Source organism: Nostoc sp. NMS8, assembly GCF_017115045.1.
In the GTDB taxonomy this organism is placed as follows: domain Bacteria; phylum Cyanobacteriota; class Cyanobacteriia; order Cyanobacteriales; family Nostocaceae; genus Nostoc.
Genome location: NZ_JABXKK010000048.1, coordinates 1 through 57,671, shown reverse-complemented (window position 1 = coordinate 57,671; position 57,671 = coordinate 1). Strand labels below are relative to the sequence as shown.

General features: G+C 41.5%; 56 protein-coding genes and 1 pseudogene. 29 read left to right on the top strand and 28 right to left on the bottom strand.

The genetic code is table 11. The features are described 5' to 3' along the window. Positions 1 to 278 precede the first annotated feature (278 nt). The gene (locus HWQ39_RS08400) at positions 279 to 698 is read left to right on the top strand and encodes a hypothetical protein (protein ID WP_292843449.1); all 420 of its coding nucleotides are present in this window, start codon (positions 279 to 281) and stop codon (positions 696 to 698) included. Positions 699 to 845: 147 nt separating this feature from the next. Here the strand turns inward: HWQ39_RS08400 and HWQ39_RS08395 are convergent, their stop codons facing one another. Together HWQ39_RS08395 and HWQ39_RS08390 are read right to left on the bottom strand one after the other, a co-directional pair. Beyond that, a complete protein-coding gene (locus HWQ39_RS08395) occupies positions 846 to 1,412 on the bottom strand; it encodes an anthrone oxygenase family protein (RefSeq protein ID WP_292843448.1) in 567 nt (188 codons plus the stop codon). Between the two features lie 32 nt (positions 1,413 to 1,444). Then, positions 1,445 to 1,585, bottom strand: a complete 141-nt coding sequence (locus HWQ39_RS08390; RefSeq protein ID WP_292843447.1) for a hypothetical protein — start codon at positions 1,583 to 1,585, stop codon at positions 1,445 to 1,447. A gap of 164 nt (positions 1,586 to 1,749) precedes the next feature. Between HWQ39_RS08390 and HWQ39_RS08385 the strand changes: the two genes are divergently transcribed. After that, positions 1,750 to 2,460: an RNA ligase family protein gene (locus tag HWQ39_RS08385; RefSeq protein ID WP_292843446.1), complete on the top strand. Its 711-nt coding sequence runs from the start codon at positions 1,750 to 1,752 to the stop codon at positions 2,458 to 2,460. Between the two features lie 315 nt (positions 2,461 to 2,775). After that, complete coding sequence (locus HWQ39_RS08380; RefSeq protein ID WP_292843445.1) at positions 2,776 to 3,771, top strand: folate-binding protein; 996 nt, start codon at positions 2,776 to 2,778, stop codon at positions 3,769 to 3,771. Between the two features lie 92 nt (positions 3,772 to 3,863). Here the strand turns inward: HWQ39_RS08380 and HWQ39_RS08375 are convergent, their stop codons facing one another. From HWQ39_RS08375 to HWQ39_RS08365, 3 genes are all read right to left on the bottom strand, one after another. Then, entirely contained in the window at positions 3,864 to 4,832 is a 969-nt protein-coding gene (locus HWQ39_RS08375; RefSeq protein ID WP_292843444.1) for a DUF5331 domain-containing protein, read from the bottom strand. A gap of 42 nt (positions 4,833 to 4,874) precedes the next feature. After that, positions 4,875 to 5,195 (bottom strand): NAD(P)H-dependent oxidoreductase subunit E, encoded by a 321-nt coding sequence (locus HWQ39_RS08370; protein WP_292843443.1) that lies wholly within the window; start codon positions 5,193 to 5,195, stop codon positions 4,875 to 4,877. Between the two features lie 80 nt (positions 5,196 to 5,275). Next, positions 5,276 to 6,250, bottom strand: a complete 975-nt coding sequence (locus tag HWQ39_RS08365) for a cysteine synthase A (RefSeq protein ID WP_292843442.1) — start codon at positions 6,248 to 6,250, stop codon at positions 5,276 to 5,278. A gap of 431 nt (positions 6,251 to 6,681) precedes the next feature. On the opposite strand from HWQ39_RS08365, the gene HWQ39_RS08360 reads away from it, so the two are divergent. Both HWQ39_RS08360 and HWQ39_RS08355 read left to right on the top strand, forming a co-directional pair. Beyond that, positions 6,682 to 6,924 (top strand): hypothetical protein, encoded by a 243-nt coding sequence (locus tag HWQ39_RS08360; protein ID WP_292843441.1) that lies wholly within the window; start codon positions 6,682 to 6,684, stop codon positions 6,922 to 6,924. Continuing rightward, complete coding sequence (locus tag HWQ39_RS08355; RefSeq protein WP_292843440.1) at positions 6,921 to 7,316, top strand: type II toxin-antitoxin system VapC family toxin; 396 nt, start codon at positions 6,921 to 6,923, stop codon at positions 7,314 to 7,316. The genes HWQ39_RS08360 and HWQ39_RS08355 overlap by 4 nt, the downstream gene beginning before the upstream one ends. Positions 7,317 to 7,515: 199 nt before the next feature. Here HWQ39_RS08355 and HWQ39_RS08350 read toward each other — a convergent pair whose 3' ends face one another. Beyond that, on the bottom strand, positions 7,516 to 11,712 hold the full coding sequence (locus HWQ39_RS08350; RefSeq protein ID WP_292843439.1) for a tetratricopeptide repeat protein: 4,197 nt from the start codon (positions 11,710 to 11,712) through the stop codon (positions 7,516 to 7,518). Positions 11,713 to 12,070: 358 nt separating this feature from the next. Between HWQ39_RS08350 and HWQ39_RS08345 the strand changes: the two genes are divergently transcribed. The 6 genes from HWQ39_RS08345 to HWQ39_RS08320 all read left to right on the top strand — a co-directional run bounded on the left by HWQ39_RS08345 (position 12,071) and on the right by HWQ39_RS08320 (position 18,665). Then, the gene (locus HWQ39_RS08345) at positions 12,071 to 12,346 is read left to right on the top strand and encodes a hypothetical protein (RefSeq protein WP_292843438.1); all 276 of its coding nucleotides are present in this window, start codon (positions 12,071 to 12,073) and stop codon (positions 12,344 to 12,346) included. Positions 12,347 to 12,453: 107 nt separating this feature from the next. Continuing rightward, on the top strand, positions 12,454 to 12,849 hold the full coding sequence (locus tag HWQ39_RS08340; protein ID WP_292843437.1) for a hypothetical protein: 396 nt from the start codon (positions 12,454 to 12,456) through the stop codon (positions 12,847 to 12,849). Between the two features lie 200 nt (positions 12,850 to 13,049). Then, positions 13,050 to 13,397: a DUF3040 domain-containing protein gene (locus HWQ39_RS08335; RefSeq protein ID WP_292843436.1), complete on the top strand. Its 348-nt coding sequence runs from the start codon at positions 13,050 to 13,052 to the stop codon at positions 13,395 to 13,397. Positions 13,398 to 13,413: 16 nt separating this feature from the next. Then, complete coding sequence (locus HWQ39_RS08330) at positions 13,414 to 15,495, top strand: dynamin family protein (RefSeq protein ID WP_292843435.1); 2,082 nt, start codon at positions 13,414 to 13,416, stop codon at positions 15,493 to 15,495. A gap of 144 nt (positions 15,496 to 15,639) precedes the next feature. Continuing rightward, on the top strand, positions 15,640 to 17,901 hold the full coding sequence (locus HWQ39_RS08325; protein WP_292843434.1) for a dynamin family protein: 2,262 nt from the start codon (positions 15,640 to 15,642) through the stop codon (positions 17,899 to 17,901). Positions 17,902 to 17,969: 68 nt separating this feature from the next. After that, positions 17,970 to 18,665: a DUF305 domain-containing protein gene (locus tag HWQ39_RS08320; RefSeq protein ID WP_292843433.1), complete on the top strand. Its 696-nt coding sequence runs from the start codon at positions 17,970 to 17,972 to the stop codon at positions 18,663 to 18,665. Positions 18,666 to 18,685: 20 nt separating this feature from the next. On the opposite strand, the gene HWQ39_RS08315 is transcribed toward HWQ39_RS08320, so the two are convergent. Together HWQ39_RS08315 and HWQ39_RS08310 are read right to left on the bottom strand one after the other, a co-directional pair. Next, on the bottom strand, positions 18,686 to 19,270 hold the full coding sequence (locus HWQ39_RS08315; RefSeq protein ID WP_292843432.1) for a Uma2 family endonuclease: 585 nt from the start codon (positions 19,268 to 19,270) through the stop codon (positions 18,686 to 18,688). Between the two features lie 117 nt (positions 19,271 to 19,387). Further along, positions 19,388 to 20,089, bottom strand: coding sequence for a peroxiredoxin (locus tag HWQ39_RS08310; RefSeq protein WP_292843431.1), 702 nt, complete (start codon positions 20,087 to 20,089; stop codon positions 19,388 to 19,390). Positions 20,090 to 20,460: 371 nt separating this feature from the next. On the opposite strand from HWQ39_RS08310, the gene HWQ39_RS08305 reads away from it, so the two are divergent. Next, positions 20,461 to 21,174: a hypothetical protein gene (locus HWQ39_RS08305; protein ID WP_292843430.1), complete on the top strand. Its 714-nt coding sequence runs from the start codon at positions 20,461 to 20,463 to the stop codon at positions 21,172 to 21,174. Between the two features lie 2 nt (positions 21,175 to 21,176). On the opposite strand, the gene hpsP is transcribed toward HWQ39_RS08305, so the two are convergent. The 7 genes from hpsP to glmM all read right to left on the bottom strand — a co-directional run bounded on the left by hpsP (position 21,177) and on the right by glmM (position 30,581). Further along, positions 21,177 to 22,349: a hormogonium polysaccharide biosynthesis glycosyltransferase HpsP gene (gene hpsP, locus HWQ39_RS08300; protein ID WP_292843429.1), complete on the bottom strand. Its 1,173-nt coding sequence runs from the start codon at positions 22,347 to 22,349 to the stop codon at positions 21,177 to 21,179. Positions 22,350 to 22,469: 120 nt separating this feature from the next. Next, complete coding sequence (hpsO, locus tag HWQ39_RS08295) at positions 22,470 to 23,645, bottom strand: hormogonium polysaccharide biosynthesis glycosyltransferase HpsO (protein WP_292843428.1); 1,176 nt, start codon at positions 23,643 to 23,645, stop codon at positions 22,470 to 22,472. Between the two features lie 31 nt (positions 23,646 to 23,676). Next, positions 23,677 to 24,657: a hormogonium polysaccharide biosynthesis glycosyltransferase HpsN gene (hpsN, locus tag HWQ39_RS08290; RefSeq protein ID WP_292843427.1), complete on the bottom strand. Its 981-nt coding sequence runs from the start codon at positions 24,655 to 24,657 to the stop codon at positions 23,677 to 23,679. Between the two features lie 392 nt (positions 24,658 to 25,049). Beyond that, positions 25,050 to 26,201, bottom strand: a complete 1,152-nt coding sequence (locus HWQ39_RS08285) for a glycosyltransferase family 4 protein (RefSeq protein WP_292843426.1) — start codon at positions 26,199 to 26,201, stop codon at positions 25,050 to 25,052. Positions 26,202 to 26,212: 11 nt separating this feature from the next. Then, entirely contained in the window at positions 26,213 to 27,859 is a 1,647-nt protein-coding gene (gene hpsL / locus HWQ39_RS08280; protein WP_292843425.1) for a hormogonium polysaccharide biosynthesis protein HpsL, read from the bottom strand. A 66-nt stretch (positions 27,860 to 27,925) separates the two neighbouring features. Next, a complete protein-coding gene (locus tag HWQ39_RS08275) occupies positions 27,926 to 28,699 on the bottom strand; it encodes a glycosyltransferase family 2 protein (RefSeq protein WP_292843424.1) in 774 nt (257 codons plus the stop codon). Between the two features lie 415 nt (positions 28,700 to 29,114). Next, positions 29,115 to 30,581: a phosphoglucosamine mutase gene (gene glmM / locus HWQ39_RS08270; protein ID WP_292843423.1), complete on the bottom strand. Its 1,467-nt coding sequence runs from the start codon at positions 30,579 to 30,581 to the stop codon at positions 29,115 to 29,117. Positions 30,582 to 31,087: 506 nt separating this feature from the next. Here glmM and HWQ39_RS08265 point away from each other — a divergent pair. Then, positions 31,088 to 31,804, top strand: coding sequence for a heme oxygenase (biliverdin-producing) (locus tag HWQ39_RS08265; RefSeq protein ID WP_292843422.1), 717 nt, complete (start codon positions 31,088 to 31,090; stop codon positions 31,802 to 31,804). 200 nt (positions 31,805 to 32,004) lie between these two features. Here the strand turns inward: HWQ39_RS08265 and HWQ39_RS08260 are convergent, their stop codons facing one another. Next, the gene (locus HWQ39_RS08260) at positions 32,005 to 33,252 is read right to left on the bottom strand and encodes a tetratricopeptide repeat protein (RefSeq protein WP_292843421.1); all 1,248 of its coding nucleotides are present in this window, start codon (positions 33,250 to 33,252) and stop codon (positions 32,005 to 32,007) included. 107 nt (positions 33,253 to 33,359) lie between these two features. On the opposite strand from HWQ39_RS08260, the gene cobW reads away from it, so the two are divergent. Together cobW and HWQ39_RS08250 are read left to right on the top strand one after the other, a co-directional pair. Next, positions 33,360 to 34,418: a cobalamin biosynthesis protein CobW gene (cobW, locus tag HWQ39_RS08255; RefSeq protein ID WP_292843420.1), complete on the top strand. Its 1,059-nt coding sequence runs from the start codon at positions 33,360 to 33,362 to the stop codon at positions 34,416 to 34,418. A 110-nt stretch (positions 34,419 to 34,528) separates the two neighbouring features. Then, positions 34,529 to 34,999, top strand: coding sequence for an ABA4-like family protein (locus HWQ39_RS08250; RefSeq protein WP_292843419.1), 471 nt, complete (start codon positions 34,529 to 34,531; stop codon positions 34,997 to 34,999). A 67-nt stretch (positions 35,000 to 35,066) separates the two neighbouring features. Here HWQ39_RS08250 and HWQ39_RS08245 read toward each other — a convergent pair whose 3' ends face one another. The 5 genes from HWQ39_RS08245 to HWQ39_RS08225 form a co-directional block, all read right to left on the bottom strand. Further along, on the bottom strand, positions 35,067 to 35,282 hold the full coding sequence (locus HWQ39_RS08245) for an acetyltransferase (RefSeq protein WP_292843418.1): 216 nt from the start codon (positions 35,280 to 35,282) through the stop codon (positions 35,067 to 35,069). Positions 35,283 to 35,567: 285 nt separating this feature from the next. Next, the gene (locus tag HWQ39_RS08240; protein WP_292843417.1) at positions 35,568 to 35,876 is read right to left on the bottom strand and encodes a DUF3181 family protein; all 309 of its coding nucleotides are present in this window, start codon (positions 35,874 to 35,876) and stop codon (positions 35,568 to 35,570) included. 116 nt (positions 35,877 to 35,992) lie between these two features. Beyond that, complete coding sequence (locus HWQ39_RS08235) at positions 35,993 to 36,250, bottom strand: hypothetical protein (protein ID WP_292843416.1); 258 nt, start codon at positions 36,248 to 36,250, stop codon at positions 35,993 to 35,995. Positions 36,251 to 36,445: 195 nt separating this feature from the next. Continuing rightward, entirely contained in the window at positions 36,446 to 37,027 is a 582-nt protein-coding gene (locus HWQ39_RS08230; RefSeq protein WP_292843413.1) for a carbonic anhydrase, read from the bottom strand. Positions 37,028 to 37,571: 544 nt separating this feature from the next. Then, the gene (locus tag HWQ39_RS08225; RefSeq protein WP_292843412.1) at positions 37,572 to 38,057 is read right to left on the bottom strand and encodes a molybdenum cofactor biosynthesis protein MoaE; all 486 of its coding nucleotides are present in this window, start codon (positions 38,055 to 38,057) and stop codon (positions 37,572 to 37,574) included. 439 nt (positions 38,058 to 38,496) lie between these two features. Between HWQ39_RS08225 and HWQ39_RS08220 the strand changes: the two genes are divergently transcribed. Next, positions 38,497 to 38,877, top strand: a complete 381-nt coding sequence (locus tag HWQ39_RS08220) for a response regulator (RefSeq protein WP_366932236.1) — start codon at positions 38,497 to 38,499, stop codon at positions 38,875 to 38,877. Between the two features lie 60 nt (positions 38,878 to 38,937). On the opposite strand, the gene HWQ39_RS08215 is transcribed toward HWQ39_RS08220, so the two are convergent. Beyond that, on the bottom strand, positions 38,938 to 39,354 hold the full coding sequence (locus HWQ39_RS08215; protein WP_292843410.1) for a KTSC domain-containing protein: 417 nt from the start codon (positions 39,352 to 39,354) through the stop codon (positions 38,938 to 38,940). Positions 39,355 to 39,625: 271 nt separating this feature from the next. Here HWQ39_RS08215 and HWQ39_RS08210 point away from each other — a divergent pair, with 271 nt between their 5' ends. Further along, on the top strand, positions 39,626 to 40,348 hold the full coding sequence (locus HWQ39_RS08210; protein WP_292843408.1) for a 2OG-Fe(II) oxygenase: 723 nt from the start codon (positions 39,626 to 39,628) through the stop codon (positions 40,346 to 40,348). Positions 40,349 to 40,358: 10 nt separating this feature from the next. Here HWQ39_RS08210 and HWQ39_RS08205 read toward each other — a convergent pair whose 3' ends face one another. Further along, positions 40,359 to 40,703, bottom strand: a complete 345-nt coding sequence (locus tag HWQ39_RS08205; protein ID WP_292843406.1) for a hypothetical protein — start codon at positions 40,701 to 40,703, stop codon at positions 40,359 to 40,361. Positions 40,704 to 40,810: 107 nt separating this feature from the next. Between HWQ39_RS08205 and HWQ39_RS08200 the strand changes: the two genes are divergently transcribed. The 8 genes and pseudogenes from HWQ39_RS08200 (at position 40,811) to HWQ39_RS08165 (ending at position 50,446) form a co-directional block, all read left to right on the top strand. Next, the gene (locus tag HWQ39_RS08200; protein ID WP_292843404.1) at positions 40,811 to 41,566 is read left to right on the top strand and encodes a phosphocholine cytidylyltransferase family protein; all 756 of its coding nucleotides are present in this window, start codon (positions 40,811 to 40,813) and stop codon (positions 41,564 to 41,566) included. Between the two features lie 194 nt (positions 41,567 to 41,760). Further along, entirely contained in the window at positions 41,761 to 43,416 is a 1,656-nt protein-coding gene (gene aepX, locus HWQ39_RS08195; protein WP_292843402.1) for a phosphoenolpyruvate mutase, read from the top strand. A gap of 124 nt (positions 43,417 to 43,540) precedes the next feature. Beyond that, a complete protein-coding gene (aepY, locus tag HWQ39_RS08190; protein WP_292843400.1) occupies positions 43,541 to 44,722 on the top strand; it encodes a phosphonopyruvate decarboxylase in 1,182 nt (393 codons plus the stop codon). Positions 44,723 to 44,908: 186 nt separating this feature from the next. After that, positions 44,909 to 45,982, top strand: coding sequence for a 2-aminoethylphosphonate aminotransferase (locus tag HWQ39_RS08185; RefSeq protein WP_292843398.1), 1,074 nt, complete (start codon positions 44,909 to 44,911; stop codon positions 45,980 to 45,982). Between the two features lie 277 nt (positions 45,983 to 46,259). Beyond that, positions 46,260 to 46,739: a hypothetical protein gene (locus tag HWQ39_RS08180; RefSeq protein WP_292843396.1), complete on the top strand. Its 480-nt coding sequence runs from the start codon at positions 46,260 to 46,262 to the stop codon at positions 46,737 to 46,739. 213 nt (positions 46,740 to 46,952) lie between these two features. Further along, entirely contained in the window at positions 46,953 to 47,339 is a 387-nt protein-coding gene (locus HWQ39_RS08175) for an endonuclease domain-containing protein (RefSeq protein ID WP_292843394.1), read from the top strand. A 323-nt stretch (positions 47,340 to 47,662) separates the two neighbouring features. Further along, a complete protein-coding gene (locus tag HWQ39_RS08170) occupies positions 47,663 to 47,830 on the top strand; it encodes a hypothetical protein (RefSeq protein WP_292843392.1) in 168 nt (55 codons plus the stop codon). Between the two features lie 113 nt (positions 47,831 to 47,943). Beyond that, positions 47,944 to 50,446 (top strand): annotated as a pseudogene (locus tag HWQ39_RS08165) (PBS lyase). A 339-nt stretch (positions 50,447 to 50,785) separates the two neighbouring features. Here HWQ39_RS08165 and HWQ39_RS08160 read toward each other — a convergent pair. Next, complete coding sequence (locus HWQ39_RS08160) at positions 50,786 to 51,241, bottom strand: cupin domain-containing protein (RefSeq protein WP_292843390.1); 456 nt, start codon at positions 51,239 to 51,241, stop codon at positions 50,786 to 50,788. 469 nt (positions 51,242 to 51,710) lie between these two features. Then, on the bottom strand, positions 51,711 to 52,490 hold the full coding sequence (locus tag HWQ39_RS08155; RefSeq protein ID WP_292843388.1) for an isochorismatase family cysteine hydrolase: 780 nt from the start codon (positions 52,488 to 52,490) through the stop codon (positions 51,711 to 51,713). Positions 52,491 to 52,570: 80 nt separating this feature from the next. On the opposite strand from HWQ39_RS08155, the gene HWQ39_RS08150 reads away from it, so the two are divergent. Further along, a complete protein-coding gene (locus tag HWQ39_RS08150) occupies positions 52,571 to 53,971 on the top strand; it encodes an amidohydrolase (protein WP_292843386.1) in 1,401 nt (466 codons plus the stop codon). 739 nt (positions 53,972 to 54,710) lie between these two features. Beyond that, on the top strand, positions 54,711 to 55,235 hold the full coding sequence (locus HWQ39_RS08145; RefSeq protein ID WP_292843384.1) for an isochorismatase family cysteine hydrolase: 525 nt from the start codon (positions 54,711 to 54,713) through the stop codon (positions 55,233 to 55,235). Positions 55,236 to 55,265: 30 nt separating this feature from the next. On the opposite strand, the gene HWQ39_RS08140 is transcribed toward HWQ39_RS08145, so the two are convergent. Then, the gene (locus HWQ39_RS08140) at positions 55,266 to 55,511 is read right to left on the bottom strand and encodes a hypothetical protein (protein ID WP_292843382.1); all 246 of its coding nucleotides are present in this window, start codon (positions 55,509 to 55,511) and stop codon (positions 55,266 to 55,268) included. A gap of 103 nt (positions 55,512 to 55,614) precedes the next feature. Between HWQ39_RS08140 and HWQ39_RS08135 the strand changes: the two genes are divergently transcribed. Together HWQ39_RS08135 and HWQ39_RS08130 are read left to right on the top strand one after the other, a co-directional pair. Further along, positions 55,615 to 55,992: a VOC family protein gene (locus tag HWQ39_RS08135; protein WP_292843380.1), complete on the top strand. Its 378-nt coding sequence runs from the start codon at positions 55,615 to 55,617 to the stop codon at positions 55,990 to 55,992. Between the two features lie 551 nt (positions 55,993 to 56,543). Beyond that, positions 56,544 to 56,927, top strand: a complete 384-nt coding sequence (locus tag HWQ39_RS08130) for a DUF2795 domain-containing protein (protein ID WP_292843378.1) — start codon at positions 56,544 to 56,546, stop codon at positions 56,925 to 56,927. A gap of 38 nt (positions 56,928 to 56,965) precedes the next feature. Here the strand turns inward: HWQ39_RS08130 and HWQ39_RS08125 are convergent, their stop codons facing one another. Then, positions 56,966 to 57,241 (bottom strand): HU family DNA-binding protein, encoded by a 276-nt coding sequence (locus HWQ39_RS08125; protein WP_292843376.1) that lies wholly within the window; start codon positions 57,239 to 57,241, stop codon positions 56,966 to 56,968. Between the two features lie 243 nt (positions 57,242 to 57,484). After that, positions 57,485 to 57,671: hypothetical protein (locus HWQ39_RS08120; RefSeq protein ID WP_292843374.1), on the bottom strand; the 187-nt coding region annotated here is incomplete at its 5' end.

Sequence of the window (57,671 nt, the reverse complement as noted above, 5' to 3'; positions counted from 1 at the left end):
AGAGGTAAAGACAATTAACAGTCTTAAAGTTGCTATTGCATTTTCTTAATAAAACTGAGATTATCTGTTAGTTGAAGTTCTAAGTAGCATCATTGACCAAGATAGCTTAGAATTATCCCCAAAATCATCTACAGAACACCTTTCAATGGGAGCTTGGCAGGTAAAGTCTTGGTTGGTTTGGCAAATGCACTTATTCTTTTCTCGTACAAAAACTTGTAACGAAAGTTTTCTATAATTTATAGCAAAAATTAGAGATAAAACTAACTTTGAGGATAAATATGGATAATAGTAAGCATTCTGATATAGAAATAGAAATTTTGCTTTTGGGAAAATGGCGTTTTGATACGTCTTCGGAAAAAATCACTATTGAATTTAGAGATGATATGACTTATGAACAAACCAAAGTTCAAATGCTTCTTTTCTCTAGACCGAAAGAAATCATAACAGGTAATAAATTTACTGGGGTATGGTACGTAAGTCAAAAAAAATTGTATTTAAATGTTAGAGCAATGCCAAGATCATTTTTTAATTTCAGGGTACCATTAGCTTTTAAGATTTCTCTTGCAGATATCGCAGCTACTTTAGCTTCTGTCTTTATACCAGAAAATTATGACGTTATTAGAATTAATAGTTCTAAATTTTTTATAAAGGATAAAGAGCAATCAATTATTGGCACAAAATTAAATAAGACTAGGTAGGTGGGCGTCAATATTTGTCGTTGGGATAGCGCAGCAGTAAGTAGCCAGTCTGCGTACCCTTATAGAGAAGCAAGCTACGCTTTTAGCATCTCATAGAGAAGAGTCAGTGTAGGAGTATGTCACTAATCGGTGAAGGAAAGTAAAATATTACGATTTCGCCGCAGGGTAATAGAGCGCAATGGTGATTAATGCCGCTGCTGCAAGGGCTGTTGCTGCGCGAATGTGGTTCCAGATTGTCCAGTTGCTAAGATAGCTAGACCACAGGCTTGCACCTATGGCAGTATCAGGCTCGACTTTCGCCAGCGCTTCGTTGAGTGGCACATTGAAAACGATTGTCACGCCAAAAGTACCAATGAGGTACAGCAAGCTGCCAAGGAGCAAGTAGACAGCATCAGATTGATGCCACTTTAATAGCGAGGAGATAGCCAGAAAGATGCAGGCCATAGCTGTTCCCAAGAAGACTACCATGAACAATGGATTGATCACTGTGATATTGATAGATTGCATGGCAGCAATGCCTTGTGCTGGCTGGAGTCTGGCAAGGGCACTCATCACAAAAGACGAGAAGGCGAAGAAAACTCCGGCTATTAAGCCACATCCCAGTGCTGAGAAAAGCTTCAACACGAAATAATGTTGTTGAGTAATCAGATTTTGCAGCATTGCCTTATCCTCCAACCATTTGGGTAATTTGAAGATGAGCCGATGCGATCGCATCTGTTAACTTTTGCTCACCAGACTCATTATTCTCAATTAGTATTAGTATCTGATGGTTTCTCTATTGTTGGTTGTTGTCGTGGGCTAATGAATTCGGTCTTAATTGGTTTTCCTATTGTCTTCGGAGGTTGTGGTTTATCTTCTGTGGGTTGTGAGTTATTATTGTCGCTCATGTTAATTTCTCTCCTTTATAGGTTTCATCATTTGGCTGTTTTCAAGATTTCTTCCTGAAAGTGAATCAAGCAAGAAGTTTTTCTGATAATTGTGACTCCAAGCAATGTAATCTCAATTCCGTAATCCTGTTTAAAATTTTGCTCCCACTCCGAGAAAGTATAGTATGTGCCTGCCTAAAGCAGTCATTTATAATACAAGTAATTTACAGCTTTTTCATCCAATGGCACGAGTACAACTTGTTTATCCTAAAATCCCAGATAGCAAAAATTGCCCTTGGGAGCATTGTATCGCTTTCGAGAAATATGATGGTACAAATCTCCACTGGGTTTGGGAATCAGAGCTTGGGTGGTATGCCTTTGGTACACGTCGAGATCGATTTGATTTTGATGATATGGGGATTGCACAATTCAACAAAGCACATCCAGGTTTAGAAGAAGCTCCTGAGATTTTTAACAGAGATTTTGCCGCCTCTTTAGAAAGAGTATTTCAAGAAAAATTTAATTGTCAATACACTGAAATTACTGTGTTTACAGAGTTTCTGGGGACTAACTCTTTTGCAGGAATGCACCGAAGAGATGACCCAAAACAACTAATTCTCTTTGATGTCCAAATAGATAAATATATTATTACTCCCGAAGAATTTATTCAATATTTTAGCCAATTACACATTCCACGGGTTGTTTATCGTGGTAAAATCACAGGTCAATTTATTGATAATGTTCGAGAAGGTAAATATGGTGTAGCTGAAGGTGTTATCTGTAAAGGAGGTGGCAGCAACGGTAATAAGGGATGGATGGTGAAAATTAAAACCTATGCTTATATGAATAAATTACAGCAAGCTTTTAAGGATGATTGGAAAACATATTGGGAATAAAGGAACTGGCTTTAAGTAATCCCCTATATGATTGAAAAAGACGCAAGAGAGCAGGGAGCAGGGAGCAGGGGAGAAGGAACAGAAAGGGGAGATTCGACCCCACCTGTTGCGTTAGCTTCCCGCAGGATATGAGAACCACTTAACTCTGATTGGGGGACGTAAGAATATGTTCCCCCCTTCATTCCACGCAGGAGTCAGGGGTCATTTCCCCCCGCTCCCTGCCCCCTTCTCCCTGCGTCTTCGTTGAAGCTGCAAACGCTTATTTGTTAAGATTTCCAGTGCGACAACATTGAAACAGGGCAACTTCTCATCACCATGCCAACATCTACAATTGACGATAAAGACGCAGCAGCTATCGAAGCCGCCAGAGTTGGGGTTGCAATATGCGATCGCACCGCCTGGGGACGCATCAAAGTGTCTGGCGACGATCGCCTCAATTTCTTACACAACCAAAGTACTAACAATTTCCAAATACTCAAGCCAGGACAAGGTTGTGATACGGTTTTTGTCACTTCTACAGCCAGAACAATTGATTTAGTAACCGCCTACGTGAGAGAAGACGCGGTAATCTTGCTGGTTTCGCCTAACCGCCGCCAGTTTCTCATGGAATGGCTAGATAAATATATTTTCTTTGCCGACAAGGTGGAATTATCTGATATCACAGAATACACCAACACCTTCAGCCTCATTGGCCCAGGAAGTGATGCTGTTTTAGAAAAGTTGGGTATTGGCGAACTCATTGGCCAACCTTATGGTAGTCACAAAGTATATACAATTGCTCCGGCGGAGGGAGTGCGGATTGCTGTGGGTAGCGGGTTAGCGGCTCCCGGATACACGTTGACTTTCCCCTATACTGATAAATCTTCAGTGTGGAACAAATTGTTAGAGGCTGGGGCAGTTGAGATGAGCGATCGCGCCTGGGATACTTTGCGAATCTTACAAGGACGCCCAGCCCCAGATTCGGAACTCACAGATGATTACAATCCCCTAGAAGTTGGTTTGTGGCAAACAATTTCTTTTAATAAAGGTTGTTATATTGGGCAAGAAACCATTGCTCGGTTAAATACATATAAAGGTGTAAAACAACACCTTTTTGGGATACATCTCAGTGCCCCTGCGGAAGTGGGAAGTGCGATCGCAATTGGAGATGAAAAGGTCGGCAAACTTACCAGTTACACAGAAACCGCTGATGGTTACTTTGGACTAGGTTACATTCGCACGAAAGCTGGTGGCGTAGGCTTAAAAGTCAAAGTAGGAGAAATTGAGGGTGAAATAGTAGAAATCCCCTTTGTCTCTCACGAGTATCCATAATTCGTAATTGCTTGATTGAGGTACTAAGTCCACATACTTATTTCCCCAGTCCCCAATCTCCAGTCCCCAGTCCCCAGTCCCCAGTCCCCATTTCAAATCAAAATATCCTCTTTCCCATCCCATCTAGTACCTTGACAAAATTGATCTACCCAAGAAGCTAGATTACGGGCATTAGTGGTTGGTAAATTTACTTTGCTTTTAACTTCTTGTGGTGGAATATTCTGATGTTTACCGTTGCTTTTAAGCTCAGTAGTAATTGCTAGCGATCGCACTGGTTTACCATTACTGTTAATCTCCGTGGTAATTGCCAGGAATGCGCCTACAGGGATTCGGGCAGATACCGCGTTGCTTTTGGCCTCTGTAGCTAATGCCACAGATGGCATAGTTTTGGCTTTGCTGTTAACCTCAGGAGTCATTGTCATCGTCAGCGAGGTTCCTGAAGGGAGGCGTTCAAGGGGCGATGTCTGACGATAAGCTGCAAAGCTGCTATGTAGTGGTTGATATTCGCTGAGAAAACTGGAGGATGGCGTTTTTATCGGAGTATCTGGAGCAATTTTAGTAGCAAATGCGCCTACCAACTCAGGTTTGCGTGTGCGAACTACCTCCGTTGTCGCTGTAACTGATAGCATAAGTTGATCGGTGCTTGGCGACGTGGAGTCTAGAGTCTTAGCAGAAGAATCAGGTGCAATCTTGGTAGCAGTTACAACCGATGACAGATGTTTCTCCTCAGAATACTTCTCATCTGGCGACTCGTTTTCAGCTTGGCTTGTAGCCATAGAATACTCTGATTTTATTAAACGTAACTCTTTGTCAGGATTAAAGTTAAGACCTAAAGCGGTGACTATTTTATCTGGATCGTTATTCAGATCCACCATAAAAGAAAGTATTTCATCAAACTGGGGTTCCAAAACAGACAGTGTTGCCAAAATAAAACCGGACAAAGGACGGCGCAGACCATCGTAAGTGCCCCAAATTCGCATTTTGACCAACCAGGAAATATTTTGTTCGTAGTAACTCAGCCAGTTTTGTTTTAAGGATTGACACAGCTGTTGGATATTCATTGGATGCCTCTCTTCAGTCAACAAGATTGCAGACATTGATATTTAGTTTGATTTTTGGGGATGAAACCGATAATAGAGCATCTGTTCGACTATTTGACCACTTAGCAAATGATGTTCTACCAGTAGAGATACTTCATCTGGTTGAACGCTGCTATACCAGACCATATCGGGTAATACCAGCACCATCGGCCCATTGCCACATTGTCCCAAACAGCTGCTAGCCGTTACCGTTACACCAGGGATTGGCAAAGCTGCAAAAGCGGCTAATACCTTAGCTGCACCTTGCTTTTTGCAGGTGCGATTTTGACAAACTTGCACACATCTACTTGTGGAGAAGTTTGATGATTGAGTTATGTTGTTCATTTGTTTTTTGTCCTTTGTCATTTGTCATTTGTCAAAAGTTGGAAGCTAATGACTAATGACTAATGACCAATGACCAATGACTAATCTATTGAAAGTCCTTTTGAGGCTAGCCATTCCTGGTTAAATATCCGCGACTGATACCGAGAACCACTATCACACAAGATTGTGACAATGGTATGTCCTGGGCCTAACTGCTTCGCTAAGGCAACAGCTGCCGCAACATTAATACCCGTTGAACCGCCCATTAATAACCCATCTTTCCTCAACAGTTGGTAAACTACCCGCAAAGCTTCTTTGTCATCTACTTGAATGGCATCATCGGCTGGTGCGCCTTCCATATTGGCTGTGATACGACTGTTACCAATGCCTTCGGTGATAGAATTTCCTTCTATCTTGATTTCGCCAGTTTTGACATAGCTATAAAGTCCACTACCCAGGGGATCGGCTACAACGCATTTAATCGCTGGATTTTGTTCTTTTAAGTACAACGATACACCAGCAAAAGTACCACCAGTACCAGTTGCAGTTGTCCATCCATCTATTTTACCATCTGTTTGCGCCCAAATTTCTGGCCCTGTGGTTTCGTAGTGGGCGCGGCGGTTGGCTAAATTATCAAACTGATTTGCCCAAATGGCATTTTCTAACTCAGCAGCGACTCTGCCAGATAGTTTGACGTAGTTGTTTGGGTCTTTATAGGGTACAGCAGGGATGGGACGAACTTCTGCCCCTAGTGCTATCAGTGCGTCTATTTTTTCTTGTGACTGGGTATCGGGAATAATAATTAGACATTTGTAGCCTTTGGCGTTGCAAATATGAGCTAGTCCAATGCCAGTATTACCAGCGGTTCCTTCGACAACAGTGCCACCAGGTTTGAGTAGACCTTTCTCTTCTGCATCTTCAATAATGTAAAGTGCGGCGCGGTCTTTGACGGAACCGCCAGGATTGAGAAATTCTGCTTTAGCAAGGATTTCACACCCTGTTTCTTCGCTGAAGCTGTTTAAGCGAATCAGAGGTGTGTTGCCAACAGTGCCGACGAAGCCATTTTTAATATCCATTTTGACTGTACCTGTGTGAGTATCTATAAAAATTTTGGCTTATAGCGATCGCATAATTTACATTTAATTTGCCTAAAATCCCATATCGCATTTCCCTACTCAGCAATTCAACAATAATCATAATTGTCTAAGCGATCGCATCTGGCAGAGTAATATTGAGGGATTGCATAAGCTGGTTACATTGTGAGCGATTAATTTAAGAGTAACGCGATCGCATTTCCCCTCAGCAATTCAACAAAAATCATACTGTGCAACAATAGCTGTAGCTTAGTCGGAGTAAAAACTATTGACCTGTGATTTCTTGCTTTAATTTCTTAGGCAGGCATTCATCAAGCAGCACTTTCATAAGAAGATAATACAGTTTTAAGAGCTAGCTTGAGAAATGTCGTGTTTCAGCTAAAATAAATAACACAGTCATGAGGCGCGAAGCCATGAGCATTCAAGAACTAGAGCAGCAACTCCTCAGCCTCGATTTAGCAGGAAGGATTCGCATTCTCCAACTTTTGGCTCAAAGCCTGACAGTGCCCTCAGCATCACAGCCATCCCAATCCACTGACGAACTTGATTTAACCCGCGATCGCAGTCCTCAGCATCCCCTACGCAGAATCCCCATTACTATTCCTCCAGATTTTGACGAACCCATGCCTGAATTATGGGATGCAATGGATCAATGATTTTACTTGACACTCACGCTTGGCTCTGGTGGCTCCATACTCCAGAGCAGCTTTCCGAACGTGGCCGTACCCTATTAACCATAGGCGAAAACCAAAACTCGCTCATGGTTTCTGCCATTTCTGTTTGGGAAATTGCAGTCAAGCATAGTGCAGGAAAACTACCCCTCCCCCTTGCCATCAATGAATGGTTTGCAATTGCAAAAACTCGACCTGGAATCACCATAGAACCACTTGATCCACTAGATGCAATAGCCAGCACTCAATTACCCGGCGATTTCCACAAAGATCCAGCCGATCGCATTATTGTTGCAATCGCCTACCGCCGCAATATAGAACTCATAACCTGCGATCAAAAAATTCTCAACTATCCACACATCAAAACAATTTGGTAAGTGTGGTTGCTCTTGTAGTGCAAGCGGTGACTTGTAGTGCGATCGCATCTGGCAGAGTAATATTGAAGGACTGCATAAGCTGGTTACATTGTCACAACTAATTTTAGATTAACGCGATCGCATCTCTGTTATCTCTATCGCACCTTCTCTCTGGGCAAGCCAACAAAAATCATTAAGATTAACGCGATCGCATTTCCCCTTATTTACCCATTGAAACTTGACTGCGGTCAAACAACCACCCATTGCCGACAATTTCCTCTAGGCGTTGATTGAGTCGGGGGAGGAAATATTCTGGATCATTTAACCGTTGCTGGACAACCCAAGCATCAAACGCTTCCGGCATTTTAATTCCTTGGGCACCCGCCACATCTAATACAATCTTGAAACTACGCTTTTGAAGTTCCTCTAACTGAGGATGACCTTCACCTCGGCGCTTGCAGAAGAACATTGCCGTTGCTCCTAGCAAAGCTTTTAGCTCATCACCTTGAGGCACTCTATTATATAAAACACGGATTAATTTAATGGTATCTGCTAATGACGCTTGAATCCTTAGCGTCAGCCATATTGCTTGAGCTAGGTAAACCAAACCGTTACTTTCAACTGTTAAGCCTAAATTACTCAGAACTGTTACCAAATCACCATAGGCACTTATTTGTGCAAGCGTGGAAGCAACTTGCTCGTAGAGTGTGATCGCTTTTGCGGTATCCCCTTGTTGGGCGATTACCAGTGCCATGTTGTTGAGAATAGTGGCTTTACCTTTGACATCGCCAATCTGCTCAATTATTTCTAAGGATTGCTCCCAAAGTGCGATCGCTTTTGCGATGTCCCCTTGTTGGGCGAATACCTGTGCCATGTTGTTGAGAGTTGCGGCTTTACCTTTGACATCACCAATCTGCTGTTGTATTTCCAAGGATTGCTGCCAAAGTGCGATCGCTTTTGCGATGTCCCCTTGTTGGGCGAATACCTGTGCCATGTTGTTGAGGGTTGCGGCTTTACCTTTGACATCGCCTATCTGCTCAGATATTTCCAAGTCTTGCTCCCAGAGTGCGATCGCTTTTGGGATGTCCCCTTGTTGGGCGATTACCAGTGCCATGTTGTTGAGAATAGTGGCTTTACCTTGGACATTACCAATCTGCTCAAATATTTCCAAGGATTGCTCCCAAAGTACAATCGCTTTTGCTATGTCCCCTTGGTCGGCGATTACCTGAGCCATATTTGCCAGGGTAGCGGCTTTATCTTTGACATCACCAATCTGCTGTTGTATTTCCAAGGATTGCTCCCAGAGTGCGATTGCTTTTGGGATGTCCCCTTGGTCGGCGATTACCTGTGCCATGTTGTTGAGAGTTGCGGCTTTACCTTTGACATCACCAATCTGCTCAGATATTTCCAAGTCTTGCTGCCAAAGTGCGATCGCTTTTGGGATGTCCCCTTGTTGGGCGATTACACCAGCTATATTTGCCAGGGTTGTGGCTTTACCTTTGACATCGCCAATCTGCTGTTGTATTTCCAAGGATTGCTCGTAGAGTGCGATCGCTTTTGGGATGTCCCCTTGTTGGGCGAATACCAGTGCCATGTTGTTGAGGGTAGTGGCTTTACCTTGGACATCGCCAATCTGCTCCTTTATTTCCAAGGATTGCTCGTAAAGTGCGATCGCTTTTGGGATGTCCCCTTGGTCGGCGATTACCTGTGCCATGTTGTTGAGGGTAGCAGATTTGTCTTGCAATTCCTCTTCAGGGCAAAAGTCTAAGGTTTGGTGAAAATGAGCAACAGCTTCTTGCACCAAACCCAAAACCTTTTCAGCACGGGCAATGGTTCCCAAGATGCGGTAGTCTGGAAAAACTGCCAGAACTTGCTTACACAAATCAAAAGTTTCCACAAAGCGGGAATTGCTCACCCAATTGTTTGCAATCCTATGCCCAATGCTGACAGCAATTTCCTCTTCTCTTGCCAACAATCCCAACCGCACAATTTCCAGTAATTCTACTTCTGTGGGGTTTTCATTCTCCTCCCACCAAGCTTGATGGATTTTCCTCACCCCTTGTTGTCGCGTTGCTTGCCATTCTTCCTCATTCAACACTGGTTCTAACAACGGTTCTAAAATTGTCGTCACCCGATAATTAGCTGGCTGGTTGGGGTGAGTGGTGGCCGACTCGACTAGGCTAAGGCTGGTTAGCTTGGTTAATTTTTGAACAAGCCAAGTATGAGATCCCCCCAGCTGCGCCGACCCCCTTAGAAAGGGGGTTGAGGAGGGAATATTGCCCCCCTTTTTAAGGGGGGTTGGGGGGATCTCAGAAGATGTGGGCAAAAAAGTAAGAACTTCAAAAATCTCCTCTGTCACCGGCAAGTGAAACACACTCAATCGTGCGAGAAACTTTTGTTCTTCCGGTTCCAAAGCAGCCAGTAGAGTTTGCGCCAAGATATCTTCGCGGAATTTTTGCTCAGTCGCCTCCAGCCGATTGAGTAATTCATCCGTCGCTATTCCTGGTTGCTGAATCACCTCTAACAACCACTTCAGCAAGCGGGGATTACCATCAGCTATGTGGATAATTCGCTGAGTTTTTAACTGCTGCCTAACTTCTTTATCTAAGGGAAAGCAGATTTTATCAATATCACTGCTGCTCATCCCTGCCAAAGATTCCAAATGCAGGCGATGAGGTGGCAAAGTGTCTTCTTCCAAATAGCGACAAGTAACAATCAGCCGACTTTCTCCCCCGTTTTCCTCCAACGCCCCACAAATCGCCCCTAAAATTTCGTAAGCTTCTGCCGTCATCCGCAGCGAACCATCTTCAATATTAGCTGTGGGGATATTCTGCTCAAAGTCATCTAGCACCAACAGCAAAGGTTGGTTGTGTTCCTTTTCAATCGCTGCAAAAAAGTTTTGCAACCGCCCTTTCAGAGACACCTTTGGTTTATTCAAAAGTGCTGGCACATCTGCAAACCGCTCAAACTTATTAGAAAGCTTATTCAGCAAACCTATTTCATCCAGAGGGCCAATCAACACGACTCGCGTAAAATTATCACGCTGCGTCTGCACCCGCGTACATAACCGCGCCGCCAGGGTACTTTTGCCCAGTCCGCCCATCCCGGCAATAAACACCCCGATTTGATCGCTGGTTTCCCGCAATGCCCTGAGACACCGTTGCAAAGGTCGTCTGCGTCCGACAAACTCAAACCTACTGGCAACTTTAACTAGATTATTCTCATCGAGAAATTCTTGCTCTGGCGCTGTAAACTTCAGCTTTTCACGATTTCTTGTTCTCAGAGGTGTCACCAGTTCGGCAATGGGGCGCGTATCCCGATACATCCGCAACAGATGCCAGTCAGTGCATTCTTTGTCAATCATCTCCTGCTGCGCTGCTTTGACTGCTGCTTCAACAGTTGCCCCCGTCGCCAAAGCTTGGTAAAGTGCCTGTGCTGCTACAATACTCGTGCGGTCATACACCGGACGCGCCCAGCCTAAAACTATACCTGCCCCTGCCTTCACCAACGCTTGCGCCATCGAGGGTACTGTCCCCTTATTAGCAACCTGTCCTGTATGACAACCAGAGAGAAAAGTTACACGCGGCCAGCGTCCCCGAAAGGCTTTAGCTAAATCATTGACGGTAGTAAGCTGCATATTCCCCACCTCATCTTCAGTGATGAAGCAGGGGGTATTATCTGGCAGCGTTGCACCTTTTGCCAGCAAATAGCGGTAGCCTTGTTGGGTATAAATTATCCCGTGTCCCGTGAGGTGAAAGACATCAAAATAGTCTTCGGGGTAGGATTTCACCAAATTGGCTAACTCTGCAACCGAGCCACTTTCCTCAACAATCAACGCCAAAGGCTGATCCTTAGTTGCTTGCAAAATGTTGGCTTCTTCCTGCTCAAACCCTAGTGGCGGAACTCTCGGATCTTCAGGAGAAGTCGCCATAAACAGCAAGCGCAAGGGGCGATTTTGCACGCTAATGATTTGGGTTTGACGCTGCTGCACAGAACGCACTGGTAAGACGGAAATATTTTGACGTTGCAGTAAAAACCCAATGCCATCATGCAGCAACTCCCAAGGCAAATGCGCCAATCCCAAGGCTACCCGTTCTGTTTCTGGGTTCAACCCCTGCGCTTCGCTGGTTTTAATCAAATCTAGAAGAATCGTTTGCTCATCCGCGTCATCCAGCGCCCTTCTCAGCCATCCTTCCTTACCATCCAGCCATTGATAAAGTTGCCGTCCCAACTGGATGAGATAGGGTAGATTATCTCTTTGTTGAGCATAGTAATTTTGCTCACACAAATTAATGAGTGCTGCCAACTCCGTTTTATCCAGGCGACGTGAGCCATAATCACAGCGCAGTTCAAAAGTTTCCTGTTGACTGAGGGCAAAGGTGAACTTTAGGAGCATGACTGACAGCAGTAGTTTCAACAGTAACCTTCACCTTATTATCACCCAATTCCTCAAAATTCTTGGTAATAAGCTGATATAAATCGTGTGTTCGGCGAGATACTGGATTAATGCGATCGCAGTTCAACTATAAAATCAGGACAGATAGAGGCAAATCTTTGCTGTTGTTAGGTCTGTGACTATACAGCACTGACAGCTATTATGCAATACAGACAGCCAGACCGCCAGCCAGACCGCCAGGGAATAGAATTCCCTGTCTAATGGTGCAAGTCCTCTAGAAGAGGACTAGAAAAACTTGGGTTAAAGCATTGACAGCTATTATGCAATACAGTACAGTTTTTCTTCTTGCCCTTTCCTATCATAGCTTTCAGCTTTGAGGATGTACCTCATAGCTGCCGGAAGCGCTGTATTGATTGATATTCGTTCAGAACACAAGTCCATTCTGTCAGAATACAAGTCCGTTCTGACAGAACACAAGTTCATTCTGCCAGAACGCAAGTCCATTCTGCCAGAACGCAAGTCCATTCTGTTAGAACGCAAGTCCATTCTGTCAGAACACAAGTCTATTCTGTTAGAACGCAAGTCCATTCTGTTAGAACACAAGTCCATTCTGAACGATTTCTCGTCTAGCATAGTGCAATTACTGAGCTATTAAGCTAATCTTTTTAAAAAAAACACCTGTTTTTGTAAGCTTTACTGAACCGCTACATTGTCCCATTGAGACACTCTAGAAAGATAAAGTTTAGTAAGAAGCATAAATTGATGCCACGCAAACAAAGAAGCTCTTCCGTCCTAGAAAAAACCGAAAAGAGAGTAATCGGATTTAAATCGATTGATTCTAGCCTTGACTTTGGTGATTCTATGAGTTTAGACAATTTAATCCAGTTAACTGGACAACTCCGCAACCAGATCGACCAGTATAATATGATGCTAACTGCCCTTGATTCGGCAAAGGCAAAAATAGAAACCCTTGAAAAGAGCATTTGCGAAACCTCAGAACGCTTAGTTAGTGGTGTGGTGTTGAAGTATGGCAAAGATAGCCGGGAATATGAGATGACAGGCGGAGTACGCAAAAGCGATCGCATTCGTAAAGCCACCATTACCCGGTTAAAATCCACCGCAGACTCAAAAGCGGTTGCTACACAGACAATACAATGAGCGATAAGTAGGTATTATTACACCCGATACAGTTCGGATCAGATCCCCCCGCCTGCGGCGACCCCCTTTTTAAGGGGGTAAAGATCAAATTTAAATAGTAATTTTACTGGGGTTGCTAAATATTTGCGTAAGTTACGATACAGCATGATTAATGAGTGAATGCTGATATCTTTTCATTGTCTTAGACGGGATGAACACCGATGACATCTGAGAGTGTAGGCGAAGCCCGCCGTAGGCATCGCCAAAAAGAACTTGAACACCGGGAACGTTTACTACGAGAACGAGAAGTTGAATTGCGACTCCGGGAAATGGAAACTAACCTCCATACTAACGATGCGGCTTTTCATCAAACTGTGAAACATCAACCAGAAAATTCTCAGAAACCTTGGATGCAAAAAGTGATTCTGGGTGGAAAACTGTTTGCTCTTGGTGTGGTAGCACTGGTTGCAGTGAGAATAGCTTCAGTGCTGGCTGGGTTTATTATTGTTGGTGCGCTGGGGTGGATGTCTTACAAATTATTTTTGGAATCTAAAAAACCTAATCTTTAATTAAGGTGTAATTATAATGAGCAATCAGGTAGCAACTGACAGATTTATCCAAGATTTAGAGCGTGTTGCTCAAGTGCGATCGGAGATTTCTGTATGTTTGAGTAAACTGGCTGAAACAATTAGTAAAGCTGAGTTAGCTGGAGATTCTTCATCAGGAAAACTCAGTTTAGAGCGAGATATTGAAGATATTACTGTAGCTAGCAAAAACCTCCGTCAAGGAGTATTTCGCCTTTTAGTTTTGGGCGATATGAAACGGGGTAAAAGTACCTTTCTCAATGCCTTAATTGGTGAAAACTTATTACCAAGTGATGTTAACCCCTGTACAGCAGTATTAACGGTTTTACGCTATGGGCCAGAAAAGAAAGTTACTATTCATTTTAATGATGGGAAAAGTCCGCAACAGCTAGACTTTCAGAACTTTAAATATAAATATACAATTGATCCGGCTGAAGCTAAAAAATTAGAGCAGGAGAAAAAACAAGCCTTTCCCGATGTTGATTATGCAGTAGTGGAGTATCCCTTAACGCTATTAGAAAAGGGAATTGAAATTGTCGATAGCCCAGGATTGAATGATACAGAAGCGCGAAACGAATTATCTTTGGGTTATGTAAATAACTGCCATGCAATTTTATTCGTGATGAGAGCTTCTCAACCTTGTACCTTGGGTGAGCGTCGCTACCTAGAAAATTATATCAAAGGTCGAGGATTGACGGTTTTCTTTTTAGTTAACGCTTGGGATCAGGTGCGGGAATCATTGATTGATCCTGATGACGTCGAAGAACTCAAAGCATCTGAAAATAGATTACGGCAAGTATTTCACGCGAATTTAGCAGAATATTGTTCTGTAGAGGGTCAGAATATTTATGACGAACGCGTGTTTGAGCTTTCGTCAATTCAAGCACTCAGACGACGCTTGAAAAACCCTCAAGCTGATTTAGATGGGACTGGCTTTCCGAAGTTTATGGAAGCCCTTAATACTTTTCTTACCAGAGAACGTGCGATCGCGGAACTACGTCAAGTCAGAACCTTAGCAAGACTTGCCTGCAATCATACCCGCGAAGCAGTTGCTAGACGCGTACCATTACTTGACCAAGATGTAAATGAATTGAAAAAACGGATTGATTCAGTAGAACCAGAGTTTAACAAACTCACAGGTATCCGAGATCAATTCCAAAAAGAAATTATCAACACCAGAGACACTCAAGCAAGAACAATTTCCGAATCTTTCCGCAGTTACGTTTTAAACTTAGGTAATACTTTTGAAACCGATTTCTTACGCTATCAGCCAGAATTAAATTTGTTTGATTTTCTCAGTAGTGGTAAACGAGAAGCATTTAACACCGCACTGCAAAAAGCCTTTGAGCAATATATCACTGACAAATCTGCTGCTTGGACATTAACTGCTGAAAAAGATATCAATGCAGCTTTTAAAGAACTTTCTCGCAGTGCTGCACAATATGGCGCATCTTATAGTCAAATCACAGACCAAATAACAGAAAAGCTCACTGGACAAGACGTAAAGGTACATGCCACTACTACCACTGAAGAAGATAACTCTCCCGGCTGGGCAAAATGGGCAATGGGATTATTATCACTCTCTAAGGGAAATCTTGCTGGTTTTGCAATGGCTGGGGCTGGATTTGATTGGAAAAATATCTTGTTAAACTACTTCACTGTAATTGGAATTGGTGGGATAATTACCGCAGTGACAGGTATTTTTCTTGGCCCTATTGGGTTTGCGTTGCTAGGTTTGGGAGTAGGATTTTTACAAGCAGATCAAGCGCGTAAAGAGTTAGTTAAAACGGCGAAGAAAGAGTTAGTTAAACATCTCCCCCAAGTTGCACATGAGCAATCTCAGGTTGTATACAATGCCGTGAAAGAGTGTTTTGACTCTTATGAAAGAGAAGTGAGTAAGCGGATTAACGATGATATCGTCTCTCGTAAATCTGAATTAGATAATTTAGTTAAGCAAAAACAAACCCGCGAAATCAATCGTGAGACTGAGTTCAATCGTTTAAAAGATTTACAAGAAGATGTAATAGCTCAGTTGCAAAAAATTGAAGCAGCCTATAGCAACCTATTAGCTTACTATAGCTAATATATCTCATTACTCTCGTTCCCAGCTTCAAGCTGGGAACGCAATTCATTGAGGCTCCACCTCAAATTCTAATGATTATGGGAGGCGGAGCCTTTTAGTAGGCATTCCCACCTAAAAGCTGGGAACGAGGAAGATAGGATAACTATGCAGCAACAGTATGAAGGTTATAAGGATTTAGCAGATTCTCTAAAATCTGCATCTGCATTACTGAATTTAGAACGCAAATCGCAACTACATCAAGATATAATTACCATTTGCAATCATTTAGTTAATCCTAGTTTTCGCATTGCGGTATTTGGGCCCTTTAATCATGGCAAATCTACCTTGCTGAATGCCATGTTAGGGAATCGCACCTTACCGATTGATTTAATCCCTACCACAGGCGCATCGATTACTGTCAAGTATGGTTCTGATGTGCGAACTCGCATCATGTTGGTAGATGGTACAGAAATCTATCGTAGTGGCACAGAAATTTTACAACAATTTGCAATTCTTGATGGTAATAGGCAGATGCGAAAAGATGTAGCATCTGTGGAAGTTTTTTGTCCGCATCCCTTCTTAGAAACAGGTGTAGAATTTCTTGATTTACCGGGAACAAATGATCGAGATGAACAAGATAATTTAGTTAGAGAACAACTTTTAAGCGCAGATTTAGTTATCCAATTATTAGATGCACGCAAGTTAATGACTTTAGGTGAGCGGGAAAACTTACGAGATTGGTTATTAGATCGCGGTATTAAAACAGTTATATTTGTTGCTAATTTTCTGAACTTACTCGAACCCGACGAGCAAAAACAAGTCCAAAATCGCCTGCTGTTTGTTGCAGAAAGCTTTCGAGCTGAACTACCTCCAGGTTTTAGTAATTTATATCGTGTTGATGCTTTACCAGCCTTAAGAGCCAGATTAAAAGGTGATGTTGCGGCTGCCAATAGTAGCGGTTTAGCAGCTTTTGAAACAGCGTTGCAAAATATTGTCGGGATTGTGCAACCAAATCGTGGTAGCGTGCGTTTGCCAAGAGTGGAAGCGATCGCTTCTCAAATCCAACTCTCATTAAAAGCTAAAATTGACCCAATTTCTCTTGAAATAAAATCTTTTGATGATAAACAAAATACTAAAATTGAAATTAAACAAAAAGCAGCCGACTTAATTTATAAAGGTTTTGTGACTAGCGTGGGAGATTTACGCGATTGGCTAGCGTTACCTAAGTTACTCACAAAATATCAAGCTGATGCAGCAGTTGCATTGGCAGAAAACAAATTTAAGGATTGGCAAACAAATACTTTTAAAAAAGACCTAAATCAATTACAATTAGCTGCGGTTAAATGGCTTTATCAAGCTTACGAATTTTTTCAAGAAGAAAGACCACAAGATTTATTAATTCCCTTTTCTAGCGAACCACAAGTAATGCTACCCCCAAAGCCAAATAATAGTGATGATTTGAGTGAACCTGGTTCTATCGCTGTTGGTGGTGGTATTGGTTGGTTATTAGGCGGCCCAGTGGGTGCTGCTGTCGTCGGGAGTATTTCTTATTTGCTAAACAAGAATATCCAAAAACAAGACGAACAATTAGCAAAGGAATCTTATCATCAGGAAGTTGCTAAACTTTGTATAACTGCGGTTGAAGATTATTTATCTAGTTTTAGCAGTCAAGGGTTATCAATTTTAGATGAATATGAACAAAAAATCGATAAAATAATTTGTTTTGAAGTCAGTCAAGCACCACTAGAAGTTACTAATAAGCGGGAAAGTTTGCAGCAATTACAAAACGGTTTTAATCATTTGCTACGAGAGTTAGAAAAGGTAAAAATACTCTCAAATTATCAACCTTATAAAGAAATACCCAAATCCAACAACACTAATAGAAAATATTCGCCACAGCCAAAGAGAGTTGAAACTTCTCCTGAAAAAGATACTGGTGTTAAGCGACAACAGGAAAATCCTGCTAAGAATACTCAGACAAGGGTAAAATCTGTTTCTCCACCACCGCCAAAAGCTTCTCTCTCTCCACAAAAAGAAGAGGTTGAGGCAAAATTTCGTGATTGGGAACTCAATGAGGAAATAGCGCGAATGAAAGCAGAGATGCGTAGCCCTAAGGCTTATCAGACATCGCCTGGTTCTGAAACTGGGAAAAAGCAAAATACAACTCAAAGCAACAAAGCACCAAATCAACCAAAAACCCAGACGGAAAAAGATCAGATTACTCGCGCCTATAGCATTTTAGGATTGCAAACAAATGCTTCTCAGGCTGAGGTAAAGCAAGCTTATCGAACTTTAGTAAAAAAATGGCATCCAGATTTGTTTGTGAATCAGCCACAACTGCTAAAACAAGCACAAGAGAAAATGCACTTAGTTAATGAAGCGTACACAATTTTGACTGATAAACAACCAGATCCCCGACTTCTTTGAGAACTGGGGGATCTTTAGATTTCAGGCTAGCAATTTGATTAGAATTGGGAAATTGTTAGGTGAGACTTATGGAACTGCTATCTTTGAGGAATGGGTTTTTGGCGTTAACCTTGAGTGCGATCGCTTCAGCCAGTGGGTTAATCACAGGCTGTACTAGTACTGCTTCCCAGAACCAAAGCCAAGCGCCAGAAGCAATCACCACTAATCCTAATGACAAGCAGATGATGAATCACGGTGGTGGCATGAATCACAGCATGGGAATGGATTTAGGCCCAGCCGATGCTAATTTTGATTTACGATTTATCGACGCGATGATACCGCACCATCAAGGGGCTGTGGAAATGGCGAATGTTGCACAGGTGAAATCAAAACGTCCTGAAATCAAAAAATTAGCAGACAATATCATCAAATCGCAAAACCAAGAAATCACTCAGATGAAGCAGTGGCGACAAGCTTGGTATCCGAAGGCGGGAGATAAACCAATGGCTTATGACAGTCAAATGGGGCATACGATGGAAATGTCACCTGACCAAATGAAAGCTATGATGATGAGTCAAGACTTAGGTGCATCTGATGCTGAGTTTGATCTGCGCTTTATCAATGCGATGATTCCTCACCACCAAGGGGCTGTAACAATGGGGCAAGATGCCTTGGGTAAGTCTAAGCGCCCTGAAGTTAAGCAATTAGCTCAAGAAATTATCAAAGCACAAAATACAGAAATTAAGCAAATGCGGCAGTGGCGAAAAAGCTGGTACAACAAGTGAGTCTAATTCGTAATTCGTATTTACCAAACTTTACTCATATTGAGAATAAACCCAGGCAATACTGACTCGCCACTTACACTAGCAGGATTATCTAAACATTCCTCTGGCAATCCAGGACGATAAATATAGACTTGATGCTGCTTACGGTCAATTAACCACCCTAACTGTATTCCTGGCTCATTCATATATTCCTCCATTTTATCCTTCAAAGTTTGGAGGTTGTCGCTAGGAGATTTGAGTTCGACTACAAAATCGGGACAAATGGGTGCAAACTTTCGCTGTTGTTCTGGAGAAAGAGCATTCCACCGTTCTAGTTTAATCCAGGAAGCATCTGGAGAGCGTTCTGCACCTGTTGATAACTTAAATCCGGTACTGGAGCTAAAAGTTATACCTGTACCATCTTGTTCTGACCAAACCCACAGCTGTCCTGAGATATTAACTTCTCGGTTTCCTGTCTCTGAACCAGTTGGAGGCATAATTACCAATTCTCCAAATTTATTTCGCTCAATGCGTAAATCACGATTCATCTGACAGAAATCAAAAAATTGTTCGTCTGTCATTTGCATTGATGACGGAATTTGCAAAACCAACGGAGATGAAAACATCGGAATTTCCTCCAGGTTCGGATGCCTAGTTAACTAACTATAATTCTCACGCAAATAAACAAAGACGCAAAGTTATATCTTTGCGTCTTTGCTTTTTATCCGAAATCATTTTCAGATTTACTTGTTAGGCTGAGGAGTTAGACGCAGATAGGGTTTTACTTCCTCGTAACCTTTGGGGAATTTCTGTTTGAGTACTTCTGGATCTTTCAGTGAGGGGACAATTACGACATCCTCTCCATCTTTCCAGTCAGCTGGTGTCGCCACACTGTAATTATCAGTCAATTGCAGAGAATCAATCACCCGCAAAAGCTCATCAAAGTTGCGTCCCGTACTGGGAGGATAGGTGAAAGTGAGACGGAGTTTCTTGTTAGGGTCAATCACGAAAACCGATCGCACTGTCACCGCCGCATTAGCATTGGGGTGGATCATGTCGTAAAGATCGGAAACTTTGCGATCTGCATCCGCCAAGATTGGGTAGTTAAGGGTGGTACTTTGAGTTTCTTCAATGTCTCCCACCCAGCCTTTGTGAGATTCAACGTTATCAACGCTGAGTGCGATCGCTTTGACATTGCGTTTGTCAAATTCTGGTTTTAGCTTGGCAACTGTGCCGAGTTCTGTTGTACAAACAGGTGTAAAATCAGCAGGGTGAGAAAACAGCACAACCCAGCTGTCACCTGCCCATTGGTAAAAATCGATGTCGCCGTATGTTGAGGCTTGCGTAAAGTTTGGTACTGTGTCACCTAGACGAACCATGTGAGATTCCCTGTAGTTAGAAAGGCATATATATTCTAGTATGCTATCATCCCATAAAACTCCCATTCCCCAATCGGGCTTTAGCGGTTTGAAACAAAATTTTAGGTTGTCAGCGCTCTTGGATATAAGATGAAACAGAGATAAAAACTATTGACTAAAATACACATATATGCTTTTCGATAGTGTGTTTTTCATACAGATTTTTCTTTACATAGAGAATTGCAAATATCAGGCTGATATCTGACTACAAGCCATTGCACATCTAGGCTTATTGAGTTCCAATTTTTTAAAATTATTGCAGAATTATGGGAAACTTTCTTGGTATGGATGCAATATTGTGAGAAGTCTCTAAGCTGTTACAAATTGAATTCTCATAAAGTAAGTATTGAGAATAAAGACTACAAATATATTTATTATTTTTGAATTTTGAATTACTTATGATGATAGTAATCTTTTTGGCGATTGGTGTTATCCTCAGCACAAGTGCAAGTTTTGTTTTTGGAATTCCCTGGTTGATGCCGATTTTCGGTGCTGCTGTCCCCTATCCTATTTTCTTTTTAGAAGTACGTCGTCAACAATATAAAAGTGCTTTTTGGTGGATGTTACTGTGGGGAGTATTGCAGAGTATTGCCGTAATTATAGCAACAGCGATCGCACCAGAAACAGCCGCAAAAGTGATCCTCCGTGGACAGTCATACACTACAGAGATGCTGCACTGGATTCGCACGGCAGAAGGTATGGAAGGAAAAATCAGTTTATTTTTACCAGACCATTTATTGCACTACGGGATTTTTTGTATTCTCTGCGTTGTCACCTTAAGTAGTGCGGCATTGATATTCGGTACTTGGATGCTGAATTACATGAATTTTTATGTTGCAGAATTGGTGAAAGTTAGTGCTAAACCTTGGTTAGCAGCTATTTTAGGGTGGTATCCTTGGTCAATTTTGCGGATAATCGGATTTATCGCCACTGGAGTAGCTTTGGCTGCATTGGGATTGAATTTAATAACTCGCATTAGAGGCGAAGTTCCGAAATCTCCCTTTCCAAAAACTTATATGTTGATTGGGATTGGTTTTGTGATTGCGGATATCGTTGTGAAAGCAGTTCTAGCGCCTATTTGGCAAAAACTGCTATTGTCTGCATTGGGTTAAATTCATTTGTTCGTCAGAATTTTATGGTACGCTTGGATTGTCTGCTTTGCGATCGCATCCCAGCTAAAATTTTCCAAGGCATACTTTTGGGCGTTTAATCCCCGTCGTTGGCGTTCTGCGGGATTTTGCAAAGCTTCTTGCAGTAACTCTACCAGCGCTTGCACCTCTGTTGCGCCTACCCAACCCGACTCACTATCACGTATCTGTTGACAAATATGCACTTGGTCAGAAATGACTACGGGTACACCTGCTACCATCGCTTCAGCGACAGCAATCCCAAAATTTTCGTAGTAAGAAGGCAAGACAAATAAATCAGCAGCTTGTAGTAAACTAACTTTAAGTTCACCAGTGACAAAGCCCGTAATTGTAGTGTGCGATCGCAGTGGTGAATTTTGAATTTGGGAAATTATCTTTTGTTCGTAATCTGGATCTTGAGGATTTGTCCCAGCTAAGACAAAATGAAACTTATAACCAACCCCTAATAGTTTCTCTAGCGCCGGAATCAACAAATTTAACCCCTTTTTTGGGTCAATTCGTGACATAAACAGTACCAAAGGTACGTCTTTTGGTATTTCTAATTGACTACATATATTTGTCAAACTAGATTGCGGGGGAATTACACCCAAAGGAATCACCAAATCTGGTGTAGATACTCCAAATCGTTCTGATATTTTAGCTTCTTGATCGCTGGTAAAATGAATTGCTGCGGCACTAGCTAAATTTTGACGTTCTATAATTGCCACATAAAGCTGTTTTAATTGCTTTTTCTTCCGTAAATCAGCCGGATCGAGAGTACCCAAAGAGCGGAAAATATAAGGTAGTTTTTGCTGACGACACACAATAGCAGCAGCACTAATTATAGGCGAGAATAAAGCATGAATATGTGCTATGTCAAACTCGTGAGCATGACGTTTTAGCCAGTTTAATAAATCTAGGGAAAATTTGTAGCGACGAAACGGGGCGCAATGAAAGTAAATTATTTCATAGCCATCTTGTTTAATTGGGCAATTTAAAGGAACATCCAGAGGTATTTGACCATTATCGCCATTACTATCAGTTGTCAGAATTGTAACTTCCACTCCCTCTTTTACCAACGCTGGCGCTAGCCCTAGTACCATTTGACTAGGGCCGCCGTAAATCAAAGAAATTGAGGGGACAATTTGTAATATTTTCATTTTTTTGTCATTAATCAAGAGATTTTAACCCACGGAGGTGGGTTTTGTCTGTGTAGCCGCGACTTCTAGTCGCTTCTAGTCGCCAGGGCTAGTAATAAATTAGACTTTTCAAACATCTTATTAATGACTATTAACTAACTCTTGATAAAACTCCAATTGCTGTTTAGCCAAAGCTTTATTTGTATATTTAATCATCGCTTTTTGATAACCCATTTCACCAAGATTATGAGCAAAATCTGGTTGATCCATTAATTGAACTAAGCAATTAGCAAGGGCTTGAGGATCACCTTCAGGAAACACTAAACCAGCATCGCCAATTACATAGGGGATTTCACCAGAATCAGAACCAATTACAGGGACTTGGCAAGCCATCGCTTCAATTAGCACATGACCAAATTGTTCTTTCCAGCCAATAGAAGTTAAGGTTTTAAACTTGTAAGTCGTTTCTGAAGGTAATACTAAAGTACTCATTAAGTTTATATAATTTGTCACCTCGTCATGAGGAACACTTTCTACCAAAATTAACCGTTCTTTAATATTGTTTTCTGTAGCTATCTTGATTAATTCACTTTGCAACTCTCCCCGACCCAGCAAGAGTAATTTCCAAGGTTTATTTTTCAAGGTAATTAAGGCTTGTAAAAGTGTCAATAAACCCTTTTCTTGCACAAATCTTCCAACAAAACCTACCACAAAATCTTCTTTTTCAATGCCAAATTTAGCTGCCAACTCTGGTTGGGTTTTGGGAGTAAATAGACTTTCATCTACACCCAGTTGTGGCATAACTTTAATTGCTCCTTGATATCCCCGTTCTCGCAAAACTTCTGCTCCATCTTGATTACCAGAAATAATGCCGTGGCTGTGATTGAGGTTATATTTTTCTAATAAAGCAATTGGTGGTTTGAGATTATATGGAAGATTCCACCAGGTAAAAAATAAATTTTTTGCCTTGAGTCCTAATAGCTGATTTAAGGCAATCATTTGAGTATAGGCTAAGGCTCTAGACCCTTGTTCAACTTGGATGATTTGGGGGCGAAATTGTTTTAATAAAGATATCAAATCAGCGCCAAATGTAAGAAGTCCCTGATGATTTTGACTAAAATTAGAAACTGGAACTATTCTAAATCTGCCTTCATCACGGTATTCAGTTTCAATAATTCTGTTTTGGACACCACCTGGTTTCCAGCGCTTTGGAACTACAACTGTCACTTCAATATCGGGTTCTAATTGAGATAAAGTGCGTAATTTTTCACAGTTGAGGTCTACGATATAAGTATGACTAGCAACTAAAATTTTCATTTATCCTTTGTTATTCACTAATGACCAATGCCTAAACTTGTTCATCTAATCGACTGTAAACTTGACCATCGTTCCATATTGATTGGATGACAGTACCCAAAGCTTTGAAAAAACCCAAAATGTAGAAAATAGCGCGAGTAGCAATTTTGATGGGGGAACCGCTTTTGTGACAAGGTGGGCGTCCTAGAACGTGACAGTCAAATAAACGGGCGTATAGGCGCAAAGCTTGAGTAACAGTGAGGTTTTTCAGTCCCAGTAAAAAATGATTGTGGTAAAAGGTGAGTTGATATTTTAGCGATCGCATACTAATATCATGACAACCCCCAGTTTCTTCGCCTAAATGCACCAAATGGGCTTCTGGGTCGTACCAAATCTTATACCCTGTTTGTCGCACCCGCAAACAAAAATCTGACTCTTCGCGTACTGCACTACCACGAAATCTTTCATCAAACCTCAGCCCGTACTTAGTAAAGATTTCGCGGCGAAATGACATATTGCAACCCCTTGTTGTCAACACTTGCTGGGGTTTGGTGGTATGTACTAAATCAATATGATACCAAGCAATTCCTGGGTCCATAGCTTCGGGAGGTAGATATTCAATCTCTAAATCTCCTCCAGAATCACCTAATTTCATTCTGTCAAATACCCGTCCAGCAACAGCCCCCACTTCTGGATTTTGCAAATAATTTTTCGCATGGGCTGCTAACAATCCAGGGGTTAGCTGAACGTCATCATCAATAAATAATATTATTTCACCAGATGAGCGGCGAACAGCATAATTCCGCGCCCCTGGCAAACTCGCCCAATCTAAGCGCAACCATTTAATTTTAGCTGCATCCGCCATCTCTTCTAGGTAGGTTTGAATTTCTGGTTGATGCTTTGGAGTTTGGTCTACAACTAAAACTTCAAAATTGGGATAGTCCTGTTTTAATATATCCACAATGCTATCTCGTAGCGCTTCTTCCCGCCCGTAAGTCGGAATGACTACAGTAATTAATGGCCAATTATTCATGAGTTTTTTTAAGTAATTTTACTATTTCTATAATAACCTTGTAAAAATTAATTTTCTAGTTTTGTAGTGGCGTGACAAGCAAAAAAATAGTGCATTAGAGGATGTTTGAAAAGTATTTGACTGTGATTTTAGGCACTAGTTGATCCCCCCTAACCCCCCTTATAAAGGGGGGAACCAGAATTAAAGTCCCCCTTTTTAAGGGGGATTTAGGGGGATCTAGAACGTTTTGATACCTACAATAGGACTTTTCAAACATCCTCTAAGAGAAAATCAAGAGTTTTTAACCCACGGAGGTGGGTTTGGTTTGTATAGCCGCGAATTCCATTCACCCGGTGAGTAATGTCTTTCATCTCAGCACGGGCTAAACCTTAGCTATCCGCTAACAGCACTTTTCATACTGCTGCGGCATAGAGATTATCAAATAACTCATTTTGCTTTTCAGAGTTATGCACAATTTGGGCTTGAGCTAATGCTCCTGCACTTAAAAATTCATAGTGTTCTTGCTTATCGCTTCTATCAAAAAATTGGATAATTTGCTCCAATGCTTTTTCTGCTAAATAGTCATAAGTACTATTAAGAATTTCCCAATATTCATTACTTTTAGTTTTCTCTCCATACATCCAATCACTCCAGTGCCTAATTTCATTAACTGGCAATTCTAAAATATAGCCATTTTCACCGTGATGGACAAACTCTGGTAATGCACATACATTTGTCGTAATTACAGGAGTGGCAACAGAAAATCCTTCGATGATGCTAAAGCCATAAGTATCGTGTAGTGTAGCCATTAATTGAAAATGGCTTTGCGATAGTAATTCAAGAACTTTATCGTTAGGAATATCTTTGTGAAAAACAACGTTATTTAAATTTAGTAACTTTAAATCTTCCAGATATTTGGTGGTATCGGGGAAATCTGTAGGTACTCCTGAACCATGTCCCAGTCCTGATATGATATGGATGGTAAGAGGTAAACCTAGTTTTTCAGCTTTCTTTGCTAGCCTTAAAGCGACAACTCCACCTTTTCTAGCAATGTGATGCCCGACGAAAACAAGCTGTAAATTTTGGTCTGGTTGATAAGCTTTAGGTTGATCCACTCTGGCAGTAAAATTTGGATGAATTACATCCAATTTATTAGTTAATTTTTCTTCTGTTTTCCAGCCTTTTATCCGGTTAATAAATCTCAGCTTTGCATAATCTGATATGGCTATCAGTTTTTGACAATTGTCTAGCGCTAACCGATTGTTTAATAAGTCATAAACTATTGCCTCTTGTTTATTTTTAGGATTCCTATATAAAACCCGATGATCTTCAAATGTGAGAAACCAAGGCTTATTTGTGTATACAATTCTGTTGAAAGAATGAATAGCGTGGTATTTTCTCCATAAAGGTTGCCAAGGTAGAAAGCTTGCTAAAGGATACCAAAGTCTTTCTATCGGATATCTACCTGTAGGAAAAGATTTGACTTGGAGTAGTGTATGTCTAGAATTACGCGGTAAGTTAGGAGTTCTGATGTGGTTCTGACCGCATACGATAATTTTTGCCATTTTTATTTCATTTAAATTGTTTTGAGACGTTTTTTCTTGTTTTTTTGCTGAGGATCGGCCTCTTCTTTATCTTGTTTCTCCAGTTCTGGCAATTTAAAAAGAACTCCCGCAAAAAACCAATAGTAGACAGCAACCGGATCGACATCCAAAGGATAGTAGTAGGTGTTGTAGCTAATAAACAATATAAACACCCACAAAGCTGCTCCGTAACTGCGGAAATTACGGTTTTTTATGGAGCGATAGGTTTTAAAGCCAATAATGGTTAAACTTGTTACTAGACCCAGAAAGGCGAGTACTCCAAAAATTCCAACTTCAAAAAGTACTTTGGGGTAATAGGTTTCTACAAGCTTAGTTTTACCCATTACTCGGGCAGAGTTAGTTGCTCGACCTAAGCCACTTCCCAAGGGGCCGTCTACGTTTTTCCAATTCTCTTCAAATTGCTGGACGATAAAATCTTGAGGTGGTGAAGCTTCCCATCGACCTGTAAAACTCTCGGTTCTCTGTTGCACGACTTCAGGGTTAGTCACCATTGCTATTCCCACAACTAGGGCAAGTCCTATGCCTATGGGGATAAATCGTTTCAGGTTGCCAAGTTGTCCGGTAAGCAGTAGCAAAATCCCGAAGCAGATTGGTACTAAAGCTAAGGCAATTCTCTGTCCAGAGATTACAGCATTGACAAATACTGTCACTAAAGAACCTAAACCAATCAGCCGCCACATTGGGGAGGGATCGGTGAAGCCAGTGGCAAAGGTAAAAAAGGTGCTGGAAATTAAGAACCATGCCCATTGCCAAGGGGCTACAAATGTCCCTGGTAAGCGAATAACCCCTTCTTCAGGACTATATAAGAGCGCTCCACCAAAATAACACCGAGCTTCTAGTGATGTGACAAATAGGGCATTTCCTTCAAGACCTCTAGTGCCTTTACATACACCAGTTAGTAGTAAAAAGTATTGAATAAATCCCAGCACACAGCAAATCAGTATGAGAGAAATCTGGAGGCGTGATAAAAATAGAAAATCCCGCTTATCTCGAATTAGATAGTAAGCACAACCAATCAGGGGGACATAGCCTAAAAATACTTTCAGTCCCAGAATGCCCATGCCTAAAGGTATTTCTTGGGTTGCTTTTTCCAGTAGTCCCAGTCTAGGCGGGTTAAACTGCTGTCCACCATTGATAAACAATAGTGTTAGCAGACTGCAAGCAAAGACTATATAAAGTGGGATTTTAATCCCTTGGGGAATAATTATGGGTAGTCCCTGCTTGCGACAAGTCTGCCAAAGCCCAATTAGCGCTGGAACATAAAAGGCATCTTTAGCTAATTGGAGTATGGGACTATTGCCCAAGTAGTAGGTGATAGTACCCCCAATAGGTACGTAAATGATGAAGGCATATAGCGCTTGGCGCGGGTATTTGTAGGAAAGGGATATGACGAATATCCCTAAAACGCCAGGGAGCGCTGCTTTAATTCCACCTACAAAAAAAAGTAGAATGCCAAAGAACACACTGCCAAAGGTGGCGCTGGTGACTAAGCTAATAAATTCTTTACGTGCTTGGGCTGCTTTGCGCTTTTGGGCTAACTGTTCTTTAAGGCTAAGAGTAGGAGTTTCTTTTACAGCCTGTTTTTTAGATTTTTGATTTTTTGACTTAGATTTTGGCATAGTGGCGCTGTAGCCGATCAGCCTTAAAAAACAATCTATAGCTTACATATAAATGGATTGCAATGGCTATAGTATGTACAAACCAAATTCATCCTTAATTGATTGAGTTAGATATTTTCGATCAAAAATATTAAAATTTAACTTCATTGAACCGTAAAAAAGATTTTCTCCTGTTTCTAGAATGTAAACTGCTCCCGGAAATGGTAATTTTTCAATAGGTTTATCTTTGCTTTCTAATACGCCTTTGATTTTACCGTGGTCTATATAATATTTGTAGTATCCATAGCCCCGATTATATTCTGCATTTTCTGGTAAGAAATTTAAGTCATATCGGATAATATTGGAGGTACCACACATGGAATAAAAATCTTTTCTTTTAATATATATATAATTACTACCTTCTTTATATTTATAACCCTTATTGATAAACCATCCATTAGAGTCAGGATGTTGCTTAATAAATGCGGCTAAGTTTTTGCTGATGCAATCATCTGCATCAACTGCCATAGTGTGAGTTGGAGAAAATTGATGAGCATACATTAATCCCTTCAAAATCTTTCGCCCTTTATCTGTGTCTCCTCTAGCTATAGGGTTTGTCTCGTTGGGAGAAGGAAAATCAACTGTAATGTAAGTAATTTGGGGATGATTAAATTCTATTTTTGGCTGTTCATGGCAAACGACAATAGCGTGAAAATCAGCAGAGGTTTGATTACAAATTGATTTGATACATCTTTCAAAGGATTCGGTGACACGCTCCCAAGAATTGGAAACTTGCGGACTTTTAAGTGGGACAACAAAAACAAGCATTTTATTACCTTGAAAAAGATAATCAATGAACACACACAAACCTCTTTTCTTGTGATAAAAGAGGTTTAAAATATACATAAAAGTGCAAATATGCAGCAGAACTCAGGAGCGGAGCCGGAGACACTCCGCCTCCGGTCAGAGTGGGCTACGCCCCAGAAGTAAAACAGTCGTTATCTCTGGTATTGAGACTTAGCTTGTGTACTTCACTCAACTTGAAATCTGCTGTAAATAGTAAATTTTCCACAGATGACCAAGGCTGGTTAATTTGCAGAAACTATGATGACGAAAAATTTGCATTTGTGGAAGGTAAGATAGCAGCTACTCCCTTCTCCCAAAGAATACCTAATTTAATAAACTGTAAAGACGCGTAAGGGACGCGTCTGCTAGAGAAGAGAAGGACATCAAAAATAGATAGGTAATCTGATTGCGGGAAGGGAGTAGCAAATGCCTATATGTGTTGCTGGACTTGCGAAACTAATTCATTTGTCCAGTGGTTTGCAAGATCGGCATTGGCAGCTTCTACCATAACCCTGATTACTGGTTCTGTGCCAGAGGCACGAACCAAAATTCTGCCGGAATCTCCCATTGCAGCTTCAGCAAGTGCGATCGCTTGTTGGAGAGGTTGGCAATCTTGCCATCCTAAGCGGCGATCGCGATCGACGACTCGCACGTTCCGCAACAATTGTGGATAGGTCTGGAAGCTTTGATCTACTAATTCGCCTAAGGAAATACCCGCTTCTCTGACCAAAGCTGCTATGTGTAATGCAGTTAACAAGCCATCCCCAGTTACGGCATAATGACGGCAAAGAATATGACCTGATTGTTCGCCGCCTAGCATTCCCCCAGTGCGCTGCATTTCGGCTTGCACGTATTGGTCGCCAACTGCGGTACGAATTAAGTTACCACCAATTTGCTGCCAAGCTTTTTCAAAGCCTAAGTTGGCCATGACTGTAGATACAATCAGGTTGTCTGGCAATTGTTGGTTTTGTTGCAAGTGCCGTCCCCACAGGTAGAGAATGTAATCCCCGTTAACTTGCCTGCCTGTATTGTCTACTGCTAAGACGCGATCGGCGTCGCCATCGAAGGCAAAGCCGATGTCGGCGTTGTGTTCTTGTACTGTCGCTGCCAGAATATCTAGGTGTGTGGAACCACAGTTAACATTAATGCGATCGCCATCTGCTTCGTTATGCAGGCAGATTACCTCTGCCCCCATTTGTGTAAAGACTGATGGTGCTAACCCAACTGCTGCTCCCCATGCCAAGTCTAAAACAATCTTCATTCCCTGAAAATTTAGGGCACCGTTTAAGGGTTTTTTCAAAGCCTCGCTATAATGTCCCACTAACTCTAAACGTGAGTAATGCCGCCCACAATTACTAACTCTAGTAATAGGTGATATCTTGCCACGCAGTCCCGCTTCTATTTCTGCCTGCAATGTTTGCGGTAACTTTCCACCATTAGCACCAAAAATCTTAATCCCATTGTCTTCTGGGGGATTGTGGCTAGCAGAAATCATCACTCCGCCGATGGCATCAGTGATGCTGGTGAGATAGGCAATGCAAGGAGTGGGACATAACCCCAAATACCAAACTTCTAACCCTGCTGCTGTTAACCCTGCACTCAAAGCCATTGCCAGCATATCGCTGGAGTTTCTGGAGTCCTGTCCGAGGATGACTGGCCCTACTTGAGTCGCATGGTTACGTAAAACAATCCCCGTCCAAAAACCAACTTGCAATGCTAGGGGCGCACTCAATAATTCTCCCACTCGTCCGCGAATCCCATCTGTGCCAAATAAAGGATTTGCTGGTAGTGGGATTAAATTCTGTCCAAAACTACTCTCAATCCCTTTTACCAATCCCTCAGCTTCGGAAGCAGAATCCCCAGGAATGCCTGATGTTCGAGTTATAGATGAAACCATATTTTTAAACACTCCACACAATCACACTGAAAAATAGCACTTAAGACTTTATTCAGCAATTTTGACATGCTTTTTCTCTTTAGAAATTCATTCTAGTTTAAGGTTTTTTTCCGTAATAATACTGAATTTATGTCTCTGAAATTGTAAATATTTCATGAAGTAAGTATTGCTTTTTACATTATCAATAAAGTTTCCACATTTTAGCTAATTATTCCTTTTTTGCCCTCAACTTTTAGATTGATTTTTATTTTTATTAGTTCAGACTTTGCAATGACATAAAAATCCCATTTGATTTTTGAACGTATCGCGGTAGTCCCTGCCACCGAAATGTCAAGTTATATTCTCTTAGCCTCACTAATGTATTAAAAGCTACATGATTATTGGAGCTTAAAAAATTTTAATATAAATTCTCATCAAATAGTTTTAAGGTAACGTTTTAATGGCTTTTTTAGCCGTTAGTGAATCAAAACTCCGGCAGTTAACTTTTTAAAGTTGAGAAATTTAGTATGAGCAGCAATTTAGCAACCAAATTACGTGTAGGCACTAAGAAAGCCCACACAATGGCAGAGAATGTAGGTTTTGTCAAGTGCTTTTTAAAAGGAGTAGTGGAAAAAAACTCTTACCGGAAACTAGTTGCTAACTTCTACTTCGTCTACTCAGCGATGGAAGAGGAAATAGAAAAGCACCGCCAGCATCCAATTGTTTCTAAAATAAACTTTCCTCAGCTAAACCGCAAGCATAGCCTAGAGCAAGACTTGACTTATTACTTTGGTGCCAACTGGAAAGAGCAAATCAAACTATCTCCCGCAGGTGAAGCTTATGTCAAGCGCATCCGAGAAATATCTCAAACCGAACCAGAACTGTTAATCGCCCATTCATATACTCGTTACTTGGGTGACTTATCCGGGGGACAAATTCTCAAAAATATTGCTGTAACAGCAATGAATTTGTCGGATGGGCAAGGAACAGCTTTTTATGAGTTTCCAGAAATTACTGATGAGAAGGGATTCAAAGCCAAATATCGGCAAATTTTGGATGAATTACCCCTTGATGATGCTACAAGCGATCGCATCGTTGATGAAGCTAATGCCGCTTTTGGCACGAACATGAAGATGTTCCAGGAATTGGAAGGTAATTTAATTAAGGCGATCGGTGTAATGCTGTTCAACAGTCTCACACGGCGTCGTACACGCGGTAGTACTGAACTCGTCACTGCTGAGTAATGAGTAATGAGTAATGAGTAATGAGTAATGAGTGCTGAGTATGGTGTGTGGAATTATAAGTCCAGACAGCCTGATGAAGGATAATTCATAGGTCTTTCTGGAGAAAGAGCGAAAAACGCTCAAAATATTTAGGGGCAATAGCCTTGTGACTGCTTTTGATTCGTGAAAGCAAGCATGGGGAGATTGCCCCTCAATTATGTTTAATTAGCGATTAAATTCTTGAGAGCATCTTTAGCATCAGTGTTTTCTGGATCTATTTGCAGCGCTTCCCGAAAAACTGCCGCCGCCTCTTGTTTTGAGCCATCACCAGATTCACCATAGGAAATATCTCGGCCAAGTTTGATATAAAGTTCAGCCATTTTGCGACGTGGAATCATATTCGCTAGCGGCTGATAAAAAGCTATGACACCACTAAAGCCTTTTTGCTTGTAAAGTGGCAAATTTATATTGGAGCAGGTGTCATAACTGCCTTCACCAGTTTTTATCACCTTTTGGCAAATTGCCAAAGCTTCATCTAGATTTTCTTGTTGAGCTAGTGCTTTGGTTAGTTGACTGTAATAATAATCGGTAGGTTCTTTGACAATAGCTTGACGATAAAGAGCGATCGCTTCTTGGTGTTTTTCTTGTGTGATCAGGATATCGGCCAGTTCTGTATATGTTGAAGCGTCAGGCTCGATTTTGATTTGTTGGCGGTAGGCTGCGATCGCTTCGTTCACAAAGCCGCGCTTTAATGATAGTTCAGCCAACTTTTTATAAAAAACCTTGCTATTGGGGTCATCTTTAGTTAATTGGCGATAGATAGCTACTGCTTCTGAATATTCCAAGATTTCACCCAACTTCTCATAAGCGCTATCAGAAAAAAGATAACCACTTTCATCAAGTTTAATGGCTTCGCGGTAAGCTGCGATCGCTTCTTCTGGTTTGCCTATTTTGAATAAAGTCTCGGCTAAATAGTAGTAATTACTGGAATCAGGACTCAGTTTAACTGCTTGACGGTAAGCTACTAATGCTTCCTCTATGCTGCCAACTTGCTGCAAATTCCTAGCTAAAATAATGTAGTTGCTATCATTTTTAGGATCGAGTTTGACGGCTAGACGGTAAGCAGCGATCGCTTCAGTAGTTCGTCCCTTTTCTGCGAGAAAATTCCCTAATTTGAGATAAATTGCCGAATCGGGAGTTAATTGCAACGCTTGGTGATAGGTAGCGATCGTCTCTGTAATCTTGCCTTGATTAGATAGAACATCTGCCAGCTTGACGTAAGCATAACTGTTTTTGGCATCGCGCTCAATGAAACTCCGCCAAATATGAGCGGCTTCTTCATAATTTTTCACTTCTTCGGCAGATGTTGCTTTTTGTTCTAACTCCTCTACCGTTTGTGCCACAGTGATTTGAGGGATTAAAACCAAACCTAAACTCAACAAAAACGGCAATATTTTCAGGTTTACCATAGACTTTCAGCTTAAAATAACTAAGTCAATCTTCAAACCAAGCTTAATCTCAGTATTTAAGTTTGTAACCCGTAAAACTTACCATACTGGGTAAATCAGGCAAAAATATGGCTACGAAAATTCCTGTCACAGTGATTACAGGCTTCTTGGGTAGTGGAAAAACTAGCCTAATTCGCCACCTACTACAAAACAACCAAGGACGCCGCATTGCCGTTTTAGTCAATGAATTTGGCGAACTCGGTATTGATGGCGAATTGTTAAAATCCTGTCAAATTTGCCCCGAAGATGGTGAGGGCGACACTAATACTAATATCTTTGAATTAACTAACGGCTGCTTATGCTGCACCGTGCAGGAAGAGTTTTACCCGATGATGCAAGAGTTAATCAAGCGGCGAGATAGCATCGACTGCATTTTGATTGAAACCTCTGGTTTAGCCTTACCAAAACCGCTGGTAAAGGCTTTTCGTTGGCAAGAAATTCGCAACGCTGCCACTGTAGATGCGGTAATTACGGTGGTAGATTGTGCGGCGGTAGCAGCAGGGACATTTGCTAGCGATCTAGAGGCGATCGCAGCCCAGCGGCAAGCAGATGATAATCTAGAACACGAAACACCCTTGCAAGAACTGTTTGAAGACCAACTTGCTTGTGCAGACTTGGTGGTGTTAAATAAAATTGATTTGGTAGATGCCGAGACAAAAGCCAGAGTTGAGGAATTGATTAAGCAAGAATTGCCCAGAGTGGTGAAGATTGTCGAGACCGATGCCTACGGTGGGCATTCTCAACTTGATGCATCTATATTATTAGGATTCCAAGCCGCAGTTGAAGACAATTTAGATTCTCGTCCTAGTCATCACGATACCGAAGAGGATCACAATCACGATGAAGAAATTACCTCAACTAATTTAATTTTGGATCGTACCTTTGACCCAGAAAAGCTGCAACAGCAGTTAGAAAAATTAGCGCAACAACAAGAAATTTACCGGATTAAAGGCTTTGTCGCAGTGCCAAATAAATCTATGCGTTTAGTTATGCAAGGCGTGGGAACCCGATTTGATAAATTTTATGATCGCCCCTGGAAACCAGAAGAGGCACGGCAAACCCGCTTAGTTTTCATCGGACGTGATTTGAAGTCTTCAGAAATTGAATCACAACTTGTAGCTTTATAATGATACCCAGATCCCCGATTTCTTTAAGAAGTAGGGGGTCTTTCTCCTGAGAGTTACTATTTATGAATAATTAGTTAATTCAAAACAAAAATCCTTCACTTTGCAAAAATATGACGATTTCTCAACTATTTAACGTTGCCAATCTTTTCGTATTTCCATTTTGGGCGTTGATGATTTTATTGCCAAACTGGAAAGTCACACGTCAGATAATGTCATCATATCTACCCTTTGTGCTTTTAGCAGGGACATATTTATATTTGTTTATTAACAGCATTACGCCAGAAAATGCCCAAGCTTTATCGAATCCTCAATTAGCTGATATTGCGCGATTTTTTGCAGATGAAACTGCTGCTGCAACAGGTTGGATTCATTTTTTAGTAATGGATTTATTCGTCGGTCGCTGGATTTATTGGGAAGGACAGAAAACAGGTATTTGGACAATTCACTCTTTGGCTTTATCTTTGTTCGCTGGGCCTTTAGGATTACTATCTCACATCTTGACTGACTGGATTACTAAGACATTTTTTCCTAAGTTTCAGCAAAATGAAGGGGTGACAGTAGGAGAAAAAGCTGCGTCATAATCTGCCACATAATAGGGTAGCACAGCTGTACTACCCTACTATTACCAATTACCTGATTTTAAAATCATTAACCGTTGTCATGTCTATAGTTAGCATCTAACCAACAGCGTGGTAGAACTTCACCAGAAGGAAAAACAAGATTTTCTTTCTTAAAAGTATCAGGTGGCTGTTCTTCTTGACCTTGTTGTTCTTTTGCGTGAATGACATCATTATTCGGGTCAATCAATTCTTGAATTTCCAGAATTTCTACCAATTCGCCAGAATCTTTGATTTGTAAAAGCATAGAAATCGCCTCAATAAGTTTCCATGAAAGTTAGAAGTGAGTCTCAAGATATACTCACTCGCGTCTCAACCAATTTAGAAGGTCGAGATTCCTTATTTGTTAAAGGAAATTTTTTACCAGATATGCATAAATAAATTACATAAAATTCATCTATGTGTCTCTTTGTTTTTATCTTTATAAAATTGTTACAGTAAAGCAAGAAAATCTTCAATTCAGCATTTCGAATTAAATTAGGAAATACTGACCGAGAAAATTGTCTAATTCAAATAATCTTGGTTGTAGATATTAGATTTCGCGTTGATATTTTTCTAAAATATCAACTAATGTTACTTGGCATTGCAGTGGCAATAAATCACTTAAAGGAAGTTCGCTTCTACCGCCGCCAATTTTTACTGTAATTGATTTCAAGACTTTTAAAACTTGATCTTCACTTACATTCTTGGAAGTAATCAAGGGATACAACTGTTCCGCAACAAGGGTGTGCAGTTTGGCATTAGATAAATAAAGATGCCATTTGGCAATGTCTATGTAAACATTTTCGCCAATTTCAGCTGCTAGGGCTTCCAGTAATTCTGTGGTGTTAGTCTTTGCCATAAAAATAACCCTACATTAAGAAAAAGTGCGAAATCTCAGGCTTTTTTACATTATTGCTCAATTAACGGGCTAATTCCACTACCACAGGTTACAATCGCCCTAGCATTAGTCAGTCTTCAGGTGGATTTAGGCGGAGTTTCGCTGTAATTAGCGATCGCACTAATATAGATTAGATGCACCAATACTATTCCTATCCAACTTACAGTCAATAACGGCAGCCATTCCCAGGTAGTGGCTTTCAATATGTGAAAAAACCATAACCCAGAATTAATCGTAGCAGCGATCGCCACATGCACGGCAAAATTCATCCGGTCATCGATCTTGCGGTAATCAGGGTCTTTGCGATCGGGTTTGCGAGGCCAACGAGGAGGCATAAATATTTGTTACAGATTTAAATACACCCTATTCCGGGTAATTGAAACTTTAGCAGATTTTTACTTAGGTTTGATCGGCTTCGGTAAATCATTCACGAGAGCAATGCGATCGCTTGGATGACCTGCTATATAATTCTGATGGTATGCCGCAGCCTGATAAAAACCTGTATTAATTTTTAATTCTGCCTTGCGGTACTAGCTAGCCTGACCAACTTGTGTAGCTTCTGGAATTTCAATCAATTTCCCAGTTTTGACATCATATAGGTAGCCATAAATTGGAATTTCTGGCGGTACTAATGGATGAAAGCGAATTCGTTTCACGTCTGCATAGACGCTTTGTACCTGTTCGGTAATAGTCAACCAGTCAATAAACTCGGCTTCGCTTGAACCTCCTCCAGAACCAACATCATGCCAACCCGTTTCGTCTATTTTGGCGGTTTTCAAACTATTCGCCAGTAAATTTCGGATAACTTGGTCTGTGAAGGTTTCCATACCACAATTCGTGTGGTGAATCACGAACCATTCACGAGTACCAAGTAACTTGTAAGAGATTACTAAAGAGCGAATTGCATCATCACTAGCGCGTCCACCTGCATTCCGAATTACATGGGCGTCTCCTTCAGCCAATCCAGCAAATTTTGCTGGGTCAAGTCTAGCGTCCATACAGGTGAGAATAGCAAATCGACGAGCCGGCGGGATGGTAAGGTCGCCTTTGTCACCAAAATTTTCGACGTAAGCGTGGTTAGCTGATAGGACTTCTGTTAAAACTTGACTCATGATTTTAATTTGATGTCTCTGTGGGCAATAGTTTGACCAGTAAGTTGATGTTGCTGATTTAACTACTGTAAGTCGATAGATTTTAGATATTTTCTAAAAAGTACTTTCCCACGAGTTCATCTAAAAGGCAAGTATCGTTATTATATAGCCTCAAAAATAGTTTCCATCCCCGTTAGGGGAAGTGGTTATGTAAAGACTTGCCTTCTGGAAACCTTTCTGGGCAAGGGTTTGAGATACCCAAATCGACACCACTTTTTAAATTGTCAATAGTTATCAACTCATTCTCAATAATAGAGTGATTTTGTAGCCTGAAACCCTTGCTGTGCAAGCAATCAACACCAGTCAACGGAGTTATGCGGTTTTCAAGCTTCTGGCGAGTGGTGTCGATGAGTTCAACACACTTGCAAAAAAGGCATAGTACTTTACCTAAATTGTCAATATTTTGTCAAAATCCTTAATATTTATGAGCGAGATATCGGTAAATTAGGAATCTTAACAATTTTCTTCTGATGTTTCACACGCGGCAATACTCACCCTAGGAATCTTAACAATTTTCTTCTGATGTTTCACACGCGGCAATACTCACCCAGCGACTAGAACCATCTTGCCAATGTTCTTTTTTCCATATAGGGGCATTGTGTTTGAGCGTATCAATAGCATATTGACAAGCTTCAAACGCCTCACTCCGATGGGGACAACCCACCGCGACTAAAACGCTGATTTCCCCAACTTGCAAACGTCCAACGCGATGATGAATTGCGACTCGATTCACATCAGACATAGATAAGCGAATATCAGCAGCAATTTGATAAAATATCTGCAATGCCATTGGTTCATAAGCTTGATACTCTAGAGCAATCACAGGTTTACCATCGGTTTGATTGCGAACCATGCCACTCATCACAACCACAGCACCATTGGCTGGATCGTCAGACTTGGTGTAAATTTCTTCAAGAGATAATGGTGCAAAGGTAATGGCAAAACTATCTTCGGCTCTTGGTTTAACAGCAGAGGCAAATGTGGTTGTCATAACAGCTTTGATATTGTATAGGCTTTTTATATTGTCTCTGAAAAAAGCTTTGATAGTCTATGTTTAATGGCTTTTGTTAATGCTTGTGGGCAAAAGCATATTTTTGCAGTTGATAAATTTTGTTGCCCATGAGGATAGTAATTAAGGGTTAAAATTCTCTTTCCATAGTAAAAATAATTTTATTTGTTAGCAAGAAATTATCATGACCCAAATCTTCTAAAATCTATTTAAAATAACCCAATTTTACTATTATTGCCTTTAATTCATATTACTATAATGAAAGTAATCAAGTTATCTGCTTGTTAAATTATTTAAATGATCAGATAGGAATTTGATTGGACTATCCAGTGCAGTCAAGGCTGAATTGCCTACAAAAGTGTGACATGCAATCCAACCGTTACAAGATGTAGAAATCCCGACGGGAGCGGGAGAATGCATTTTGGTTGTAGATGATGAAACTGCCATTCAGGAAATTACTAAAACATCTTTAAAAAACTATTATTATACAGCAATTACTGCTAGTGATGGCATAGAAGCATTAGCAATTTATGCCCGGCATAAAGAGAAAATTAGGGCGGCGATTATTGATATAATGATGTCCAAAATGGATGGAGCAACTACCATTCGCACATTGCAACGCCTAAATCCGCTATTGCCGATTATTGCTGTTAGTGGACTGGCAACAAGTGAGCAAGTCCCAATCGATAAAACGGCTGAGTATACAGCCTTTTTACCTAAACCTTATAGTGTTTCCCGACCTAGTAGGGGCACGGCATGCCGTGCCCCTACACCTTGTGATGTAATGTTGTACCTCATCTGAATGGGAACCGCTATATACAACGCAATAATTATTGAAAACTCTACATGCAGTTATTAGCCATTAATCTGCACAATCTAGACGATCGCAATCATATCTACCTTTAATCTCTTGATTGAAAAAGCTGCCAATGGAGTCAGAGGAGTGTAAATCTTCCCAAGTATCCTCGTCTACGCCTAAGTATTGATAAACAGTGCCACTTTGAAACTCAACTTGCAAAATCTGTTCGTTGTGATCGTAGCCTACAGCCATAGCCATTGAGGAGACGACTGGTAGCATCAAAATTGGTTCTTCTTCAAAAGGTAATGCAGTTGTTTCGGCAATCGCTTCGTTGAGTTCTTGCAATCCTTCATAAGCTTGTATTGGCGCTGGAATTTCCAAAAACTCTAATTCGTCGCCTCGATCGAGCAACAACTGCAAATATCCATCAGAGTGAGCGATCGCTACTAAACTGCTCAAGTCTACCTTAGATAGCTTCATTTATTTGGCGCTCTCCTATTGGTGTAGTCGGGAGTGTTAAAGTTTTATACAATACTTAATTACTTTATAGTACAAATATACTATAAAAGCACTCTGCTGTCAAGTTTTTTCACCAAGGGAGAATTGTATCTGTGTATGGACTGGGCAGGTAAGATACCCACCCCACAAGGGTTAATTGGATATTTTTTTGGAAGTCTCTTAGTCAGTGCCTAAGTCCTGAGAGAGAATGGTATGTTTGTTTTTGCAAGCTTGTATTAATATCAAATGATCGATGGAGCTTCAAACTGAAATTGATAAAGCAATAGCAGCTGTTGATTACCAGAAACTTCAAGCTGAATTTCAAGCACAGAATGAATTGTTGGTGATTGAGAACTTTCTCCCAAACTCCATCATTGAGCAGTTTTTAGCGCTGTTACCGTCTTTGCAACCTGCTATTAACCGCAACTATATTCCCAATCATAAAAAGGGCGGTAGTATTAGCCGCTATAGTTTAGATAGTCTAGCTCCAATTTTCGGAGAGTTTTATCAACTTAGTGCCTTTTTTGACTTCCTCAACCAAATTACGACAGAAAAACTCCTTCCCTGTCCTGATGCTGATCCCCATAGTTACGCGCTGTACTATTACACTGAGCCGGGAGATCATATCCAGTATCATTACGATACCTCTTACTATCGCGGGAAACGCTATACAGTGTTGCTTGGTTTAGTTGATAATTCATCCAGTAAGTTGGAATATCAACTCTACAAAGATATTCCTGAACGAGAAACGCAAAAGCGATCGCTCTCTTTAACTCCTGGCACTCTAGTCTTATTCAATGGTGACAAACTTTACCACAGAGTTACTCCTTCGGGTGACAATGAACAGCGCATTGTCTTGACTTTGGAGTACGTCACCGACACCCGTATGGGTATGCTAAAACGTTTTGTCTCAAATATGAAAGATGCGATCGCCTATTTCGGGTTTCGCCAAGTGTTTCGCACTTTTGGTAAATAATATCTGGCTTCTACCTGTATTCTCCAATCACCTCGATTTTACCCACAATGTTGCTGTTTAACTCTTCCAGTTCTTCGGCTGGAATCCACCATTCTGTGTGACATGAAGCCCCGACTTGATGAACCTCATACTTATCCATGAAAATTTTTCTAACCTCAAACCGTGTCACATAACCTACGCCACTGTCTCGAATATTCCATTTAGTAGCAATTTCCTGGGCATACTGCTCGTTTGTCACTGGGTAGAAAATTGGCTGTTCAAGTAGTCTCGGCGGCCATTTGGTGTAGTCGCTTTGTTTAACTAGTTCTAGCTCTTTTGGGCCTGTGGGGCGATACAGAGTTATTGTTTCTTCCATGTTAAGAATTAATTAACAAATATTGTCTTGAGCAAAAAACAGTCATTATAAAATACTGGGAAAATTTTTAGATTTCCTGCTGTCATAGCTTTGTTGGTGACTTGACGATGAAGGCAATTATATTAGCTGCTGGCGTTGGACGACGCTTAGGTAAAGACGGGCAAATCCAACCCAAATGCTTACTGAAATTTAACGGCAAATCTCTATTAGAGCGCCATTTGAACTATCTCCGTTATTACCAGGTTAACCAGGTGGTAATTACTGTGGGTTATCAAGCACAAAGAATTCAGGATGAAATCAAAGCATTAGGAGCCGAAAATTGGGTCAGTACAGTTTATAATCCTGATTATACTAAAGGCAGTGTAATCAGCCTTTGGACTGTACGTCAGCATTTAGCTGCTGGTGATGAGATATTATTAATGGATGCAGATGTATTGTGCGATCGCCGCATCATCGAACGACTGGTAAAGACAAATATCCCCAATAGCTTCTTACTGGATCGGGATTTTGAACCGGGAGATGAACCCGTAAAGCTTTGTGTTAAAGATAATTATCTAGTGGAGTTTCGCAAACAAGTAGCTCTTGGTTTGGTTTATGATTTGATTGGCGAGTCAGTGGGATTCTTTCGGTTTGGAAGTGCTGCTGCTCAACGTCTTACTACTCGCACAGAAAAATATGTTGCAGACGGGCGAGATGATGAACCTTATGAAGAAGTAATTCGGGATCTATTGTTAGAAACTCCAGAAGAATTTGGCTATGAAGACATCACGGGATTACCTTGGCTAGAAATCGATTTTCCCCAGGATATTCAACGTGCCCAAAATGAGATTTTACCTCAGATAGAAGTTGCAGAAAATGTCTGAAAGTATCTTCATTTATAGCGGTTTTGGTTTGGATGCCTTACAGTTTGACCACTCTCCAAACCTCTCTCCTAAAAGGAGAGAGGCTTTGAATCTTACCCCCCTTCCCTTGTAGGGAAGGGGTTTGGGGTTAGGTCTGTATTCCATACAATTGAAAACCGCTAGCTATATTATATAGGTTGAAAAAAGCAGAATAAATGCATCAAATATTTGCACCCATTGATACCGCTGCAAACTTAAATAAGTGTGCCCAATTGCGGTTACTACTAGAATCACCTCAACTCGACTTCATTATGGAAGCTCACAACGGGATTAGTGCCCGAATTGTGGAAGAGGCTGGATTTAAAGGAATTTGGGCAAGTGGACTAGCCCTTTCGGCTCAATATGGGGTTCGAGATAATAATGAAGCTAGTTGGACTCAAGTTGTCGAAATGCTAGAGTTCATGTCTGATGTCACCAGCATCCCGATTTTGTTAGACGGGGATACTGGTTATGGCAACTTTAATAATATGCGTCGCCTGGTCAAAAAGTTAGAACAGCGAGGTATTGCTGGAGTCTGTATTGAAGATAAGCTTTTTCCGAAAACCAATAGCTTTATCAACGGTAGTCGCCAACCTTTAGCTGATATTGATGAATTCTGCGGCAAAATTAAGGCGGGTAAGGATAGTCAGACAGACCCAGATTTTTGCATCGTCGCCCGACTGGAAGCTTTGATTGCTGGCTGGGATCTTTCGGAGGCATTGCGCCGAGCTGAAGCTTACCACGCAGCCGGAGCAACTGCCGTTCTGATTCACAGTAAATCATCGCGCCCTGACCAAGTGCTAGCCTTTGCTAAAGAATGGGCGGGTCGTTCCCCTTTAGTGATTATACCGACTAAATATTACAGCACGCCTACTGATGTTTTTCGCAAAGCTGAAGTTAATTTAGTCATCTGGGCAAACCATCTAATTCGAGCTGCTGTTGATAGTATGCAGGCGATCGCGCGTGAAGTGAAAGCCAGCGAAACTTTAATCAACATTGAAGATGATATTGCGCCTGTAAAAGAAATTTTCCGGCTACAGGGGGCGGATGAACTCATAGAAGCTGAAAAACGCTACTTTAACAACGGACGACAACATACTCAAGCGATCGTTTTGGCTGCTAGCAGAGGCCAAGAGTTAGCAGGTTTGACGCAAGATAAACCAAAAGTCATGTTACCCCTTGGAGGTAAACCCCTGCTCAGATTGTTAGTGGACAAATTCAAGAAACTTGCCATCCATGATATTACCGTTGTCGCGGGTTACAAAGCAGAAACTATTAACGTTCCGGGGACTAAAGTCATCCGTAACCCAGATTATGAAACAACGGGAGAATTAGCATCCTTAGCCGTAGCTCAAACCAGCTTTGGCGAAGAAATGCTGGTGCTTTACGGCGATTTACTATTTAGAAGCTACATTCTGCGGGATTTATTAGAATGTCCTGGAGAGATTGTCGCTGTAGTTGATTCTGTCGCGAACAGTAAGTCTGTTAGCGGTTCACCTGATTACGCCTATTGCTCAATCCCAGACGATCTTTCTCTCTTTGGACAGGATGTCAACCTGTTGGACATTTCTAAAACAACACAAACCCAATTAGGAAAATCTAGCGGACGCTGGATTGGGATGTTGCGCTTGCGGAGTCAAGGTAGACAATGGGTGAGTGAAGCACTCAATGAATTGCAAAAACGACCAGAATTCAACAGTTTGGGTTTGCCAGAATTATGCAATTATTTAATCGAGCAAGGAAAACCGATCAAGGTACTTTATATTCGCGGTAACTGGTTAGATGTTAATTCTTTAGATGATCTTGACCTTGCTTTTCAATTGAAGCAATAGGGCATTGAAAAGAGGCAGAGGGGCAGGGTGCGGGGGGCGGAGGGGAAAATTCTTCTCCCTGCTCCCTGCTCCCTGCTCCCCCTCATCCCCAATCCCCAATCCCCAATCCCCTTTCCCCTTAATTATGATCCAGGCAGAAGAATTTGTAGAAGCTGCGCGTAATCTTGGCTTTGGGTGGTACACTGGCGTACCGTGTTCTTTTCTCACGCCTTTTATTAACTACGTCATCAATGACGTTCAACTTAAATACATCTGTGCAGCCAATGAGGGAGATGCTGTAGCGATCGCAGCTGGAGCCGCAATTGCTGGTAAACCTGCTGTGGTGATGATGCAAAACTCTGGTTTGGGGAATGCAGTTAACCCGCTAACCTCCCTCACTTATATCTTTCGGATTCCACTGCTGCTGATTTGTACCCTGCGAGGCGATCGCCTATTACAAGATGAACCGCAACATGAATTAATGGGGCAAATCACAGATAAATTGCTGGAAACAATGTCTGTACCTTGGGAATTTTTTCCCACAGATGCAGCAGAAATAGAACCCGTTCTGCAAAGAGCCACAGCCTATATGCAGCAAGAACGCCGTCCTTATGCTCTAATTATGCGTAAGGGAACAATTGCCCCTCATGCACTCACTCGTTCTTCTATCCCAGAGCGAGAAAATAGTACTAGCGCTCATATTCAGCAAAACTTTTTTTGCGATCGCAAAGAACAACGTATTTCTCGCAGCGAAGCATTAGCTAGGATTGTAGAACTGATTGATGCCAAAAATACTGTAGTAATTGCCACCACTGGTTACACAGGACGCGAACTATTTGCCAGTAAAGACAGCGCCAATCATCTTTATATGGTTGGCTCAATGGGTTGCGCTTCCTCAATGGCATTGGGACTATCTTTAGCACGTCCAGACCTCAAGGTAGTAGTAATTGATGGCGATGGAGCAGCATTAATGCGAATGGGTAATTTTGCTACCATCGGCACTTACGGCGGTGCTAACTTGACCCATATTCTTTTAGATAATGAAGTCCACGATTCCACAGGCGCACAAGCCACCGTCTCTGCGGGTATTTCCTTTGCCAAAATTGCCGAAGCCTGCGGTTACGGCGTTACATTAGCTGGAGACGATCCCGCCCTTTTAGATGCTTTATTTACCTCAGATGCCAACACCAGACCTAAATTCGCTCATTTAAAAATCCGTCCCGGAACTTTAGAAAAGCTACCCCGCCCCAACCTCACCCCAGAAGCAGTTTTGCAACGCTTCATGAAACACATTGGTTCTAACTCGAATGGCACTAAGTTAAGCTGAAGAGTATGCAGCGTAAGGATTGCAGAGGGGCAGGGGGGCAGAGGGGAATTTCTAAATATCCGAACGCAATACCTAAAACTTCTTCTTTCTCCCCTGCTCCTCTGCTCCTCTGCACCCCTGCTGCCTCACCGATTTTCCCTTTTCTTAGTGCCATTCGGTTCTAACTCCTAACTCCTAACTTTGGTAATGATTTTACTAAACCCCGGCCCCGTTAATTTGAGCGATCGCGTCAGAAATGCCCTGTTGCGTCCCGATTTGTGTCATCGTGAGGTGGAATTTTCCCAACTTCAAAACAGAATCCGCGAACAATTACTTCAAGTTTATGGTCTTGGAAGCGAGCGCTGGGCAGCAGTTCTCCTCACGGGTTCTGGAACCGCCGCGATGGAAGCGATGATCAGCAGTTTAGTACCCACAGACGGGAAATTGCTGGTAATTGAAAACGGTGTATATGGCGAACGACTATCCAAAATCGCCAAAATCCACGGCATTGATTACATCACACTTTCCCATCCTTGGGATGCCGAAATAGATATCAAGGCTTTAGTCAAACTCCTGGATGAAAACGCCGACATCACCCACCTTGCTGTCGTCCATCACGAAACTACTACCGGCCGCTTAAATAATTTGGTGGAACTTGCGCCAATTTGCCAAGAACGCCGCATCAAACTATTAGTAGATGCAGTCAGCAGCTTTGGTGCTGAGGAACTAAATTTTGCAGATTGGGGAATCACCGCTTGCGCTGCGACAGCTAATAAATGTCTGCATGGTGTCCCTGGAGTATCCTTTGTTATCCTGCAACGGGATGCACTACCGCCAATAGACACAATTCCCCGCACCTTGTATTTAGATTTAGCAACCTATTGCCAGCAGCAAGACCGAGGCGGCACACCGTTTACGCAATCAGTACAGACATTTTATGCTTTAACAGAAGCTTTGCAAGAAATGGTAGAAGCAGGAGGTTGGCGTGTCAGACACAGCCATTACAACCAACTTGCCAGCTTAGTCAGAGATGGTTTAGCCTCAATCGGAATTAAACCCTTACTTCCTCTTGGCAGTTCATCCGTTGTCTTGAATGCCTACTACTTACCAGACGGTTTCAGCTATGAAGAATTTCACGACCAACTGAAAGCACGAGATTATATAATTTATTCTGGACAGGGAAATTTAGCTCAATCAATCTTTCGAGTATCAACAATGGGAGCCATTACCCACGCGGATATGGAACGCTTTGTTGGCGTTGTTAAAGAAATTATTCGGTAAACTGACTTGAAGCGTAAGTTTTACCCCTCCCTAACCCTCCCCTTTGCAAGGGGAGGGAACCGGATTTTTCTTGTTTCCCCCCTTTATAAGGGGGGATTAAGGGGGGTAATTCGACTTGTGTGTACACGCTCGCTTTACAAGGGGGGATTAAGGGGGGTAATTCGACTTGTGTGTAAACCAGAGAGGTTATTTTCCCTACTCCCCATTCCTTAAATACTGTGCGATCGCATTTATCAGTGGGAATCATAACAAACAGATTTACCACAGTAAATAACCAATGGCATACCAAAACATCACCGCTTCCCTTTCCCCAGCAGATATCCAAGAAATTAAAGCAGCCTTTGCGACTATCCAAGCAAAGATGCCTTTTCTCGTAACCCTCAGTGCAGAAGAACGACGCAAGTTATTTAAGATGGGCGATAAAAGACTAGCTTTTGTCAACACTAGCCTGATTGCTGCCCAGTCTAACAAAGAAATCTTACCAGCCAGCTTCGATTTAGATGAGTTTGTCCGGGATTATCAACTAGCCGCCAACCTCACCGAACTGTTGATTGGACTGCGACAACTGACAGAACAAGTAGATGATACCCTAATGGCAGTTGGTAGCGAAGCAATGGGTAGCAGCTTGACAGTTTATGATTACGTCAAGACAGCAGCTAAGAAAACTCCAGGGTTAAAAACTATAGCTGAACAATTAGGCGATCGTTTTAAAGCTATAAAAAATAAACCTGCCAACAAAGCTGCTGTCGATTCTTAAAGGCTTTTAAAAAATCCTTTAGTGATCTAGCAAATACTTTGAGATCCCCCTAAGTCCCCCTTAAAAAGGGGGACTTAGATTCTAGTTCCTCCCTTTTTGAGGGGGAGCTTTGACTCCGGTTCCCCCCTTTTTTAAGGGGGGTTAGGGGGGATCTCCATAACTATGCACCAAAACCTACGCAGTATTGGGTAAGGGGTATAAACACTAGAAAATATGACAAACAAACTCAATAGCAGCAATCACCATTTACCTTACAATCTAAAGCTTGTAGAAAGAGCGAAAGAACTTCGTAAAAATATGACCCCAGCAGAAAAAAAGCTGTGGTATGAATATTTGAGAAATTTTCAATATCGGGTTTTAAGACAACGACCGATTAATCATTTCATAGTTGATTTTTACTGCCCTACTTTAAAAACAGTGATTGAAGTTGATGGGGATAGTCATTTTACAGATGAAGGTCAAGATTATGATCTAGAGAGAACAAACATTTTGGAAGGCTATGGTTTAAAGATTATTAGGTTTACAAATAGTCAAGTTTTAAATCACTTTGATAGTGTGTGTGAGCAGATACAGCGCTTGATCCCCCCTAGCACTCCTTAAAAAGCTACGGTGTACACACAAGTCTTCTAGAGTTGCGCCACAGGCTTTTGATCCCCCCAACCCCCCTTCTTAAGGGGGGCTAAAAGCTCTTAAAGTCCCCATTCTTAAAGGGGATTTAGGGGGATCTCCAAAAACGGAGAAAACTTCTTAAAAGTCCCCCTTCTTAAGGGGGATTTAGGGGGATCTACAATGGCTATACACCTTAACCGAATCATATCGAGAGTATCTTGATTTGCAAAACGAGATGTATATTTTGGTTAATGAACCTCAAAGCATCGCCGATGAGCCTTAAAGCTTCGTGAATAAACCTCAAAGCATCATCGATGAACCTCAAAGCTTCGCCGATGAATATCAAAGATTTGGCGATGAATATCAAACATTCGCCGATGAATATTAAAGCCTCATCGATGAACCTCAAAGCTTCGGCGATGAATATCAAACATTCGTCGCTGAATATCAAACATTCGTCGATGAATATCAAATATTCGTGAATGAGTATTTAATACTCGCTCACGAATATTAAAGGCTCTCAATCAGGAATTAGGAATTGCAAGGCTGATATTATACCCATAACCGCGTGTAATCTGCCGCCTTGCCCCAAATTATGCTCACCACACCCCGCCACAGCAGCAAGCCTTCTCCCTTTATTCTTTATGCTTTAGCCTTTATCTTCTCCTTCCTCCTCTGTTTACCTTGGGTAAGCGCCAAAGAAACCCCCAAACCCAAACCGCAACAGTGGCAGATTGACGGCATAGTAGCAGCCCTTGACGACAGTTACCTCAAAGTAAAGCAATATGCTTTTGACAAATTAGCTAAATATAAGCCGCAAGATTTAAAAATTCTGCTTAAAAAACCGGAGAAAATTGCCCAGATAGCCGCCAACATCCTCAAGGATGAAAAGGTTCCTTCAGATGTTCGTGGCAGTGCGGCATCAGCATTGGGCAACCTGGGAGAGGCGGCTACCAAGTATATCCCTGACATCGATCGCCAACATCCTCAAGGATGAAAAGGTTGACTCAAATGTTCGTTCTGGTGCGGCATCAGCATTGGGTAACCTGGGAGAGGCGGCTACCAAGTATATCCCTGACATCGCCAACATCCTCAAGGATGAAAAGGTTGACTCATATATTCGTGGCGATTTGATTTCGGGATTGGCCAACCTGGGACAGGCAGCAACGCCGTATATCGCTGACATCCTTAACTTCCTCAAGGATGAAAAGGTTGACTCAAGAGTTCGTGGCAGTGCGGCTGAGGCATTGGAAAATATAAAACAACTCAAGTTAGAAGAGGTTGTTATAGTTTTGAATTATGCCTATGAACCAAACCAGGAAAGGCTTAAACAAAACGGAGACTTTGAATATTGGCGGTTTTTGACTTATTTCCTGAGTGGTGGCAATGATGAAGTAAAAACGCTACTCACATGGGTAGGCAGACCTGAGAGAAAAGCAGTTCCTCCTAAACTTACCCACGAACAGGGCAAGAAAACACTAGAGGTTTTTCTCAAAGCCTGGGAACCTACTCAAGGGTTAACAGAATTAAGAGAAGACTTAGCCAAGCAAATTTCCGAAGTTACCGCCAACAAAAACGTGACTTGGAAATTAGATAATCTTCTCTTACTGCAAAGCCATTACAACAACCTCAAACAAGTCAATTCCACCAATGCGAATGCGGTGCAGTCAGTTATAGATAATCTGGAGGTGTGGCGATGGTTTGTCCGCGCCAGAAATACAATCCTCATCCATGCTGCCTTGTGGCTAGCCCTCATCTTTGCCTACCCCAAATTTCCTCAAGTCCAAGCCATCTTCTTCTGGAACCCGTGGGTACGCCGAATTTTCGGTGTCGGCTATGTCGGCTTTCTCCTCGCCTGGGTTCCCTTCCTGCGCCGCAAACTCTTTGAGCCGTTCCAGCCTTCTCTATTAGCCGATGCTGGCTTAGATAACTTTAATGACCAATCATACTTCCCAGAGTCCAGAGTCAAAATTCCCACCTCCGAAGAAATCCTCCCTGTCACCGTAGCCTTACCCAGTATCAAAGGGCAAATAGTCTTAGAAGGCGATTCTGGTTTAGGCAAGTCGATGTTTTTGCGCCATCTCGTCAAAAACTCCCAGCAAATTCTTGTCTATCTCCCCGCCCAGAAATGTCATAAAGGCGTAATTGAAGCCATCCAAGACAAGCTACACGGCCAAGCCCAAGATGCCGGCTTCCTGAAAAACCTGATTTACAGTGGTGCAATTGACATCTGCATCGACGGACTCAACGAAGTCACCGCCGAAACCCGCGCGAAAATCTGCCAATTTGTCGAAAGCTATTTCCGGGGCAACATTATCATGACTACCCAGCCCCTAGAGTGGACACCGCCCTCAACCGCCAAGATATATAAATTGCAGCCCCTTGAACAACAACAAATTCAAGAGTTTTTGATATCCCGTCAGCTGCGACTCCCCAAAGATGCCCAAGTTCAAGGTGCTGATTACGCCAAAGCCTGCACCAACTATTTAACAGAAGTCTTTCAACAGCCACAAGCCAAAGAAGAGTTAAACGCTGTCCGCCGCATTCTTTCCAATCCAATGGATCTAACAGTGGTAGCGCTGATGTTATCACAAGGTAAACACCCAAACTTGTTTCGCCTGCAAGAACAGCAATACAATTTAATGGCGGCAGAATACCTCAAAGAATGGAATCAAGAATTTCCCTTAAAGAAATTCTCAGCCGCCGTCTACGAAATGCGACTCGAAGACAAACAAGCCTTACCTGGGGATGAATTTTATCAAGTTGCCATGTCTTTGTCAGACGAAAAATACAAGATGGTAGTCAGCCGTCAGTGGCAAGATGAAAAAGGCGAAGCCCAGAAAGAATGGTACTTCCGCCACGATAAAATCATGGATTTCTTCTTAGTGCAAAACTTTCTGGGCGAAACTGATGCCGCCGAAGGATTATTAGTTGATAGAATGGGCGATCCGCGTTTTCGTGGTGTTTATTTCTTGCTAGCAACCTTACTTGAGATAGATGCAGCCAAAGAACTACGGGAAGAATTGATTCAATACGCCGCCGACACTAAAGACAATACGGTGAGTAATACTTTTGTGCAGTTATTAAGGACTCGATAGTGCAATGGGGAGGCAGGGGAGGCGGGATAGAAGCGCAATGTGAGATTTCATTTATTGATAAAGATATAGCTACGGCAAAACTTGTGTGTACACCGTAGCCTTGTAAGAGGATGTTTTAAAAGTGGTTGGCTGTAATTTTAGGCACTTGTTGATCCCCCCTAACCCCCCTTAAAAAAGGGGGGAACCGGAATTAAAGTCCCCCTTTTTAAGGGGGGAACCGGAATCAAAGTCCCCCTTATTAAGGGGGATTTAGGGGGATCTAAAACGTTTTGCTACCGACCAGAGGACTTTTAAAACATCCTCTAAGACAGAGAAATAGAAGTGAGGTTTCAAATATCTTTAACAGGGCATCAAAGCATTAAATCTCCCTAATACTGCCATATCTTCTGCATCTAACTCTGACGGAATTCCACTGCGAATCAATTCTGAAAAGTCTTCATTGGGAACCATAACAGTCAAAGTGTACAAGCGAGTAGAACCAGTGTTTTTAATCAAATGAGTTCCAGTAGGAGGCACTAATAAACTATCTCCAGCTTTGATCGTGGCACTCTTGCCGTCACACATAGCGATCGCTTCTCCTTTGAGAATAAAAAACATTTCCACTGCCCACTGATGGCGATTTGGTGGTGTTTGTCCACCAACATCAAAAATTTCTATGCAGCAAGTCAAGGAAGTATTAGCATTTATCGAATCAAAGATGATTGCTAATCGATTAGAGTCGTTGGGACTTATGCGATATACTTGGTAATCTTTGGGAGATTTGATCACCGGAATTACACAACGAGTAGCGTACATTTATTTATCCCCTCTGAAGTTATCAATGGGTATGAAAATTCCTCAAATCCAAATTTTGAATCACAGAATTTTAGATTTTAAATTTTGGATTTTAAATTATTCAATCCAGAATCCAAAACTTAAAAATTTCTGATGGCAAGCGAATTAAAACGCAGTAGCAATAAAAAATCTAAAATCCTTGATCTAAGAGGATGTTTGAAAAGTTCTCTTGTCGGTATCAAAAATTTTAGATCCCCCTAAATCCCCCTTTTTTAGGGGGACTTTGATTCCGGTTCCCCCCTTTTTAAGGGGAGCCAGCGCAGTCTTCTCTGCGAGACGCTGCGCGATGGGGTCTCCCCAAGTGGAGCGACTGGCGTGGGTTAGGGGGGATCTAAAGTGCCTAAAGTCACAGCGAAACACTTTTCAAACAGCCTCTAAAAAACAGTATTTAGACATGAGATCAATCTAAAATCCCAAATCCAAAATTGATTCACTCCTCACTCTTTTGCAGCGCTGTTAAAATTGCTTGCGATTCAGCAACAAAACCGAAGCATTGTTTGACGTTATACAGTGTCGCCTGCCAACAATATTCAGGAGAAGTAGTAGCGGTACAGTCTTTAACTAAAACGCAATCATATCCTAAGAAGTTGGCATCACATAACGTGGTTAGCACACATTGATCGGCATTAACACCAGCAAAAAATAATGTTGTCCTTCCCAGATTCCGCAAGATACTATCTAATGGCGTATCCCAAAACCCACTCATGCGGTATTTATCCACACAAATATCTTCGGGAAGCTGTTCTAGTTCGTCTACTACCGCCGCCGCCCAACTACCTGCCATGAGTACTCTAGCACCATTGCTCGGCAGTGGATCGCCTAATCCCACGCCCTCCCCTGTGGGATTATAGACGTGACGCGAACTAGCACTAATATTGAGCAAGTCGGGACGATTCCCCCAATTTACCCAAATGACTGGAACACCAACCTCACGCAGTTCGGGAAGTAAGTTATTCAAAGGTTCAATGGGCTGACGCGCCGGAGTTACATCCACGCCGATATGCGCTAACCAGCCATCAGGGTGACAGAAGTCGTTTTGCATATCAATGACGAGGATAGCAGCTTTTGCCAAGTCTAGATGCAGGGTTTTTGTTTCTGTTGATAAAATAACAGGCTGTGGGGTCTTTTGAGGACGAGTGATATCTGCGATCGCATCATTCACTGTCCACGCATTTGGTGATACTCCCAATGTCCGAAAAGGCAGATTCATAAAATTGCAATACCCTACACCATTTTCTATTTTTAACTTGAAATTCAGTCAAGAATACAATTGCTTAATCAAGGTTAAATATGTTAAGTTTCACGATTCAGAATGTTCTGATTGCTATCAGTGATGATTATGCAACGGTAGATGTACAGGTTGTAGATGGTAAAATTGCAGCCATTTCCCCCAATCTACAAGTTATTGGCACTGCCATCGATGGCAAAAATAAGCTACTGCTACCTGGCTTTTTCAACGCCCACACCCACTCATCAGAGATGTGGCAGCGAGGAATTATGTCAACGTTCCCTTTAGAATTATGGTTGGCGGAACTGTATGATTTTGCCCCCCTCGATCCCGAACAGGTTTATCTGAGTGCTTTAGGTACTGCGGTGGAAACCTTACTTTCTGGCGGGACGAGTGTGGTAGATCACCTGGTGTTAATTCCCGGACTTGAGTTAGAAACCATCGCCATTGCAGCTCGCGCTTACAGAGAAGTGGGAATTCGCGCCTTTATCGCCCCCTTAATTCAAGATGAATCCCTTAGCGCAGGTATCCCATCCGGGGAATCAACCCAAAGTCATGAACCTTATTTTCGCTCAACTGCGGCAACCTTAGAAATCATCGAAGAGGCGGTGAGACAGTTTCATCGCCCAGATGAGGGTGTGAGTATTTTAGTTGCACCAACAGGGATACAATTGTGTACTGATGCTTTATTTGCAGGATGTATCGAGTTAAGCGATCGCTACAATCTTTGTCGTCACTCCCATTTACTCGAAACCAGGGCACAGGAAAAACTTGCCCAAGAAAAGTACGGTTGTACTGCTGTAGAACATTTGAAAAAAATCGGATTTTTGAGCGATCGCACAACTCTAGCCCATTGCGTCTGGTTAAATGATGCTGATATCGCCATCCTCGCCGAAACTCAATCTACAGTTGTTCATAATCCCTTAAGTAACCTGCGTTTAGGCAGTGGCATTGCCCCGATTTTAAAATATCGCCAAGCTGGAGTAAATGTAACTTTTGGTTGTGATGGGGCATCTAGTAATGACTCCCAAGACTTACTAGAAGCAATCAAAATTGGTTCAATCTTGCACAACGTTACAGACTCAGATTATCAACACTGGATTACACCCCGACAGGCAGTAGAAATGGCATCTTTGGGAGGTGCAAAGGGATTTAATCTTGCAGATCAACTCGGTTCTTTAACTGTCGGCAAACAAGCCGATTTAGTACTTTATGACCTCACCAATTTATCATTACTACCGCGTACAGATCCCATTGGATTGCTAGTTTTAGGACGACCTAGTAATGTTGTTGATAGTATTTGGGTGAATGGTAAACAAATTGTTACAAATCATCAAGTGACAACAATTAATGTTGATGAATTGCGGCAAGAATTATTTAACCGTAGTCAATGGCAAACAAAGCGTAAGTCTGAAACCGTCGCGCAGATTGAAGCACATTATCGCACAGTTATGGATTTGTGAAACAGCGAGATTATTTTGCGTTGCTGCCCAATAAACAGGTAAAGCTTCTCTGGTTCTGACAATGAAAGAACCTCGTGGATGAGTATTTTTTACTTGTGAGCAGACGATCTACTGATTTTGCGATCGCCTTTTGTTTTGCGTAAACAACGTTGTGGTAAACCACAACGCTCTCTTTCTTGTTTTGGCGTAGCCTCATATTTCTGAATTTCAGTTATTTTCTAGCAAAAATTCACAGCACGAGGTTGTAGAGAAGGTATTGAGTGGTTGCCCTAATTGCAGTCTTATGAAATAGCAAAAGGCGATCGCATACTTTTGGAGTAGCGATGCCTGCGGCGGTAAACTACGCCTTGATTCTGGAATGTTGATTTTTTGCAACCATTTTTCAGACTTAGTTAAGTCATCGGACTTATCTCCGGCGATTTGAGCGTTACAAGGTTACTTCCAGCTACTCCGGTTTTAGCTCCGGCTACTTTTCCCAGCGGCACTTCAGTTTTGGTGCGTTGAATGTTCGTTGAATTAGTAAAATAAATGTGAAAAGCCCCAGACTTAATCTTTTTCGATTACGCCCTGAGCGTTCTGAGCGATCGCTCTTCTTCCTCCATCCCTAGATTTCCTTACTCAGCACCCCATCACCAGCAAGCATGTCGGCAGGGAAGAAGCTCAAAGTCGCGGATGTCGTCTTTTATAATATTGTTTTATTTAATGTCTTAACTCTTAATCTAAATAAATTCTGGCACAAATGAGCGAAATACTCCTTGTAGTAGATATGCAAAACGGGTTTATGTCGGAGAAATGCAGACATATTATTCCTACTGTCATTAAACTAATTGAGCATTTTTTAGAGGCTGGTAAACTCGTTGAATTCACAAGATTTATCAATACTGCTGATAGTAATTATGTCAAATTAATTCATTGGTCAAGCTTGATACATGAACCAGAAACGAGCATTATTGATGAACTTCATCCATATATAAATAATATTTTTGATAAACCTTATTACTCTGTATTTACGGAGAAATTTTCAACTTTTATTACTCTTAATCAAATCAGTAAAATATATCTTTGTGGAGTTGAAACTGATAGCTGTATTCTAAAGACAGCAATTGACTCTTTTGAGCGTGGTATTGAGCCAGTCATTATCGAGGATGCTTGCTTTAGTGATGGTGGTCAGCAAGCACATGATGCGGGTATTTTTTTACTCAAACGTAATATAGGAAAAAACCAAATTCAGATGAGTAATCAGATTCTTGAGAAGATATCATAAGTGCTAAAACTCAATATTCTTATTTTTCAATTAGCCTACTTTCAAAAAGGAACGCACTTTTTCAACAACTTGAGTAAGTGCGCCAGGTTCAAATGGACAAATGAGATTTGCCGAGCGCACTAATTCTCGAAAGGATGCAGAACCGCCGCGATCGCATAACGCAATATACTTTGCTAGCGTCTTTTCATAATCTTCTTCTCCTTTGACCCAAAACTGCAACGCGCAACACAGAACCAAAGTATATCTGACTGAACCTTTGTACACTATGCCTTCCATTAACTACAATCTAAACTACTATTAATTGGTAAGTTTGCAGTATATTTTGCTAAAAAGCTTATAATAGCCATATTACAAAAGTTCTGGATTAGCGCAGTAGAATATGACATTGAAAAACACTTTCGGTGAATATAGTTTTGTCATTAAAATAGACGTTACTGATCTTGAAGCTAGTGCCGAGTGGTACAAGTCCAAGCTTGGGTTAGTTTCTCAAGAAAAATATGACACACCTAGCTGGAGACAGTTTAGTTTCCCTGATATTCCACGCTTTGCAATCGGATTAAACTTAAGTAACTCAGTTGAACCAGGTAATACTGTTAGTACCTTTGTTGTCAATGATATAGTTACTGCTCGTCAAAGCCTGACTGAAAAAGGAGTCTCAGTTGGGCCAATTACAGATGTTGGTCATGGAGTGCAATTATCCACTTTCAACGATATTGAAGGAAATTTGTTAGGGCTTAGGCAAAATCCGCAGTCTTAACCTGGATTTACACCTAAATCGGGGAATTAGACAGGGATATGATTTCATTTGCAATTTAACCTAACTGTCTTAGTGGGGAGCAGCCTAAAAAGCTTGTAAAACGAATCTTGACCCAAGATTGACCACCAACTCCCCACTCATGACTCCAATAGTCCACCTCAGTAGGATTTTCGGTAATCAAAGGGGAAGGTGGAATTAACAGTAACTTAATTTACTTTTAAATTAACAATGTACTATGTAGAAGTTGCTTTTCTTGGAAAAAATGAAATTAAGAAAAACTAAAGTGGTTAAAGATTGTTTAAGGATAACTACATTAGTTATGTAGATTAGTCACTTCTATGAATAGAAGTGGAATTAATGGCATACTAAACCTGAAAAATCGAAGAAAGATTAATATAACTGCTTGCAAATATCTAAAATACAGAATAAGGTGTGTATGGGCTACATTTTGCTTAACCTACTACTCTGCATAATTGTGCAAGTTGACTTTTACTGATTTTTTTCACTTTCTTCACTGAATCCACAGCGTCAAGACCATAAAGAGATTTATTATGGCTAAACTGAATCCAGTACAGCTACAAAAAAATTTGAACCAAGTTAACTATCCCCTTAGCAAGAAAAACTTGGTTAAGTATGCTGAAGAAAAAGGTATTGACGAGAAAATCCTGCGAATCTTGAAGAAATTGCCTTCAAAACAATATGAAACCCTGGCTGATGTAGCCAACTTAATTGATGAAATATTCATTACTAAAATCAGTCCAGTACAATTAGAGAAAAACTTGATTGCAGTTAACTATCCACTCAGTAAAAAAGACTTGGTTAAGTATGCTGAGGAAAAAGGTGTTGATGAGAAAGTCCTGCGAGCCTTAAAATGGTTGCCTTGTAAACAGTATGAAACATTAGCTGATGTAGACAATGCAATCAATCAACACTGATTGGATTAATACTAGTAAAGTAAATACATATGTATTGGTTAAGGTGCTACTTTCTCCCGAAACTGTTTTCCAGGGGAAAATGCAGGCACTCTGGTAGCTGGAATTGTCATTGTCTCCTGGGTTTTGGGATTACGCCCTTCACGCTCGGCACGTTCGCGTCGCTCGAATGACCCAAACCCTACCAGCGTTACCTTATCCCCATTGGCTACAGCCTCAGTAACGACTGACAGAAAAGCACTAATCACTTCATCGGCTTGCTTTTTTGTGATGTTGGCCTTGGCTGCTACAGTATCCACTAATTCACCTTTGTTCATAAATTATCCTGAAATATTGCCACTAACGAAAATCTAGCATTACTAGCCTTTATTAGCAAAGGGGAAAATTGACATTTAAGCGCTAACCGCTCGCTTGTGTTCTAGTGGGGTTTGCTGAGAGGTGTTAGATGAGCTAGTCATTAAGTGGCATCGAAATATAAAAAACAAAGACAATAGTGCCTATGTTGCAATTTAAATGCCGATTAGCTTATTGTCAATCAGAAAGTAGCCTCAAACAATTCTTTAAAGGTAAATCGCATCAACAGATGATGCAGTTTGTTGCCAAAAATCCTGGCAGCTTATGTTTGTATAATGAGATTTATCAACCTTGACAGGCGGGTAAGTATGTGCATGAACCGCAAGGGATGGCAACAATAGAGTTGTCGGGAAATAAGAGAGAATAGACAGCAGTGCTAGGGAAGGATGATGC

Bases quoted from the DNA above. Each gene is read 5' to 3' on its own strand.
- HWQ39_RS08245 (WP_292843418.1), bottom strand. From the start codon at position 35,282: ATGCTTTTACAAATCAAAGATTCTGGCGAATTGGTAGAAATTCTGGAA.
- HWQ39_RS08130 (WP_292843378.1), top strand. From the start codon at position 56,544: ATGGCTAAACTGAATCCAGTACAGCTACAAAAAAATTTGAACCAAGTT.
- HWQ39_RS08150 (WP_292843386.1), top strand. From the start codon at position 52,571: ATGTTAAGTTTCACGATTCAGAATGTTCTGATTGCTATCAGTGATGAT.
- HWQ39_RS08125 (WP_292843376.1), bottom strand. From the start codon at position 57,241: ATGAACAAAGGTGAATTAGTGGATACTGTAGCAGCCAAGGCCAACATC.
- HWQ39_RS08225 (WP_292843412.1), bottom strand. From the start codon at position 38,057: ATGACAACCACATTTGCCTCTGCTGTTAAACCAAGAGCCGAAGATAGT.
- HWQ39_RS08305 (WP_292843430.1), top strand. From the start codon at position 20,461: ATGATGATAGTAATCTTTTTGGCGATTGGTGTTATCCTCAGCACAAGT.
- aepY (WP_292843400.1), top strand. From the start codon at position 43,541: ATGATCCAGGCAGAAGAATTTGTAGAAGCTGCGCGTAATCTTGGCTTT.
- HWQ39_RS08335 (WP_292843436.1), top strand. From the start codon at position 13,050: ATGACATCTGAGAGTGTAGGCGAAGCCCGCCGTAGGCATCGCCAAAAA.
- HWQ39_RS08235 (WP_292843416.1), bottom strand. From the start codon at position 36,250: ATGCCTCCTCGTTGGCCTCGCAAACCCGATCGCAAAGACCCTGATTAC.
- HWQ39_RS08185 (WP_292843398.1), top strand. From the start codon at position 44,909: ATGATTTTACTAAACCCCGGCCCCGTTAATTTGAGCGATCGCGTCAGA.
- hpsL (WP_292843425.1), bottom strand. From the start codon at position 27,859: ATGCCAAAATCTAAGTCAAAAAATCAAAAATCTAAAAAACAGGCTGTA.
- HWQ39_RS08175 (WP_292843394.1), top strand. From the start codon at position 46,953: ATGACAAACAAACTCAATAGCAGCAATCACCATTTACCTTACAATCTA.
- HWQ39_RS08400 (WP_292843449.1), top strand. From the start codon at position 279: ATGGATAATAGTAAGCATTCTGATATAGAAATAGAAATTTTGCTTTTG.
- HWQ39_RS08145 (WP_292843384.1), top strand. From the start codon at position 54,711: ATGAGCGAAATACTCCTTGTAGTAGATATGCAAAACGGGTTTATGTCG.
- HWQ39_RS08375 (WP_292843444.1), bottom strand. From the start codon at position 4,832: ATGAATATCCAACAGCTGTGTCAATCCTTAAAACAAAACTGGCTGAGT.
- HWQ39_RS08360 (WP_292843441.1), top strand. From the start codon at position 6,682: ATGAGCATTCAAGAACTAGAGCAGCAACTCCTCAGCCTCGATTTAGCA.
- HWQ39_RS08315 (WP_292843432.1), bottom strand. From the start codon at position 19,270: ATGTTTTCATCTCCGTTGGTTTTGCAAATTCCGTCATCAATGCAAATG.
- HWQ39_RS08385 (WP_292843446.1), top strand. From the start codon at position 1,750: ATGTGCCTGCCTAAAGCAGTCATTTATAATACAAGTAATTTACAGCTT.
- hpsN (WP_292843427.1), bottom strand. From the start codon at position 24,657: ATGAATAATTGGCCATTAATTACTGTAGTCATTCCGACTTACGGGCGG.
- glmM (WP_292843423.1), bottom strand. From the start codon at position 30,581: ATGGTTTCATCTATAACTCGAACATCAGGCATTCCTGGGGATTCTGCT.
- HWQ39_RS08390 (WP_292843447.1), bottom strand. From the start codon at position 1,585: ATGAGCGACAATAATAACTCACAACCCACAGAAGATAAACCACAACCT.
- HWQ39_RS08140 (WP_292843382.1), bottom strand. From the start codon at position 55,511: ATGGAAGGCATAGTGTACAAAGGTTCAGTCAGATATACTTTGGTTCTG.
- HWQ39_RS08330 (WP_292843435.1), top strand. From the start codon at position 13,414: ATGAGCAATCAGGTAGCAACTGACAGATTTATCCAAGATTTAGAGCGT.
- HWQ39_RS08310 (WP_292843431.1), bottom strand. From the start codon at position 20,089: ATGGGAGTTTTATGGGATGATAGCATACTAGAATATATATGCCTTTCT.
- HWQ39_RS08370 (WP_292843443.1), bottom strand. From the start codon at position 5,195: ATGAACAACATAACTCAATCATCAAACTTCTCCACAAGTAGATGTGTG.
- HWQ39_RS08230 (WP_292843413.1), bottom strand. From the start codon at position 37,027: ATGAGTCAAGTTTTAACAGAAGTCCTATCAGCTAACCACGCTTACGTC.
- HWQ39_RS08215 (WP_292843410.1), bottom strand. From the start codon at position 39,354: ATGAAGCTATCTAAGGTAGACTTGAGCAGTTTAGTAGCGATCGCTCAC.
- HWQ39_RS08260 (WP_292843421.1), bottom strand. From the start codon at position 33,252: ATGGTAAACCTGAAAATATTGCCGTTTTTGTTGAGTTTAGGTTTGGTT.
- HWQ39_RS08325 (WP_292843434.1), top strand. From the start codon at position 15,640: ATGCAGCAACAGTATGAAGGTTATAAGGATTTAGCAGATTCTCTAAAA.
- HWQ39_RS08240 (WP_292843417.1), bottom strand. From the start codon at position 35,876: ATGGCAAAGACTAACACCACAGAATTACTGGAAGCCCTAGCAGCTGAA.
- HWQ39_RS08200 (WP_292843404.1), top strand. From the start codon at position 40,811: ATGAAGGCAATTATATTAGCTGCTGGCGTTGGACGACGCTTAGGTAAA.
- hpsP (WP_292843429.1), bottom strand. From the start codon at position 22,349: ATGAAAATATTACAAATTGTCCCCTCAATTTCTTTGATTTACGGCGGC.
- HWQ39_RS08210 (WP_292843408.1), top strand. From the start codon at position 39,626: ATGGAGCTTCAAACTGAAATTGATAAAGCAATAGCAGCTGTTGATTAC.
- cobW (WP_292843420.1), top strand. From the start codon at position 33,360: ATGGCTACGAAAATTCCTGTCACAGTGATTACAGGCTTCTTGGGTAGT.
- HWQ39_RS08170 (WP_292843392.1), top strand. From the start codon at position 47,663: ATGAACCTCAAAGCTTCGCCGATGAATATCAAAGATTTGGCGATGAAT.
- HWQ39_RS08365 (WP_292843442.1), bottom strand. From the start codon at position 6,250: ATGGATATTAAAAATGGCTTCGTCGGCACTGTTGGCAACACACCTCTG.
- HWQ39_RS08160 (WP_292843390.1), bottom strand. From the start codon at position 51,241: ATGTACGCTACTCGTTGTGTAATTCCGGTGATCAAATCTCCCAAAGAT.
- HWQ39_RS08355 (WP_292843440.1), top strand. From the start codon at position 6,921: ATGATTTTACTTGACACTCACGCTTGGCTCTGGTGGCTCCATACTCCA.
- HWQ39_RS08180 (WP_292843396.1), top strand. From the start codon at position 46,260: ATGGCATACCAAAACATCACCGCTTCCCTTTCCCCAGCAGATATCCAA.
- HWQ39_RS08345 (WP_292843438.1), top strand. From the start codon at position 12,071: ATGTACCTCATAGCTGCCGGAAGCGCTGTATTGATTGATATTCGTTCA.
- HWQ39_RS08250 (WP_292843419.1), top strand. From the start codon at position 34,529: ATGACGATTTCTCAACTATTTAACGTTGCCAATCTTTTCGTATTTCCA.
- HWQ39_RS08155 (WP_292843388.1), bottom strand. From the start codon at position 52,490: ATGAATCTGCCTTTTCGGACATTGGGAGTATCACCAAATGCGTGGACA.
- HWQ39_RS08320 (WP_292843433.1), top strand. From the start codon at position 17,970: ATGGAACTGCTATCTTTGAGGAATGGGTTTTTGGCGTTAACCTTGAGT.
- HWQ39_RS08395 (WP_292843448.1), bottom strand. From the start codon at position 1,412: ATGCGATCGCATCGGCTCATCTTCAAATTACCCAAATGGTTGGAGGAT.
- hpsO (WP_292843428.1), bottom strand. From the start codon at position 23,645: ATGAAAATTTTAGTTGCTAGTCATACTTATATCGTAGACCTCAACTGT.
- HWQ39_RS08340 (WP_292843437.1), top strand. From the start codon at position 12,454: ATGCCACGCAAACAAAGAAGCTCTTCCGTCCTAGAAAAAACCGAAAAG.
- HWQ39_RS08205 (WP_292843406.1), bottom strand. From the start codon at position 40,703: ATGGAAGAAACAATAACTCTGTATCGCCCCACAGGCCCAAAAGAGCTA.
- HWQ39_RS08380 (WP_292843445.1), top strand. From the start codon at position 2,776: ATGCCAACATCTACAATTGACGATAAAGACGCAGCAGCTATCGAAGCC.
- aepX (WP_292843402.1), top strand. From the start codon at position 41,761: ATGCATCAAATATTTGCACCCATTGATACCGCTGCAAACTTAAATAAG.
- HWQ39_RS08265 (WP_292843422.1), top strand. From the start codon at position 31,088: ATGAGCAGCAATTTAGCAACCAAATTACGTGTAGGCACTAAGAAAGCC.
- HWQ39_RS08135 (WP_292843380.1), top strand. From the start codon at position 55,615: ATGACATTGAAAAACACTTTCGGTGAATATAGTTTTGTCATTAAAATA.
- HWQ39_RS08285 (WP_292843426.1), bottom strand. From the start codon at position 26,201: ATGGCAAAAATTATCGTATGCGGTCAGAACCACATCAGAACTCCTAAC.